The organism is Perspicuibacillus lycopersici (assembly GCF_025660475.1).
GTDB classification, from domain to species: Bacteria; Bacillota; Bacilli; order Bacillales; family Caldibacillaceae; genus Perspicuibacillus; species Perspicuibacillus lycopersici.
Genome location: NZ_JAOUSF010000001.1, coordinates 57,672 through 115,342, shown reverse-complemented (window position 1 = coordinate 115,342; position 57,671 = coordinate 57,672). Strand labels below are relative to the sequence as shown.

At 35.2% G+C, this 57,671-nt stretch carries 53 protein-coding genes, 1 pseudogene and 2 other annotated features (1 of these 56 only partly in view); of the genes and pseudogenes, 45 read left to right on the top strand and 9 right to left on the bottom strand.

The genetic code is table 11. From position 1 onward, the window contains the following. From OEV98_RS00545 to trpA, 21 genes are all read left to right on the top strand, one after another. On the top strand, nucleotides 1-635 hold the 3' portion of the coding sequence (locus OEV98_RS00545) for a BMP family lipoprotein (protein WP_263071179.1). The gene continues 457 nt to the left of window position 1, outside the view; 635 of the gene's 1,092 nt are visible here — the last part of the coding sequence; the start codon falls outside the window, past its left edge; the stop codon is at nucleotides 633-635. A 145-nt stretch (nucleotides 636-780) separates the two neighbouring features. Beyond that, nucleotides 781-2,331, top strand: a complete 1,551-nt coding sequence (locus OEV98_RS00540) for an ABC transporter ATP-binding protein (RefSeq protein WP_263071178.1) — start codon at nucleotides 781-783, stop codon at nucleotides 2,329-2,331. Between the two features lies 1 nt (nucleotide 2,332). Continuing rightward, nucleotides 2,333-3,376 carry an ABC transporter permease gene (locus OEV98_RS00535; RefSeq protein WP_263071177.1) on the top strand — a complete coding sequence of 348 codons (1,044 nt, stop codon included), beginning with the start codon at nucleotides 2,333-2,335 and terminating at the stop codon, nucleotides 3,374-3,376. 1 nt (nucleotide 3,377) lies between these two features. Beyond that, a complete protein-coding gene (locus OEV98_RS00530) occupies nucleotides 3,378-4,337 on the top strand; it encodes an ABC transporter permease (protein WP_263071176.1) in 960 nt (319 codons plus the stop codon). Between the two features lie 168 nt (nucleotides 4,338-4,505). After that, nucleotides 4,506-5,783 (top strand): EF-P 5-aminopentanol modification-associated protein YfmF, encoded by a 1,278-nt coding sequence (gene yfmF, locus OEV98_RS00525; protein ID WP_263071175.1) that lies wholly within the window; start codon nucleotides 4,506-4,508, stop codon nucleotides 5,781-5,783. Further along, nucleotides 5,784-7,088 (top strand): EF-P 5-aminopentanol modification-associated protein YfmH, encoded by a 1,305-nt coding sequence (yfmH, locus tag OEV98_RS00520; protein ID WP_263071174.1) that lies wholly within the window; start codon nucleotides 5,784-5,786, stop codon nucleotides 7,086-7,088. A 106-nt stretch (nucleotides 7,089-7,194) separates the two neighbouring features. Then, complete coding sequence (ymfI, locus tag OEV98_RS00515; protein WP_263071173.1) at nucleotides 7,195-7,923, top strand: elongation factor P 5-aminopentanone reductase; 729 nt, start codon at nucleotides 7,195-7,197, stop codon at nucleotides 7,921-7,923. Between the two features lie 116 nt (nucleotides 7,924-8,039). Then, a complete protein-coding gene (locus OEV98_RS00510) occupies nucleotides 8,040-8,297 on the top strand; it encodes a DUF3243 domain-containing protein (protein ID WP_263071172.1) in 258 nt (85 codons plus the stop codon). A gap of 255 nt (nucleotides 8,298-8,552) precedes the next feature. After that, a complete protein-coding gene (locus OEV98_RS00505; RefSeq protein ID WP_263071171.1) occupies nucleotides 8,553-9,347 on the top strand; it encodes a DUF3388 domain-containing protein in 795 nt (264 codons plus the stop codon). Between the two features lie 21 nt (nucleotides 9,348-9,368). Beyond that, nucleotides 9,369-10,289, top strand: a complete 921-nt coding sequence (locus tag OEV98_RS00500) for a helix-turn-helix domain-containing protein (protein WP_263071170.1) — start codon at nucleotides 9,369-9,371, stop codon at nucleotides 10,287-10,289. Nucleotides 10,290-10,357: 68 nt separating this feature from the next. Next, nucleotides 10,358-10,936, top strand: coding sequence for a CDP-diacylglycerol--glycerol-3-phosphate 3-phosphatidyltransferase (pgsA, locus tag OEV98_RS00495; RefSeq protein WP_263071169.1), 579 nt, complete (start codon nucleotides 10,358-10,360; stop codon nucleotides 10,934-10,936). A gap of 69 nt (nucleotides 10,937-11,005) precedes the next feature. Beyond that, nucleotides 11,006-12,247, top strand: a complete 1,242-nt coding sequence (locus OEV98_RS00490; protein ID WP_263071168.1) for a competence/damage-inducible protein A — start codon at nucleotides 11,006-11,008, stop codon at nucleotides 12,245-12,247. Nucleotides 12,248-12,392: 145 nt separating this feature from the next. After that, the gene (locus OEV98_RS00485; RefSeq protein WP_263071167.1) at nucleotides 12,393-14,963 is read left to right on the top strand and encodes a DEAD/DEAH box helicase; all 2,571 of its coding nucleotides are present in this window, start codon (nucleotides 12,393-12,395) and stop codon (nucleotides 14,961-14,963) included. A gap of 130 nt (nucleotides 14,964-15,093) precedes the next feature. Further along, nucleotides 15,094-15,720 carry a LysE family translocator gene (locus tag OEV98_RS00480; protein WP_263071166.1) on the top strand — a complete coding sequence of 209 codons (627 nt, stop codon included), beginning with the start codon at nucleotides 15,094-15,096 and terminating at the stop codon, nucleotides 15,718-15,720. Nucleotides 15,721-15,927: 207 nt separating this feature from the next. Beyond that, a complete protein-coding gene (locus OEV98_RS00475) occupies nucleotides 15,928-16,383 on the top strand; it encodes a YaiI/YqxD family protein (RefSeq protein ID WP_263071165.1) in 456 nt (151 codons plus the stop codon). 20 nt (nucleotides 16,384-16,403) lie between these two features. Next, the gene (locus tag OEV98_RS00470) at nucleotides 16,404-16,814 is read left to right on the top strand and encodes an NUDIX hydrolase (protein ID WP_263071164.1); all 411 of its coding nucleotides are present in this window, start codon (nucleotides 16,404-16,406) and stop codon (nucleotides 16,812-16,814) included. Nucleotides 16,815-16,877: 63 nt separating this feature from the next. Further along, nucleotides 16,878-17,124 (top strand) — a binding site (T-box leader). A gap of 39 nt (nucleotides 17,125-17,163) precedes the next feature. Next, nucleotides 17,164-17,469, top strand: a binding site (T-box leader). A gap of 66 nt (nucleotides 17,470-17,535) precedes the next feature. Next, nucleotides 17,536-18,561, top strand: coding sequence for an anthranilate phosphoribosyltransferase (trpD, locus tag OEV98_RS00465; protein ID WP_263071163.1), 1,026 nt, complete (start codon nucleotides 17,536-17,538; stop codon nucleotides 18,559-18,561). Next, the gene (gene trpC, locus OEV98_RS00460) at nucleotides 18,562-19,356 is read left to right on the top strand and encodes an indole-3-glycerol phosphate synthase TrpC (protein ID WP_263071162.1); all 795 of its coding nucleotides are present in this window, start codon (nucleotides 18,562-18,564) and stop codon (nucleotides 19,354-19,356) included. It begins immediately after the preceding gene. Next, complete coding sequence (locus OEV98_RS00455; RefSeq protein WP_263071161.1) at nucleotides 19,353-19,976, top strand: phosphoribosylanthranilate isomerase; 624 nt, start codon at nucleotides 19,353-19,355, stop codon at nucleotides 19,974-19,976. Before trpC ends, OEV98_RS00455 begins: the two co-directional genes overlap by 4 nt. Next, a complete protein-coding gene (gene trpB, locus OEV98_RS00450; protein ID WP_263071160.1) occupies nucleotides 19,973-21,187 on the top strand; it encodes a tryptophan synthase subunit beta in 1,215 nt (404 codons plus the stop codon). The genes OEV98_RS00455 and trpB overlap by 4 nt, the downstream gene beginning before the upstream one ends. After that, nucleotides 21,174-21,956, top strand: coding sequence for a tryptophan synthase subunit alpha (gene trpA / locus OEV98_RS00445; RefSeq protein WP_263071159.1), 783 nt, complete (start codon nucleotides 21,174-21,176; stop codon nucleotides 21,954-21,956). Before trpB ends, trpA begins: the two co-directional genes overlap by 14 nt. 39 nt (nucleotides 21,957-21,995) lie before the next feature. Here trpA and OEV98_RS00440 read toward each other — a convergent pair whose 3' ends face one another. Beyond that, entirely contained in the window at nucleotides 21,996-22,460 is a 465-nt protein-coding gene (locus OEV98_RS00440; RefSeq protein WP_263071158.1) for a GNAT family N-acetyltransferase, read from the bottom strand. Between the two features lie 143 nt (nucleotides 22,461-22,603). Between OEV98_RS00440 and OEV98_RS00435 the strand changes: the two genes are divergently transcribed. Further along, nucleotides 22,604-23,245, top strand: coding sequence for a pentapeptide repeat-containing protein (locus OEV98_RS00435; protein WP_263071157.1), 642 nt, complete (start codon nucleotides 22,604-22,606; stop codon nucleotides 23,243-23,245). Nucleotides 23,246-23,301: 56 nt separating this feature from the next. Here the strand turns inward: OEV98_RS00435 and OEV98_RS00430 are convergent, their stop codons facing one another. The 4 genes from OEV98_RS00430 to OEV98_RS00415 all read right to left on the bottom strand — a co-directional run bounded on the left by OEV98_RS00430 (nucleotide 23,302) and on the right by OEV98_RS00415 (nucleotide 28,006). Continuing rightward, entirely contained in the window at nucleotides 23,302-24,357 is a 1,056-nt protein-coding gene (locus OEV98_RS00430) for a CAP domain-containing protein (RefSeq protein ID WP_263071156.1), read from the bottom strand. A gap of 157 nt (nucleotides 24,358-24,514) precedes the next feature. Further along, nucleotides 24,515-25,576 carry a ribosome small subunit-dependent GTPase A gene (rsgA, locus tag OEV98_RS00425; RefSeq protein ID WP_263071155.1) on the bottom strand — a complete coding sequence of 354 codons (1,062 nt, stop codon included), beginning with the start codon at nucleotides 25,574-25,576 and terminating at the stop codon, nucleotides 24,515-24,517. Between the two features lie 312 nt (nucleotides 25,577-25,888). After that, nucleotides 25,889-26,776, bottom strand: a complete 888-nt coding sequence (locus tag OEV98_RS00420) for a hypothetical protein (protein WP_263071154.1) — start codon at nucleotides 26,774-26,776, stop codon at nucleotides 25,889-25,891. A 54-nt stretch (nucleotides 26,777-26,830) separates the two neighbouring features. After that, nucleotides 26,831-28,006 carry an alpha-amylase family glycosyl hydrolase gene (locus OEV98_RS00415; protein WP_263071153.1) on the bottom strand — a complete coding sequence of 392 codons (1,176 nt, stop codon included), beginning with the start codon at nucleotides 28,004-28,006 and terminating at the stop codon, nucleotides 26,831-26,833. Nucleotides 28,007-28,309: 303 nt separating this feature from the next. On the opposite strand from OEV98_RS00415, the gene glgB reads away from it, so the two are divergent. From glgB to OEV98_RS00380, 7 genes are all read left to right on the top strand, one after another. Beyond that, nucleotides 28,310-30,226 (top strand): 1,4-alpha-glucan branching protein GlgB, encoded by a 1,917-nt coding sequence (glgB, locus tag OEV98_RS00410; RefSeq protein ID WP_263071152.1) that lies wholly within the window; start codon nucleotides 28,310-28,312, stop codon nucleotides 30,224-30,226. Next, on the top strand, nucleotides 30,223-31,383 hold the full coding sequence (locus OEV98_RS00405) for a glucose-1-phosphate adenylyltransferase (RefSeq protein WP_263071151.1): 1,161 nt from the start codon (nucleotides 30,223-30,225) through the stop codon (nucleotides 31,381-31,383). The genes glgB and OEV98_RS00405 overlap by 4 nt, the downstream gene beginning before the upstream one ends. Then, entirely contained in the window at nucleotides 31,384-32,490 is a 1,107-nt protein-coding gene (gene glgD / locus OEV98_RS00400; RefSeq protein ID WP_263071150.1) for a glucose-1-phosphate adenylyltransferase subunit GlgD, read from the top strand. It begins immediately after the preceding gene. 123 nt (nucleotides 32,491-32,613) lie between these two features. Then, nucleotides 32,614-34,044, top strand: coding sequence for a glycogen synthase (locus OEV98_RS00395; protein WP_263071149.1), 1,431 nt, complete (start codon nucleotides 32,614-32,616; stop codon nucleotides 34,042-34,044). 38 nt (nucleotides 34,045-34,082) lie between these two features. After that, on the top strand, nucleotides 34,083-36,482 hold the full coding sequence (locus OEV98_RS00390; protein WP_263071930.1) for a glycogen/starch/alpha-glucan phosphorylase: 2,400 nt from the start codon (nucleotides 34,083-34,085) through the stop codon (nucleotides 36,480-36,482). Between the two features lie 237 nt (nucleotides 36,483-36,719). Then, nucleotides 36,720-36,998, top strand: a complete 279-nt coding sequence (locus OEV98_RS00385) for a YqhV family protein (RefSeq protein ID WP_263071148.1) — start codon at nucleotides 36,720-36,722, stop codon at nucleotides 36,996-36,998. A gap of 286 nt (nucleotides 36,999-37,284) precedes the next feature. Then, nucleotides 37,285-37,824, top strand: a complete 540-nt coding sequence (locus tag OEV98_RS00380) for a hypothetical protein (RefSeq protein ID WP_263071147.1) — start codon at nucleotides 37,285-37,287, stop codon at nucleotides 37,822-37,824. Between the two features lie 71 nt (nucleotides 37,825-37,895). On the opposite strand, the gene OEV98_RS00375 is transcribed toward OEV98_RS00380, so the two are convergent. Beyond that, nucleotides 37,896-38,645 carry an acyl-[acyl-carrier-protein] thioesterase gene (locus OEV98_RS00375; RefSeq protein ID WP_263071146.1) on the bottom strand — a complete coding sequence of 250 codons (750 nt, stop codon included), beginning with the start codon at nucleotides 38,643-38,645 and terminating at the stop codon, nucleotides 37,896-37,898. Nucleotides 38,646-38,905: 260 nt separating this feature from the next. On the opposite strand from OEV98_RS00375, the gene OEV98_RS00370 reads away from it, so the two are divergent. After that, nucleotides 38,906-39,232, top strand: coding sequence for an ArsR/SmtB family transcription factor (locus OEV98_RS00370; protein WP_263071145.1), 327 nt, complete (start codon nucleotides 38,906-38,908; stop codon nucleotides 39,230-39,232). 85 nt (nucleotides 39,233-39,317) lie between these two features. Then, nucleotides 39,318-40,265 carry a cation diffusion facilitator family transporter gene (locus tag OEV98_RS00365; protein ID WP_263071144.1) on the top strand — a complete coding sequence of 316 codons (948 nt, stop codon included), beginning with the start codon at nucleotides 39,318-39,320 and terminating at the stop codon, nucleotides 40,263-40,265. Nucleotides 40,266-40,507: 242 nt separating this feature from the next. On the opposite strand, the gene OEV98_RS00360 is transcribed toward OEV98_RS00365, so the two are convergent. Further along, nucleotides 40,508-41,287: a carbon-nitrogen family hydrolase gene (locus OEV98_RS00360; RefSeq protein WP_263071143.1), complete on the bottom strand. Its 780-nt coding sequence runs from the start codon at nucleotides 41,285-41,287 to the stop codon at nucleotides 40,508-40,510. 94 nt (nucleotides 41,288-41,381) lie between these two features. Here OEV98_RS00360 and OEV98_RS00355 point away from each other — a divergent pair, with 94 nt between their 5' ends. From OEV98_RS00355 to OEV98_RS00330, 6 genes are all read left to right on the top strand, one after another. Then, entirely contained in the window at nucleotides 41,382-42,545 is a 1,164-nt protein-coding gene (locus tag OEV98_RS00355; RefSeq protein WP_263071142.1) for a pyridoxal phosphate-dependent aminotransferase, read from the top strand. A gap of 248 nt (nucleotides 42,546-42,793) precedes the next feature. After that, nucleotides 42,794-43,282: a hypothetical protein gene (locus tag OEV98_RS00350; protein ID WP_263071141.1), complete on the top strand. Its 489-nt coding sequence runs from the start codon at nucleotides 42,794-42,796 to the stop codon at nucleotides 43,280-43,282. Nucleotides 43,283-43,863: 581 nt separating this feature from the next. Next, nucleotides 43,864-44,676, top strand: a complete 813-nt coding sequence (locus OEV98_RS00345; protein WP_263071140.1) for a YitT family protein — start codon at nucleotides 43,864-43,866, stop codon at nucleotides 44,674-44,676. Nucleotides 44,677-44,854: 178 nt separating this feature from the next. Continuing rightward, nucleotides 44,855-45,151 (top strand): HesB/YadR/YfhF family protein, encoded by a 297-nt coding sequence (locus tag OEV98_RS00340; protein ID WP_263071139.1) that lies wholly within the window; start codon nucleotides 44,855-44,857, stop codon nucleotides 45,149-45,151. A 194-nt stretch (nucleotides 45,152-45,345) separates the two neighbouring features. Continuing rightward, entirely contained in the window at nucleotides 45,346-47,016 is a 1,671-nt protein-coding gene (locus OEV98_RS00335; protein WP_263071138.1) for a ribonuclease J, read from the top strand. A gap of 63 nt (nucleotides 47,017-47,079) precedes the next feature. Beyond that, nucleotides 47,080-48,045 carry an NADP-dependent oxidoreductase gene (locus OEV98_RS00330; protein WP_263071137.1) on the top strand — a complete coding sequence of 322 codons (966 nt, stop codon included), beginning with the start codon at nucleotides 47,080-47,082 and terminating at the stop codon, nucleotides 48,043-48,045. 61 nt (nucleotides 48,046-48,106) lie between these two features. Here the strand turns inward: OEV98_RS00330 and OEV98_RS00325 are convergent, their stop codons facing one another. After that, a complete protein-coding gene (locus OEV98_RS00325; protein WP_263071136.1) occupies nucleotides 48,107-48,868 on the bottom strand; it encodes an SDR family oxidoreductase in 762 nt (253 codons plus the stop codon). A 234-nt stretch (nucleotides 48,869-49,102) separates the two neighbouring features. Here OEV98_RS00325 and OEV98_RS00320 point away from each other — a divergent pair, with 234 nt between their 5' ends. From OEV98_RS00320 to OEV98_RS00280, 8 genes and pseudogenes are all read left to right on the top strand, one after another. Next, nucleotides 49,103-49,897 (top strand): HAD family hydrolase, encoded by a 795-nt coding sequence (locus OEV98_RS00320; RefSeq protein WP_263071135.1) that lies wholly within the window; start codon nucleotides 49,103-49,105, stop codon nucleotides 49,895-49,897. A gap of 109 nt (nucleotides 49,898-50,006) precedes the next feature. After that, on the top strand, nucleotides 50,007-50,192 hold the full coding sequence (locus tag OEV98_RS00315; RefSeq protein WP_263071134.1) for a hypothetical protein: 186 nt from the start codon (nucleotides 50,007-50,009) through the stop codon (nucleotides 50,190-50,192). After that, complete coding sequence (locus OEV98_RS00310) at nucleotides 50,173-50,319, top strand: hypothetical protein (protein ID WP_263071133.1); 147 nt, start codon at nucleotides 50,173-50,175, stop codon at nucleotides 50,317-50,319. Before OEV98_RS00315 ends, OEV98_RS00310 begins: the two co-directional genes overlap by 20 nt. 347 nt (nucleotides 50,320-50,666) lie before the next feature. Next, the gene (gene wrbA, locus OEV98_RS00305; protein ID WP_263071132.1) at nucleotides 50,667-51,278 is read left to right on the top strand and encodes an NAD(P)H:quinone oxidoreductase; all 612 of its coding nucleotides are present in this window, start codon (nucleotides 50,667-50,669) and stop codon (nucleotides 51,276-51,278) included. A 172-nt stretch (nucleotides 51,279-51,450) separates the two neighbouring features. Further along, nucleotides 51,451-51,975, top strand: coding sequence for a CBO0543 family protein (locus tag OEV98_RS00300; RefSeq protein WP_263071131.1), 525 nt, complete (start codon nucleotides 51,451-51,453; stop codon nucleotides 51,973-51,975). A 136-nt stretch (nucleotides 51,976-52,111) separates the two neighbouring features. After that, complete coding sequence (locus tag OEV98_RS00295) at nucleotides 52,112-52,609, top strand: hypothetical protein (protein ID WP_263071929.1); 498 nt, start codon at nucleotides 52,112-52,114, stop codon at nucleotides 52,607-52,609. Nucleotides 52,610-52,927: 318 nt separating this feature from the next. Then, nucleotides 52,928-54,631: a methyl-accepting chemotaxis protein gene (locus OEV98_RS00290; RefSeq protein ID WP_263071130.1), complete on the top strand. Its 1,704-nt coding sequence runs from the start codon at nucleotides 52,928-52,930 to the stop codon at nucleotides 54,629-54,631. 171 nt (nucleotides 54,632-54,802) lie between these two features. Continuing rightward, nucleotides 54,803-56,878 (top strand): annotated as a pseudogene (locus tag OEV98_RS00280) (thioredoxin domain-containing protein). A gap of 90 nt (nucleotides 56,879-56,968) precedes the next feature. Here the strand turns inward: OEV98_RS00280 and OEV98_RS00275 are convergent. Then, entirely contained in the window at nucleotides 56,969-57,529 is a 561-nt protein-coding gene (locus tag OEV98_RS00275) for a GNAT family N-acetyltransferase (RefSeq protein ID WP_263071127.1), read from the bottom strand. Nucleotides 57,530-57,671 lie beyond the last annotated feature (142 nt).

Below are 57,671 nucleotides of genomic sequence, written 5' to 3'. Positions count from 1 at the left end.
AAGCTTCTTTCTTAGCAGGTGTAGCTGCAGCACTACAAACGAAAACTAAAAAACTTGGTTTCGTAGGTGGTATGGAAAGTGATGTAATCGAAAGATTCGAAACTGGATTCAGAGCAGGTGTTGCTTCCGTTGATCCAAGTATTGAAGTTATGATTAATTATACAGGTTCATTTGGTAGCCCAGAACTAGGAAAAGCAGCAGCAAACCAAATGTATACAGCAGGCGCTGATATTATTTTCCACGCATCTGGTGGTACAGGTAACGGGGTATTTACAGAAGCTGTTGAAAGAAAAACAGCAGATCCAAATGCAGATGTATGGGTTATTGGGGTAGATAGTGACCAATACCATTTAGGAAAAGTAAATGACGATACAAACATTACGTTAACTTCTGCATTAAAACGTATTGATGTAGCGATTAATGATGTAATTAAATTAACTAAAGAAGGTAATTTCCCTGGTGGCAATACAACAACTTTAGGATTAGCGGAAGATGGTGTTGGTCTTGCTGAAACTGGTGGAAATTTAACTGCAGAAACATTAGCAACTGTAAATGAATGGAAAGAAAAAATCGTGAACGGCGATTTAACTGTTCCAGGAACTTATGAAGAATTAAAAAGCTTTGAAGAACAATAATGATTATTTTACAGCGGGTACAATGCCCGCTGTATTATCAATGTATATTGTAATAAAAAGCAATACATAAAAAGCTTTAATTCGATTAAAGCTTTTTATGTATGCCTTTTTATGAGCTAATGAAATACCTTAGGGGGGTTATTAATTGGAACATGTTATCGAAATGTTGAATATCCGCAAAGTTTTCGGTAATTTCGTAGCAAATGATAATATCACGCTACAAGTGAAAAAAGGGGAAATTCATGCCCTTTTAGGGGAAAATGGCGCAGGTAAATCGACGTTAATGAATGTATTATTTGGTTTATATCAGCCAGATGGTGGAGAAATTCGTGTGAAAGGGAAATCTGTCAATATAACAGACCCTAATGTAGCGAATGATTTAGGAATCGGCATGGTGCACCAGCATTTTATGTTAGTTGATAATTTTACAGTTACTGAGAATATTATTTTAGGTAGTGAACCGACAAAAAGGGGTTCTATTGACATTAAAACAGCCTCTGAGGAAATTGCCCGTATTTCGAAAAATTATGGGTTAGATGTTGATCCGTATGCTGTAATTTCAGATATATCGGTAGGTATGCAACAAAGGGTAGAAATATTAAAAACATTGTACCGTGGTGCGGAAATATTAATTTTTGATGAACCAACTGCTACATTAACACCACAGGAAATAACTGAATTAATCCAGATTATGAAACGATTAATCGAAGAAGGTAAATCAATTATATTAATTACCCATAAATTAAAAGAAATTATGGAAGTTGCCGATAGAGTAACAGTTATTCGGCGAGGAAAAGGGATCGGAACGGTAAATGTTTCGGAAACTAATCCTACAGAGCTTGCTAGTTTAATGGTTGGCCGTGACGTAGAGTTTACGACAGAAAAGCGACAAAGCAATCCGAAGGAAGAGGTATTTCGAATTTCGGATTTATTAGTGAAAGATTATCGTGGAGTGGAAAAAATAAAAGGCTTAAATTTATCAATCCGACGTGGGGAAATTTTAGGCATTGCTGGTGTTGATGGAAATGGCCAAACTGAATTAATTGAAGCAATTACCGGTTTACGAAAAGTAGAAAGTGGATCGATTACATTAAACAATAAAGATATTACAAATCTACGTCCTCGAAAAATAACCGAATCTGGAATAGGACATATTCCACAAGATCGTCATAAGCACGGACTAGTTTTAAATTATTCTGTCGGAGAAAATGTTGCATTACAATCATACTACCATGCTCCATATTCAAAAGCAGGAGTACTAAATTATAAAGTAATTTATGAGAAGGCTAGGGAAATTATCTCACAATACGATGTTCGTACACAAAGTGAGTACGAGCTAGCGCGTGCGTTATCTGGAGGAAATCAACAAAAGGTTATTATTGGTCGAGAGGTCGAACGGAATCCAGATTTATTAATTGCTGCACAGCCTACGAGAGGTTTAGATGTAGGTGCAATTGAATTTATTCATAAACGGTTAATTGAACAACGGGATAATGGAAAAGCAGTACTTCTTATTTCCTTTGAACTAGATGAAATTCTTAATGTTAGTGATCGTATTGCCGTGATTTTTGAAGGAGAAATTATAGATATAGTAGATGCTAAGCATACATCAGAGCAAGAATTAGGTTTATTAATGGCAGGTCAAAAATTAACAAAAGATTCAACGGTTCAGTCTTTACAGAAAGAAGGTGAGTAATATGTCGAAAAGCTTAAGGAATGTACTAATTCCTATTTTAGCTGTTATTTTAGGTTTAATTGTTGGTGCTATTATTATGCTAATTAGTGGATACAGTCCAATTTTAGGTTATACAGCGCTATGGAATGGGATTTTTGGGGATCTTTACACGATAGGAGAAACGATTCGGCAAATTACCCCCTATTTATTAGCAGGTTTAGCAGTTGCATTTGCATTTAAAACAGGGCTATTTAACATTGGGGTTGAAGGGCAATTAATTGTCGGCTGGTTTGCGGCAGCTTATGTTGGCTTTAGTTTTGAATTACCTATGTATCTACATATCCCATTAGCAATTCTTGCAGCAGGTTTAGCAGGTGGATTATGGGCATTTGTTCCTGGTATCCTGAAAGCACGACTTGGAGTTAATGAAGTAGTTGTAACGATTATGATGAATTACATTGCTCTACATATTACCAATGCATTAATTAGGGCAATTGCAGGGAAAGATACTTCCGAGAGAATTCATGAAACCGCATCACTACGTAATACATTTTTCGAGGAAATAACAGATTATTCTAGATTACATAATGGGATATTCCTAGCATTAATTGCGGTAGTTGTTATATGGTTTATTTTAGAAAAAACAACATTAGGTTTTGAATTAAAAGCAGTTGGATTTAACCAGGACGCATCAAAATATGCAGGTATGAATGTGAAGAAGAATATTGTAATTTCCATGGTTATTTCTGGTTTTCTAGCTGGACTGGCAGGTGCAACCGAAGCTCTTGGTACGTTTGAGTACGTGTCAACGAAAGGCGGAATGACAGGAATTGGATTTGATGGAATTGCAGTTGCTATTTTAGGTGCAAATAATCCATTAGGTGTTATCTTTGGTGCAACATTATTCGGGGCATTAAAATATGGGTCTTTGAACATGCCGAACGAAGCAGGCATTCCAGAAGAAATGGTATCAATCATTATTGCTATTATTATATTCTTTGTCGCATGTGGATTTATTTTCCAATTATTTCTTGATAAGCTTTCGAAAAAAAAGGAGGTGAAGTAAGATGAGCTTACTAGATACAATAGCGTTTGTTTTTTATAATGCATTATTTTATGCAGCTCCTCTAATCTTCACTGGTCTTGGTGCAGTATTTACGGAAAGATCCGGTGTTACAAACATTGGCTTGGAAGGAATTATGCAAGTAGGTGCATTTACAGCGATTTTATTTAATCTGTTTTATGCAGATGTTTTTGGATCTATGACGATTTGGACTGCAATACTTGTATCTATGGTTGTTTCCGCAATCTTTTCCTTATTACTTGCGGTTGCCTCTATTACGTTTCGTGCAGATCAAATTATTTCAGGAACAGCATTAAATATGCTAGCAGCCGGTTTGACTATTTTCTTAGTGAAAATGATTTTCGGAAAAGGCCAAACAGATATGGCTACGGAAATTAATTCTCGTTTTAATGTTCCGGTTTTAAAGGACATTCCAGTAATTGGGCCAATTTTCTTCCAAAATGTATATATTACATCTTATTTAGCTATTCTTGCTGCAATAATTGGCTGGGTGATTATTTATAAAACACCATTTGGCTTACGCTTACGTGCTGTTGGGGAACATCCAATGGCTGCTGATACGATGGGAATAAATGTTAATCGGATGCGTTATATTGCAGTTATGATAAGTGGTGGATTAGGTGGAATCGGTGGGGCAATTTTTGCACAATCATTCTCCATGGATTATAGTCATTCCACTATAAGTGGACAAGGATTTATGGCTATTGCTGCGATGATATTTGGTAAATGGAATCCTTTAGGTATGATGGGTGCTGCCATCTTCTTTGGATTTGCACAAAGCTTAAGTACTATCGGTTCTAACTTACCAGTAATTAAAGATATTCCAAATGTATATTTATTTATTCTCCCTTATGTGTTAACGGTATTTGCAATTGCAGGATTTATTGGCAAGTCCGTTGCACCAAAAGCAATAAATACTCCTTATATAAAGGGTAGTCGTTAAGGAAGAATAAATCGTTGCTCTTACTAAATATTAGTAAGAGCTTTTTTATTGGAGCTAAAATTTATTCTTAATTACCAAAACTTGAAATGACAAATGTAACATATGTATAGTAGAAATAGGTGATAAATATATTAAAGTATTTTTTACATATATGAAGGAGGAAAATAAATGCCAGAAGAAATGGAAAAGGTCATTCAAAATGCTGGAATTAATTTTCATTTGGTAAAAACAGATAAATATAAAACCAATACTATTGTTTTAAAAGTAAAAGCACCATTAACAAAAGAGGATGCGACTGTTCGGGCATTATTACCAAATGTATTACAAAGTGGTACAAATACATATCAAACTGCTACCGAGCTTAGGTCGTATTTAGAAAATCTTTATGGAGCAACGTTAAACGGTGATTTACAGAAAAAAGGCGAGTATCATGTAATCTCTATTTCAATGGAGATTGCAAATGAAAAATTTTTAACAAACAGTGAGCCATTGTTAGATAGCGGGTTAACACTACTGGCGGAAGTTTTATTTCATCCGAAACTAGTGAATGGTGTTTTTGATGAAGAAATTGTGACAAAGGAAAAACGTACATTAAAAAGTCGTATTCAAGCCGTTTATGATGATAAAATGCGCTATGCCAATCTACGTTTAGTGGAAGAAATGTGTAAGAATGAGCCATATTCTGTTCCAGTTAATGGGAATCTAGACGATGTAGATGGAATCACATCACAACAATTATTTGAATATTATCAAAAAGTATTAGCAGAGGATGAGTTTGATTTATATATTGTTGGGGATATAGACGAGCAGCAAGTGGTTGAGATTTGTAAGGAAAAATTCCAGTTAAAAGCACGGACACCTAAGGAAGTTGCAAAAGGTACAGAAGATACAAATAAGCAAGAAAACGTTGTAATCGAGCGGCAAGATGTCGCACAAGGAAAATTAAATATAGGCTTACGAACAAATGTAAAATATGGTGAGGACGAATACTTTGCACTACAAGTATTTAATGGTTTATTTGGAGGCTTTCCACATTCAAAGCTCTTCATGAATGTTCGGGAGAAAGAAAGCTTAGCATATTATGCAGCTAGTCGTTTGGAAAGTCATAAAGGATTAATGATGGTAATGACCGGTATTGAAACAAAAAACTACGAAAAAGCCGTAACGATTATTAAAAATCAACTTTCAGCAATGAAAAATGGCGATTTTACTGATCAAGAACTAGATCAAACAAAGGCAGTAATCCAAAATCAAATGCTAGAAACATTAGACACTTCACGTGGGCTAGTCGAAATTCTTTATCACAATGTAATCAGCAGAAAACAAGTGACCGATAAATTATGGCAAGAAAAGATAAATCAAGTGTCGAAAGAAGAGATTGTCCAAGTGGGTAATAAAATTCAATGGGATACGGTTTACTTCTTATCTGGAATGGAGGGGAAATAAGTGGAAAAAATTCAGTTTAACCAATTAGAAGAAGAACTTTACTATGAAAAACTTTCTAATGGTTTAGATGTTTATATATTACCGAAGAAGGGATTTAATAAAACATTTGCTACATTTACCACGAAATATGGTTCCATTGACAATCATTTTGTTCCTTTAGGACAATCTGAATATAAAAAGGTTCCAGATGGAATTGCACATTTCCTTGAGCATAAATTATTTGAAAAAGAAGATGGAGATGTTTTTCAACAATTTGGCAAGCAAGGAGCATCTGCGAATGCATTTACGTCTTTTACAAGAACAGCTTATTTATTTTCCTCTACTGCAGATGTAGAGAAAAATTTGGAAACATTAATTGATTTTGTCCAAGATCCTTACTTCTCCGAGAAGACAGTTGAAAAAGAAAAGGGCATTATTGGTCAAGAAATTCAAATGTATGATGATAATCCTGACTGGCGCTTGTATTTTGGTGCAATCGAAAATATGTATCATGAGCATCCAGTGAAAATCGATATTGCAGGAACGGTGGAATCTATTTCCCACATAACGAAGGATTTATTATATGAATGCTATCACACCTTTTATCATCCGAGTAATATGCTTCTATTTGTAGTAGGACCTGTATCACCAATTGAGACGATGGAATTAATAAAAGCTAATCAAGCGAAGAAACCATTTACGGATCAAGCAGAAATTAAGCGACAATTTGCCAAAGAGCCAGATACAGTAGCGACAAAAGAAAAAGTGTTGCCAATGAATGTGCAAACACCGAAATGTATGATTGGATTAAAAGGTAACTTTGTCAATCAATCTGGCGAAATAATGTTAAAAACCGAATTATCCAATCAATTATTGTTAGAAATGCTATTCGGACCAAGCTCGGAAAATTATCGGAATTTATATGATGCGGGACTTATCGATGATTCCTTCTCTTACGATTATACACAAGAGCAAAGCTTTAGTTTCGGGCTTGTTGGTGGAGATACGCAAAATCCAGAAAAATTAATAAGTACGATTAAGGATATATTATTACAAGCGAAATCTGGAAATAATTTAGAGGAAGAAGCACTCGAACGTGTGAAAAAGAAAAAAATCGGAACTTTTTTACGTGCATTAAATTCACCAGAATTTATCGCAAATCAATTTACGCGCTATGCGTTTAATGAAATGGACCTATTCCAAGTTGTGCCAATGCTTGAGAAAATTACATTTGCGGATGTAAAACAAAGTGCATCGGAACTAATTGATGAAGAACGGATGACCGTTTTTCAAGTAGCACCAAAGGCAAGCGCAAATAAAAAATAAGAAGATGAAAAAATCGGGATAACCTCCCGATTTTTTTCTGCCAATTCATTATGATGGATTTGTGTTATGATTTATTTTAGTAGTTTGTTGAAGGAGATTGAAGTAGATGAAAAAATTTGTACTTATAACAGGTGCAAGCGGTGGCATAGGTGGGGGAATTGCACGTCATTTAGCATTAAATGGATATTCGCTTTATTTGCATTATTATTCAAATCGAGAGGCAATTGAAAAATTACTTGAGGAGCTAACTTCCGTAAGTAACGATAACGAATACATTCCAATCCAAGCAGACTTACGAACGGAGGAGGGCATCACAAAGCTCTGCCAGGAAATATATCAGGTTGATGGTATTATCCATAATAGCGGTACAACTGTAAATAATGTATTAACGAACATGCAAATGACAGATATTCATAATTTGATATCCCTTCATTTAACAGCTCCTATTGTGATAACGAAAACATTACTACCTAAATTGATCCAACGAAAAACTGGAAGTATTATCTTTATTTCCTCGATTTGGGGGCAAACAGGTGCTTCATGTGAAACCGTTTATTCCGGTGTAAAAGGTGGTCAAATTTCGTTTGCAAAAGCTTTGAGTAAAGAAGTTGCACTTAGCAATATTCGAGTTAACGTTGTTAGTCCAGGTGCGATTAAAACGAATATGATGCGTGAATATACAGAAGAAGAACTAGCAGACATTATAAACGAAATACCGTTAGGCAGGCTAGGGACGCCGAAGGATATTGCAGAGGCAGTATTGTACTTACTCTCTGAAAAATCATCTTATATTACAGGTCATGTATTAAGCGTAAATGGTGGCTGGTATATGTAATAAGACTAATATAGATAACGGGTGAAGAGATTTTTCATTTTTCCTTTATTTTATTTGTATATTTTCCCTCACGTTATCCAAAATAACTATGAACACGATTAAAGGGAGGTTCAAAAATGAGTGTTTTAGATAACTGGGACAAATGGAAAGATTTTTTAGGTGATCGACTCAATCAAGCAAAGCAACAAGGATTAGATCAAAATTTAGTAAATGATCTAGCATATCAAGTTGGCGATTATTTAGCACAACAAGTTGATCCGAAAAATGAACAGGAAAGAGTGTTAAGTGATCTTTGGTCGGTTGCTTCTGAAGAAGAGCAACAAGCAATTGCAAGTGTAATGGTAAAATTAGTTCAAAATAATGGTACAAAATAGAGAGGTAATACCTCTCTTTTTTTCCATTCAGAAATTATTAATATTTATTCCATTTCAGTATATTACGGGGCATTTTACTATAAATTCCATACGAAATTTAAAAAGATTCCTTATATACATACCTCCACATAAATGTTGTGCAAAATTATTCGTTTTTTCCTTTCATAAACAATTAAAATCATATATTATAGAATCAAGATAAAGAAAAATAATACACCGAGATTTATACAAAATTTCGTATGTAAGGTGAGAATAATGGGGGAAAAGCAAGAATGGTATTTAGAATATGAAATCGTCATTAATCGTCCAGGATTATTAGGTGATATTTCTTCACTACTAGGAATGTTATCGATTAATATAGTTACGATAAATGGCGTTGATCAAGGGCGAAGAGGTTTACTTCTACTTGCAAATAATCGTTACCAGATTGAACGATTGGAGCCCATTTTACAAACAATGGAAACCATTAAAGTGATTAAGCTAAGAGAGCCGACATTGAGAGATCGACTTGCTGTACGCCATGGTCGCTATATTCAAAGAGATGCCGATGATCGAAAGACTTTTCGATTTATTAGAGATGAGATCGGCTTGCTTGTAGATTTTATGAGCGAGATTTTTAAAGAAGAAGGTCATAAATTAATTGGTATTCGAGGGATGCCACGAGTAGGGAAGACCGAGTCGTTAGTTGCTGCCAGTGTATCTGCTAATAAACGTTGGGTTTTTATTTCTTCTACATTATTAAAACAAACGATTCGTAATCAATTGATTGAAGGCGAATATAACGAAAACAATGTTTATATAATGGATGGAGCGGTTTCCTCGAAAGCATCTAATGAAAGACATTGGTCATTAATTCGTGAACTAATGCGATTACCTGCAGTTAAAGTAGTGGAACACCCGGATATTTTTGTACAAAATACAGAATATACTATGGAAGACTTTGATTACATAATTGAGTTAAAAAATGAACTAGATGAAGAAATTACATATGAATCTGTTAATCGGCATCATTTTCTAACAGGATCAGATTTTGGTGGTTTTGATTTTTAAAAAATTGGTAGGTGTTAATCATTGACAGAATTAGGGAACAGATTGAAAGAAGCTCGTGAAGAAAAAGGAATATCATTAGATAAGCTTCAAGAAATCACAAAAATTCAAAAACGGTATTTAATTGGAATTGAGCAAGGTAATTATGATATGATTCCAGGTAAATTTTATGTCCGTGCATTTATAAAGCAATACGCAGAAGCAGTTGGGCTACAGCCTGAACTACTTTTTGATGAATTTCGTAGTGAAATACCTTCCGTATATGAGGATGATTTACCTGAACAAATATCAAGGACACAATCTAGAAAAGTTGTATCCCGCGCTCCTTCTAAAATTTTTGATTTATTACCGAAAATAATTTTTGCACTATTTATCATCGGTGCTGTTTGGTTAATTTGGTTCTTTATTCAAAAATATTTAGTCAGCGATGATGCTGTGACAGAAAAACCAATCGAAAATGAGCAAATTTCCTTTGAAAGTGAAGGTACTCCTCAAGAGGAAGATAATTCAGAGGAAACAACTGATGAATCTAATGCAGGTGAAAATAAGGAAGACGAAACGACAGATGCAGATGTAGATCAAGAAGAAGAGCCTGCTGAGGAAGTGAAAACACAGGAAATAGCAGTGGTGGAAACGAGCGGTTCAAACACTACCTATGAGCTAAGAAACGCAGATACGATTGAATTGCGCCTTGCATCGCCAGCAGATGGGAGAGCATGGATTCAAGTATTGAATGGTAAGGATGAACAAATATTTAGCGGCGAAATTTCAAATGGAAATGAACAAACATTTGATGTTTCTACTGAAGAGTCCGTATGGATTCGAACTGGACGTGCGTATGAAACGGAAATTTATCTAAATGGCGAAAAACTTGAATATGCTTTAGAGCCTAATGAAAATGAAGTACAAAATATTACAATTAAATTTGTAAAAGATGAACAATAGTCGTCGTGCAGATGACTATTTTCTTCTGATATATTATATTGATTTTCAACATAGTGGAGGTTTTATCATTGAATTTACCAAATAAAATAACGATATCTCGTATTTTTCTCATTCCAGTATTTGTAGTAATTATGCTGATTGATTTTCCGTGGGGAGTACTTACTTTTGGTGAGGTTACCCTACCAGTCTCCCAATTTATCGGGGCATTAATATTTGTTATTGCTTCAACAACCGATTGGATTGATGGATATTATGCTAGAAAATACAATTTAGTTACTAATTTAGGAAAGTTTCTTGATCCATTAGCAGATAAATTGCTCGTATCTGCTGCTCTCATTATTTTAACAGAAATGGGATTAGCACCATCATGGATTGTCATTATTATCATCAGTAGAGAGTTTGCAGTAACTGGTCTCCGTTTAGTTTTAGCTGGCGGTGGAGAAGTAGTAGCAGCAAATATGCTAGGCAAAATTAAAACATGGACACAAATAGTTGCTATTACTGCATTATTAATTAACAATGTGCCATTTTCTTACATAAATTTACCATTTGATGATATTGCATTATATATTGCTACATTCTTCACGATTTGGTCTGGCCTCGATTATTTTGTGAAAAATAGGCATGTCTTTAAAAATTCAAAATAAAAAATAACATGTTACGAACGATAAATCGGGAAATGTGTTGAAAAATAAGTAGGCGGGTAGGTGATTTTTGTGAACGGAGAGATTATTGCTGTAGGTTCCGAGCTACTGCTCGGACAAATCGTGAATACTAACGCTCGATTTATTTCTGAAGAATTGGCAAATATTGGTATTAATGTTTACTACCATACGGTTATTGGTGATAATAAACAGCGGTTAAAACAAGTGGTTGAAATTGCGCAGCAGCGTGCCGATTTAATTATTTTTACGGGTGGCCTTGGACCGACAAAAGATGACTTAACAAAAGAAACGATTGCTAGTCTCCTCGGGGTTGCTTTATCAATGGATAAAGCTGCATTACAATCGATTGAAGATTATTTCTCGCGGCGAAATCTGAATATGACAGAAAATAATAAAAAGCAAGCACTAGTTTTTGATGGATCAGAGGTTTTACCCAATGATAATGGTATGGCTCCTGGAATGGTACTGACAAAGGACGGAATTACCTATATGTTACTTCCTGGACCACCGAGTGAAATGGAACCAATGCTTACGACTTACGGAAAAAACGCATTAATAAAACGTATGGACCGTTCGGAAAAAATTCAATCTCGAGTCCTTAGATTTTATGGTATTGGCGAAGCAAGCTTAGAGGACCAGTTACTTGATTTATTTGAGGGACAAACGAATCCGACAATGGCACCACTTGCTGCAAATGGAGAGGTAACGATTCGATTAACTGCAAAGCATGCTTCAGATAATACACGTATACAATTATTGGATACATTAGAGCAAACGATAAAAGAACGAGTCGGTGAATATTTCTATGGCTATGATGACACTACCCTTGTGAAGGAAATGGGGAAACTGATTCAAGAGAATAAGCTCACCCTGTCCGTTGCAGAAAGTTTAACAGGTGGTTTGTTCCAGGAAGAGGTTACTTCTATCTCTGGTGTTAGTGAATGGTTCAAAGGTGGCGTAGTAACCTATTGGCCAGAGGTAAAAATTAATCTGTTAAATGTAAGCAAAGAAACGATTGATCAATATGGGGTCGTCAGTGAGCAATGTGCAAAAGAAATGGCTGAAAATGTGCGGCGATTATTGCAAACAGAAATTGGGTTGAGCTTTACTGGTGTGGCTGGGCCAGCAACACTTGAGGGAAAAGAACCTGGAACAGTATTTGTTGGACTATCAATGAAAGACGCACCAACTGTTGCATACCAATTAAAGTTATCTGGAAATCGTGAATCCGTAAGAACCCGTGCGGTTAAAAATGGCGCTTGGAGAGTTATCAAAGCACTTCAATCTTTATAATTTGCCGGATAAAGAAAAGAATGGCACAATTTTTTTCTGAGCTGGGAACTGTGATACCATCATAGTACCTAGCTCTTTTTTTCTTCATGAAAATAGTTTTATAGTAAACAATAAAAATGATTATATTCCAAAGGTGGTATTTCCAGTGGAAAAGCTAAATAATGTGTATAAGAAAGCAGTGCAGTCTGTAAAACAACGGATTATCGATGATTTAATGACTTATATGGAACAAATGGAGACAGCTCCTTCCTTACATAACTATATCAACGATCGCAAAGCCTTTTTACAGCAAGTATGGACAAATGTATGGTCAAATAAAGCAGCAAGTGCGTTTACATGGAAGGAAAAATTTCAGTACTTATTAGATAATGGGATTATGGTAGAAAATCCCGAAAAAAAATTAATTAAAAGGCTATTTCGTCAAAAGATAAAAGATTATGCTAATTTTGATTCGGAAAAATGGCTGGAGAAACAATATCAAAGTAATGGAGAAGACTGGCAAAATTTATATGAGAATGCTGTGAAGCGATTTGAAAAAAAAATCTCAATTCAAAAAGAAAAGCAAACGATGCTCCAAGTAGACGAGGCTATCCTCCGCTGGGCAGAGGAATTTTTTCAAGTGAATAACGAGCAACTATTTTTGCTTGTTCGGTATGCAACCGGAAAACAACTATTCTTGGATCTTCAAGCAAGTACAAAATATAAATTAATTGGTAGCCATTGGCAAAATGAAAAACTTGTGGCAAATGGTGCTTTTACGAGTGGAGATTATAAAATATTAGCGGATTTTCTACACGAATATACCGGAGAACTAGTAGCTGCCGAAGATTGGGGCAGAGTGTACTATGATTATGAATATTATGGTGATCGCTATGAAAATTTTGTTATTCAATCGGTGTTTGATTTTTTTTCGGAAGAATTTCTTGAGGAGAGAAACCAGCTTGCTAGTATTTATGAAGAAATAACTGGCGAAGCGCTACAAATGGGTAATGTATCCCAGTTATTGGAAGAAGAATTAATGGACATCGCCATGGATTTCTTTAATGAATTACAGGATGAATATGTAGAAGATCTATTGGCGTTTTCCAGTAGTCCTTTCTCACTAGAAAAACATCGTGCATTATACCATCAGCAGTTAACTATTATCGAGCAACGGAGACTAGAGGAAGAACGTGAGAGACAACAGCAAATCGTAAGAGAAAACCAGATTCTTGCCAATGTTTTTGAACGAGAGTTTCAACCGCCAACAGAAAGATCTGTACACTATATTTTACATATCGGAGATACGAATACTGGCAAAACCTATCAAGCATTACAAAAGTTAAAAGCGGCGACAAGTGGTTGTTATTTAGCCCCATTACGATTATTGGCATTAGAAATATTTGACACCTTAAATCAAGAAGGTGTCCCTTGCTCACTAAAAACGGGGGAAGAAGAAAAAATAATAGCAGGTGCAAACCATATAGCTGCGACTGTAGAAATGTTCTACGAAAAGGATACATTTGACTGTATCGTCATTGATGAAGCACAAATGATTGCAGATAAGGAACGGGGCTTTTCTTGGTTTAAAGCTATTACAAAAGCAAATGCACGTGAGGTTCATATTATTGCTAGTAAAAATAGTAAGGGTATGTTGCTTTCATTATTGGAGGAGTCGTCGGTAGAGGTTATTGAATATGAACGTGATACCCCGTTAGAGGTGGAATTACAGCCATTTAAAATGAATCAGGTGAAAAAGGGTGATGCACTCATTTGTTTTTCTAGAAAAAAAGTACTTGAAACGGCAGCCTATCTTCAACAAAAAGGAAAACGCGCAAGCATGATTTATGGAAGCATGCCACCAGAAACAAGGAAGGCGCAAATTCGAAAATTTATAAATGGGGAGACTACCGTTATTGTCTCTACAGATGCAATTGGAATGGGGTTAAATTTACCAATTAGGCGAATTATCTTTTTGGATAATGAAAAATTTGATGGTATAAAACGAAGAAGATTGACCTCCCAGGAAGTGAAGCAAATTGCTGGGAGAGCCGGTCGGAAAGGAATATACAATATTGGTAAAGTAGCTTTTATGCAGGATATAAGTAAAATGAAAGCACTGCTAACAATAGAGGATGAGCCGTTACAAACGTTCACGATAGCTCCAACCTCGGCAATGTTTGAACGATTCCAGCAATATAGTCATCATCTTGGAGATTTCTTTGTGTTATGGTTAAAATTTAAAAATCCAGCAGGTACTGTTAAAGCAAGCTTAACACAAGAAATGGACTTATATAAATTGGTGAAAGGTACTGATATTGAAGCGCGTTTATCGATGGATGATTTATATGGATTCCTGCATTTTCCATTTTCTGCATATGATGCAAGTTTAACAAATCTATGGCTGGAAACAATGAAAGCAATCGTTTCGGGAAATGAACTTCCAGAGCCAATAGTAAAGCGCGGAAATTTAGATGAAGTAGAATTATCATATAAAGCAATTGGACTTCACCTTTTATTCCTTTACCGTTTAGGTAGAAGAACCGAAGCGTACTATTGGGAAAGAATACGCACCGAAGTAAGTATTGATGCGAATGAGCATTTGAAAAAAGCAATGAAAAAAATGAAGAAAAAATGTAAAAGATGTGGAAGAAACCTACCAATTGATTTCCCTTTTCCCATTTGTGACCATTGTCATACATTGAATAGAAAACCTGTCCATGTTTATCAAAAATAATTTGCTAGCTAAGAAAATACTCATCATCCTATTGAGCGGAATATTATATAGGAATTAGGTAGTACGTATAATTAGTCCTTTCTGTTCATAGAATGTACAAGCTCTATAGGGAGATGGGGGTTGTATTTTCTTGGATATAAGTTTGCTGTTAAGTTATATTTTTCTTGGATTTACTTTAGCTGCACCGATTGGTCCTGTTAATTCGGCAAGATTGGACATGGGGATAAAAAATGGTTTTTGGCATGCGTGGATAGTCGGATTAGGATCAATGATTGCAGATGGTATTTTTATGTGCATCATTTATTTAGGCTTTGCTAATTTTATCAATATTGAAATTGTACAAATTTTTCTTTGGCTATTTGGGGCATTTGTCCTTATCTACTCTGGTGTAGAAGGTATGTATAAGGCAAGGTCTTTTATGTTCCACTATAGTCGAAAAAAGGATAGTCTATTAAAATGTTTCTTTACTGGATTTCTCCTTTCCATCAGTAGCCCTTTATCGATATTATTTTGGTTAGGAATATACGGTTCAATGCTTGCAAAAACAGTTTCCCAATTTGGTGGTGACCATTTGTTACTGTATAGTAGTATGATTTTTTGTGGGTTAGCAATTTGGGATATATTTGTTGCTGCACTAACTACCGTTTTTCGTATGTACTTGACGAGTCGAAGCTTACAATGGATTTCCATCATTTCTGGCCTCTCACTCGTTGCCTTTGGTATTTACTTTGGGTGGCAAGGAATTTCTTCTCTATAATTCCTGCCTCAATTCACCATTTTCTAATTCCAATTGATATACTAAGGATATATTCTAATGGATTGCGTCATTTTATGAGATAAGAAATTTTTTTAATGTAGCTATTTGTAAGTGGTCCACAGATGGGAATACACTCTGTGCTTTCCCACAGGAGTCTACGAGTGCTCAAGCTCTTCAGTAGTTCATTATACATAGGAGTGGAATAAATTGCCGGTAATATTAATTGATGCAGATGGCTGCCCAGTGATTGACATCACGATTAAAGTTGCAAAACAGTTTGAATTAGAAACTATTTTGATTTGTGATACATCCCATCGAATGGAAAGAGAAGGAATTGAAACAATTACTGTTTCTAAAGGTGCCGATGCGGTTGATTTTGTCCTTGTTAACCGAGTAAAGAAGGGGGATATTGTCGTTACACAGGACTATGGTTTAGCTGCAATGGTATTAGCAAAACAAGGATTTCCAATTAATCAAAATGGGCTCGTCTATACAGAAGAAAATATTGGTCAGCTTTTGGAATATCGCCATATTTCAAAGAAAATCCGCCGAGCAGGTGGTCATACAAAAGGACCGAAAAAAAGACAGAAGGAAAATGATATTATGTTTGAAGAACGACTAATTCATTTATGTGAAAAAGTGGTCAGTCAACCTTCAGAATAACGCTATAGGGAGAGTATCGAATGGAGCAAAAAATCATAGTCGTACTTAAGGGAGTTATCATTCATAATGGCAAAGTGTTAATTGTGCAACGAGCGGATCATGATGAGACTGGAGCTGGAACTTGGGAGACGGTAGGTGGGAAACTCGAATTTGGTGAAAATTTAGAAGCGGCTTTAATAAGGGAAATCCAAGAAGAAGCAAATATTAATGTGAGAGTTGAAAAATTACTTTATGCTACTACCTTTCTAACAAATTCGATGAGGCAAGTAGTTATTCTTACTTATTTATGTACGAGCAATCAATCAACTATCCAGCTTTCGTCTGAGCATCAAAACTATAAGTGGGCAAATAAGGAAGAGCTATTAAAAAAATTGCCTCCAGAAATGATTGCTGACTTTGAAAAACATCATGTAATCGATCAAATCGTATAAATTTATAAAAATTAATAGTTGACATTTATAAAAAAAGTATTATGATAGAAAACATAAAATAGTTGAAACGCAAGGATGAAGAGTAGTAGCTTAAAACAGATACTTTAGAGAGCTAGTGGTTGGTGGGAACTAGTGTGGATGTTTAAGTGAATGGACTTCTGAGCTCCAAACTGAACCTTTTATTAGTAGTAGGCTTTGGCGAAAACGTCTCATCGTTACAAGAGACAAATATTATCATTGATGATGATATTTAAAGTGAGCTTTTTTTTAAAGCTAATCAAGGTGGCACCACGGGTTTCTCGTCCTTATTTTAGGAGAGAGGCCCTTTTTTTATTGAAAAAAAAATAATGATAAATCGTAGAGTAAGAAGAGTACATAGTAATTAATTTGTTACAGAGAGCTGGGAGTGGTGAGATTCCAGTACAAATGATTTTATGGAATGGGCTTACGAGAGGTAGCTTGAAATAATAGTAGGGCTGCCCGGAATTCCACCGTTAAAAGGATAGGGTATACAAATCATTTTATGTTTGCACTGGTTAAAAACTGGAATTTATTTTTTGAGCTTTATAAAGTAATAATTGATTTCGTACCTGAAAGTGGAAGTAATATTTTACTTCAAGCCGAGGTGGCACCGCGGGAAAAACTCGTCCTCTATTTACACAATTTTTGTGTGAATAGGGGACTTTTTTTATAGAAAAATTTAGGGAATGAGGGAACATCAATGACTAATTATTTACAAAGGTTAACAGAAAAATCTAGTTTATCAGTACAAGAAATGCAAGATGTTGCGGAAGCTTTACTTTCGAAGGAAATAACAGATAGTGAAATTGCTGCTTATTTAATAGCATTGAAGGCAAAGGGGGAAACAGTGGAGGAAATTGTTGGGATTGTAAATGCATTAAGAAAATATGCCATGCCATTTTCCAATCCTATTCCATATGTAATGGATAACTGTGGCACTGGAGGTGATCAATCGAACAGCTTTAATATTAGCTCCACCTCAGCATTTGTTATTGCAGGTGCAGGGATTCCTGTTGCAAAGCATGGAAATAAAAGTGTATCAAGTAAAACTGGTAGTGCGGATGTGTTAGAAGCATTAGGTGTCCAATGGAATTTGCCGCAAGAAAAATTATTAGAACTTTTGGAAGAAATTGGCATCACATTTTTATTCGCACCATTTGTGCATCCGCGAATGAAACGAATTATGAAGATTCGTAAAGAGTTAAAAGTTCCAACCATATTTAATATTATCGGTCCTTTGCTAAATCCCATTACATTAGATACTCAATTAGTTGGAACATATCGGCGAGACACTATCAATAAATTAGCAAACGTTTTGAAAAATATGGGCAGAAGACGAGCTATTGTAATGACTGGTGCGGGTTCACTCGATGAAGCATCATTAGCAGGTGAAAATTATTTAGCAATATTAGATGAAGGGATGATTACAAATAAAATTCTTCATCCAGAAGAGGTTGGTTTACCAGTAATAGAAAATAGCGAGATAACAGGTGGAGATTGTAATGAAAATGCTCGCATTCTTCTTCAAGTGTTGAAGGGGGGAAAAGGAGCCTATCGGGATACGGTGCTTTTAAATGCAGGAATTGGAATATTTGTTACTGGGAAGGCAGCTTCCATTTCAGAAGGCGTCAAAATTGCAAGAGAAAGCATTGATTCAGGTGCAGCATTAAATAAATTGGAACAGTTAATTAAAAAAAGTCGTGTAATGAAGCAGGAGGTAATTTAAATGGGTACAATTCTAGATCAAATTATTCATGAGAAAAGAAAATTCATTAAACAATTAAAAGAAATTAATTTAATGAAAGAGCCGATGACGCTTAAACCAAATCGCTCGTTTATCAAAGATTTACAAGAAGCAAAGGAAATTTCGATTATCGCAGAATTTAAACGCGCATCTCCTTCCAAAGGTATCATTAATGCCAACCGAAAGCCTTTAGAACAAGCGAAAAAATATAGGCAATCGGGTGTCGACGCGGTTTCTGTATTGACAGATGAGCCATTTTTTCAAGGGAGCTATCAAGATTTAGCAGTAATTTCTCAAGCAATAGACGTTCCAGTTCTTTGTAAAGATTTCATTATCGATTCCATTCAAATTGATTTAGCGAAAAGTAATGGTGCTGATTTAATATTATTAATTGCTGCAGCACTCACCGATGACAAGCTTTATTCTTTATATGAATACGCAAAAAGTAAAGGCTTAGAGGTTTTAATGGAAGTTCATAACGAAGTAGAAGCGGAGCGGGTTTTAAAAACAGACAACTTACTTATTGGAATAAATAATCGTAATTTAAAAACATTTGCAGTGGATTTATCAATAACGGAAACAATCGCACCTTATATTCGGCGTGCTGGTAGATTGGTGATAAGTGAAAGTGGAATGAAGGATGAAGTAGATGTAGAGCGAGTGATGAAAGCTGGTGCTAATGGGGTTCTCGTCGGAGAAACGTTTATGAAGCACCCAAATGTAGCAGAAGTAATTTCCTCTATGAAGCTACCACTATTGGAGATGAGAAAGCGATGAAGGTAAAAATTTGTGGTATTACTGATTTACCCACTGCCATTTATGCAGCAAGCATAGGTGCGGATGCACTAGGGTTTGTTTTTGCAAATAGTAAAAGAAAAATTACACCAGAAGCGGCAAAGGCGATAATCGAGGAGCTTCCTAATAATGTAATGAAAATAGGTGTATTTGTGAATGAGTCGAAGCAGGCGATCGATCAAATCGCGGAATTTGCGGGATTATCGGCAATTCAATTACATGGGGATGAAACTCCTGCTTTTTGTAAACAATTTTCGCTTCCTGTAATTAAAGCAAAAAGCATCGAAACGATGGATGATTTATTCACGATTCGTGCCTATCCATGTGAATATATATTGTTCGATAGTCCAAAGGGGGCTTTTCGAGGTGGAAACGGGAAAACATTTGATTGGAATGTAGTGAATCATTTCTCCGCACCAGAGAAAAAGGTAATTTTAGCTGGTGGGCTTAATGCAGAAAATGTGCAGGATGCGATTGGAAAAATCAACCCTTATATGGTCGATGTTAGCAGCGGGGTAGAGTCGGATGGGAAAAAGGATCTACAAAAAATAAAACAATTTATATCGAAGGCAAAAACAATAAATTCGGAGGGAATAAGATGAACATGCATGTAATGCCAGATGAAAAAGGACATTTTGGTATGTACGGGGGACGTTTCATACCAGAAACATTAATGGAGGCAGTAAAAGAGCTGGAACAAGCGTATTTTCAAGCAAAGGAAGATGATCATTTTCAAGCAGGAATACAAGATTTATTAAGAAACTACGTTGGCAGGGAAACACCACTTTATTTTGCAAAAAATTTAACGAACCATGCAAAAGGTGCAAAAATTTATTTGAAACGGGAGGATTTGAATCATACTGGTGCCCATAAAATTAATAATACTATCGGACAAGCAATGTTAGCAGTTCGCATGGGAAAGAAAAAAGTAGTTGCAGAAACAGGTGCAGGACAGCATGGAGTTGCAACAGCAACTGTTTGTGCATTATTAAATTTAGATTGTATTATTTTTATGGGGGAGGAGGATATCAAAAGACAGGAGCTAAATGTTTATAGAATGGAGTTATTAGGTGCAAAAGTGGTAAGTGTAATTTCTGGGAGCAAAACATTAAAGGATGCTTGCAATGAAGCATTACGGTACTGGGTCGAAAATGTGCAAGATACCCATTACATTTTAGGATCCGTAATGGGTCCACACCCATTTCCTATGATGGTGCGTGATTTTCAAAGCATTATCGGGAAAGAAACAAAACAGCAATTTTTGGAGTTGGAAGGGAAATTACCGAATGCGTTAGTAGCTTGTATTGGTGGAGGAAGTAACGCTATGGGAATGTTCTATCCATTTCTTCCTAATGATGATGTGAAATTATATGGAGTGGAAGCTGCTGGATTAGGACTACATAGTGGACTTCATGCTGCATCATTAACCGCTGGGAAACCAGGTATTTTACATGGTGCGCTCATGTATTTATTACAAGATGAGGCAGGTCAAATTAAAGAAGCACATTCCATTTCAGCAGGCTTAGATTATCCAGGAGTGGGACCAGAGCATAGTTACTTGAAGGATATTGGTAGAGTTTCTTATGATTCAATAACGGACAGTGAAGCATTAGCTGCATTTCATTTATTAAGTAGGATGGAAGGGATTATCCCCGCTCTAGAAAGTGCGCATGCTATTGCATACGGAATCAAATTAGCTGGAGAGATGCAAGCGAATGAAGCGATTGTCATTTGTTTATCTGGTCGTGGGGACAAGGATGTAGCAACTATTAAAGAAAAGGGAAAGGAATGTGAGCATAATGAATCGTTTTGAAAAAGCATTTATTCAATTGAAGGAGAACGAGGAAAAAGCATTTGTTCCCTATATCATGGCAGGAGATGGTGGGATTTCTGTACTGAAGGAACGTCTATTATTTTTAGAAGAAAATGGAGCTACAGCTATCGAAGTTGGCATTCCATTTTCTGATCCTGTTGCTGATGGTCCTACCATTCAAGAAGCAAGCCAGCGTGCTCTACAAAACGGAACCACCTTAAAATTAGTACTAGAAGAACTACAGTCGATTAGACCGTTCATTCAAATCCCCATCATTATTATGACGTATATGAATCCCATTTATGCTTACGGTTTACCCGAATTCATTACGGATGCACAAAAGGCAGGGATTGATGGATGTATTATTCCAGACCTACCAATGGAGGAAGAAAATGTAATTCTACCATTCCTTTCAAATGCAGGAATTGAAATAATTCGATTAGTAACACTAACAAGTCCGACAGAAAGAATTGCTGAAATTGCAAAAAAAGGAAAGGGATTTTTATATGCAGTTACAATAACTGGCATTACAGGTTCACGCAGCAGCTTTCAAACAGAAGTGGGAGCATATTTAAATAAAATAAAAAAAGTAAGTCCAATTCCAGTACTTGCGGGCTTTGGAATATCCTCGCCTGAACACGTGAAGGCTTTAAGTCATTATTGTGATGGTGTAGTTGTGGGAAGTAAAATTGTCGATTTATTTCATAATAGAAAAGCAGAAGAAATTATTCCGTTAATGAATGCAACGAAAAAAATAAATGCAAAGTAAGCAAAGCAAAAAGCAATCGAGAATCCTCGGTTGCTCTTTTTAATTTATACGATGGCCATCCTTTCTCGCTTGAATATAACCATAATAAACACATGTCCCATTTTTCGTTAAATTATTTATCGTAAATCCGCATTTTTCATAGAAAGGAAAATTATTTGCAGAAGTATGTGCAAACCAGTCACCGTGTGGAAGCTTTTGTAAACAAAGGCTTACTAATTTTTTTCCAATGCCCATTTCTCGATAGTTTTCCTCGACAATTAAATCCATTATCGTAGCCATCATCACTTTGTCTGATACGACGCGAACCATCCCAATCATTTGCTCCTTATCCCATACAGTAAATGCCCATGTAGAGTTTTCCAATATATAGCGGAATTTTTCAATTTGCCAGGAAGGTAAATCTTGTCGAGACCAACCAACATCTTCGAATAATTTCTTTACTTTTTCTGGTGGAATATCTTCTGTTCCTTCTCGAATAACAAGTCCATGAAAATATTGATACATGTTTACCCCTCCAGTCTTTGATGTAGATACTAATTCTTCATTAATCAGTATTTGTCCTGCAAAAAATACTATTTTAGTTGTAAAAATGACGAACGTATGATTACATAGGAAAAAGAGAATACCGGAGAAAGCAGGGGAAATTTATGTCCAAAATAAAAATACAAAAACCTAAAATACCTAAGGGATTAGAAACGAGAAATTTTGAAGGTTCCGGGGACACATTTTTCCATCAATGTGTCTTTGAAGGAGAAACCATTTATGGGGAAGATATACAAAAAATGGTTTTTGAACAAGTCATCTTTAAAAATGTAATTTTCCAAGAAGCTACGTTTCGAAACATCGAATTGATTGATGTAATATTTGATAAATGTGATGTATCTAACACAGATTTTAGCAATGGAGCAATTCATCGAGTAGAATTTCATGATTCAAAATTATTAGGGACAAATTTTTCCGAATCGACGATCCGAAATGTCCAATTTTCTAATTGCCAAACAAACTTTAGTTCGTTTGGATTTGCTGATTTGAAACAAGTAGTATTCCAGGACTGCTTGCTTCGAAATGCAGAATTTTATGAAGCAAGCTTTAAAAATGTTGGATTTACTCAATGTGATTTGAATGAGGTGAATTTTTCTAATACTTCCTTAAATGGAGTGGATATTAGTACTTGTACATTTGAACGGTTAATCGTAACATTGGAGGAATTGGCAGGGTGTGAAGTGAATACAAGCCAGGCGATTGCATTTGCGAAGATTTTAGGATTATCCATAAAGGATTCCCTCTAGAGGGAATTAGAGAAACACTTGAAGCTTACCCTCAAGTGTTTCTATTTGCACTGTATTTATCTGCCTACAAACATTTGTGTCCAATGGTTTCCACTTGCTTCAAACCCAACCCCGATATGAGTAAACTTTGCATTTAAAATATTTGCTCGATGCCCTGGGCTGTTCATCCAAGCATCCACTACTTCTTGTGGTGTCCGTTGTCCTTGTGCAATGTTTTCTCCAGCTGATTGATAATCTACCCCGAAGTCACGCATCATATCAAATGGAGAACCATATGTTGGGCTAGTGTGAGAAAAATAATTGTTTTGCTGCATGTCCTGTGATTTCTTTAACGCAACGGCATTTAATTCTGAATCAGCCTTTAAAGCTGCAAGACCTGCATTTTTTCTTTCTTGGTTTGTTAAATCAATTACTTGCTGTACGTATTGACTTGTGGAGCCTTGTGCATTTTCTGTTGTTTCGTTTTGTTTTTTAGCTTGCTCTGTTTGTTGCTGTGCAGCCTGTTGCTGCTGTTGTGTTTGATTAGCTTGTTGTTGATTATTTTGTGCTGTTTGTTGCTTTTGTGTTGTTTCTGTTTGCTGTTGTTCTGTATTTTGAGTGTTTTGATTTGCTTGTTGTTGATTTCCGCCTTGTTTGAACTGATTAAATCTTTCTGTTATTTTTTGCTTTATCGTATTTCCCCAGTCATTGTTTTGATTGGTGTTTGCATTTTCGTTAATATTGACATATTTGTACTTTGCATCCTGAATTAATACTGCTCTTGTATGCGGATATTTATTACTCGAAGTGTCCGTATTTGTTGCAGAAATATCTTCCAGCTTATTTCTATCGTTTTGATTAATTTGATTATCGTCTTCGTTACCTGTATTTCTACCAGTAGTATTGTCGGTATTGTTTATCACCCTTGATGGGTAATAGCTACCATCTTGAGTTCTAAAGTTGTTTAAATAGGATCTTGTATTCATTCTGTTGGATACGGTGTCTAGCCCGTTGTTCTGGTTATTATTGTTATAGCTAGTTGGAAGGGCGCTATCATTGTCGTTTCCATTACAAGCCGTTAATCCAAGCAAAAGCATTGTTGTGGCGAAGGACGTTACTAATTTTTTTCCCATCGGATTGCCTCCTTTAACATTGATGTGAAACAGTATTATTTTCTTTAAATAACGTTAAAATATAGATGGGAAAAGTCGTGATAAATGGAAAATGAAATGGAAACGAGGAGAAAAAAAAGAGCTACAGCAAATAAATGCTAAAGCTCCTACAATTGTTTTATCGCTTTTTTGTTTTAGGTACACTAGCTTGGATTTTTTTCCATTTTTCTTTTTCTGCTAATTGTGCCCGTTTATCATTTTTTCTTTCAAGATAGGCAAGTTCTTTTTGTAATTTATTATAGCTTTGCAGTCGTTCTTTTTCTAATAATCCTATTTGGATGGCATGCTGAACAGCACAATTTGGTTCCTTTTGATGGGTGCAATCCCGAAACTTACATTGTTGGGCCAATGCTTCAATATCTTGAAAGCTATACGATAATCCGGATTCAGCTTCCCATAATTGAAGCTCGCGCATTCCTGGTGTGTCGATGACTAATCCGCCAGTCGGCAGTTGAATGAGCTCTCGGTGAGTGGTAGTGTGTCGACCTTTATCATCTTCTTCACGAATATTTTGAACGAGCTGTTTCGCTTCACCAAGTAAATAATTCGTTAACGTAGATTTTCCTGCACCCGATGATCCTAAAAGCGCTACCGTTTTTCCTGGTGCAAAATAGGTAGATAATTCAGCTAAACCGAGTCCAGAAACAACACTAATGACATGAACAGGTACACCAAAGGCGACAGATTCAACTTCTCCTGTAAAAGCAGCAATATTTTCACATAAATCTGCTTTCGTTAAAACAACAACTGGGTTTGCACCACTTTCCCAAGCCATTAACAAATAGCGCTCCAATCTTCTTGGATTTAAATCCTGGTTTAGTGATTGGACTAAAAATACGGTATCAACATTTACCGCGACAATTTGTTCCTCAGTCGTTAAACCAGCAATTTTTCGTGAAAATTTACTAAATCTTGGAAGTGTTGCATGAATGGTGGCTTTTCCTTCCTGTAAACGTTCTGAGAGTACAACCCAATCACCTACTGCAGGGTAATCCTCCCTTGATAGTGCATGATAGCGATATTTACCAGATACCTCGGATAAAAATTCTCCATTTTCTGTTATTACTTGATACACATTTTTATGTTCTAATACTACACGTCCAAATGTATAATCAGTTTGTTTGTATTCTTCAAAATAATTTTGTAATGATTCATTCCAACCTAATTCTGTTAATTTCAATGATATTTCCTCCTAATGGAAAAAGTAATTTTTTCATGAAAAAAAGACCGCTCATACGGTCTTTAAATAAAATTAAAATCCCATGAGCCTGCACAGCCCACGGGATCTACCAATTCATTAAGAGTAGGTAAAAACTAATTCGTCCGAAACGAGGGCTGTGCTAAAGTATTTAGTTGCATAAAGGTTTGATTTACACTTTTTTTCATAATACATCCCTCGCTTTCCGTTATTTATTAATGCTATATTATTCTATTTTTTCCAAAATGTAAATAGAAATGTACAAAATTTTATTTTATCTAAGTATTCATTTTTTCATTTTCCGTAAAAGGATTTTTTTAAAACAAGCAATTCATAACCGTTTATCGTAGTATATTCCCCATTGATTTCGTGTTTATCGCGATGATTTTGCAAGTTAGAAATCATTATTTTCCACTTTCCGGAAGAAGGCAAATGCAATGGATACATGTCATTGGATGGATTAACATAGACGGTAAAATCCTCATTTTCACCTAATAATGTATAACCGAATACAGGAGCGGGAGCTTTTACTATATGAATACGTTTTCTAATTTCCTCCTTGGACCGTAACCGAAAGACAGGATACTGCCTCCGGAGCAGAATTAGTGATTTAACAAATTCGATATACTGCTGTTCCTGTTCACGTTTATTCCAATCTAATTGATTGATTTGATCACTAGAAATATAGCTATTACCATCCCCATACTTCGTTCGAAACCATTCCTGACCAGCATGTAGAAAAGGTACACCTTGACTTAATAACGTTATTCCAGTCGCTAATTGATGGATTTTTTTTCTTATTATTTCCGTTTCATGCGGATTTGTTAATAATAACCGGTCCCAAAGGGTATGATTATCATGACATTCAACGTAATTGATGGTCTGGCTAACATCAGGAACAAAAGGGGAACCGAATTCTTCTAAACAAGATCCAGTAACTAGGCTGGGCATTCGTTCGATAAATCTTCCTGATCCATTAACAAATCCTTGATCATCGGAAAAGAGACTTCCTTTAATAGTATCCCGAAAGTAATCATTGAAAAATCGAATATTTAACAATTGCCGTGCATTTCCTATTGTTGCTTTTTTTTCAGCTGGAAGTGCTGTCGGAAGCTCCCAGCCCTCACCTAATAACATAGTCGGAGCCTGTTCTTCTAGACATCTTGCAACAATTTTCTTCATTGTGTCGATATCTAGTGAGCCCATTAAATCAAAACGAAATCCATCGACAGTATACTACCGTAGCCAATAATCAATAGTATCTAATATGAACTTTTGCACCATTATTCTCTCACTGGCAATATCATTACCAACACCAGTACCATTACTTAATTGACCATCAGAATGATAGCGAAAATAATAGCCAGGGACTATCTTTTCGAAATCTGTTTCATCTATTGATTTTTGGATATAAACATGATTAAACACTACATCAATAATGACAGAAATATGTTCTTGATGTAATGAATCAATCATTTGTTTACATTCATTAATTCGAACAATAGGGGCATTAGGGAATGTAGAATAGCTTCCCTCTGGAACTTGAAAATATAGTGGATCATATCCCCAGTTGTATTGGCAGTCTGGCTGTAGCTCATCAACTCTCGCAAAATCATTAATTGGTAGTAATTCCACATGGGTAACTCCTAGTTCTTTTATATAAGAAAGTGCTGTTGTATATCCATTAGTTGTTAATGTGTCTTTTTCAGTTAACCCAAGAAAGGTACCTTTATTCGTTACGCCACTATTTTCATGCTTAGTTGCATCTCGAATATGCAGTTCATAAATGATGGAGTCTTGTAAATGTTTGATGACTGGTTTATTTACACGCATTTGATATGTTTTCGATAAATTAACGACCACTCCAAATAAACTGTTAGCAGTCATTGCCTTTGCGTACGGATCATTGACACGGACGACTTGACCATTAATCATTAATTCATATTGATAGGAAGCACCATGCCAGTTACCGTTAACGAAGAGCGTCCATATTCCTTTTGTTTTTTTCTTCATGGAATATTGAGCGTTATTCAAAATGATGTTAACAGTTGTTGCAAGTGGTGCCCAAATCGTAAATGTTGTAGCATCAATACTACATAATGCGCCCAATTCTTCATCAGGTGCTGTGTAATGTTCTTCAAACCATTTTGTTCTTACGATATTTCTTGGATAAACCGGTATCGTTAAGTCATCCCATTGTAAAAATAGCTGTTCTCCAAGCGGTAATTCCTCTTCATAAATTACTTGTACCGTTCTATCATTCAAAAATTTATCAATCCGGGCGAGAAACCGTTTATTCGCCGATTTCCAATAAATATAGGGTAAAGCATCATTATGCCGTATGCTAACATCATCAGCAAAACAAACGGTTAATGCATATATATTATCGATCCAAGCAACATTTTTCGTCACAAATGAACACCTCATTAAAAGGATTCCTATCTTCAGTATATTTTTCTAGCTTCTTTCTGCTTACATAGTATTAAGATTAAGTTAACCATTTTTCTGTTACATTAAACCAGTTTGCTAGATAAATAGGTGTTTCGACAAAATATATCAATATTTTTAAATAATTTAGAAAATGTCGAAAAGTATATTGGAAAATATATTGAAATAACACGTTAAAGTACTATAATTATAAATATTCAAACAAGTAAAATATAGCAGAAATTATAAAAATCTCACACTGTTTCAGCTTAGGGGGGAGAGAACTTCATGCACTACAACGTATCTGAACAGGATATTTATTTATTTCATCAAGGAACCAATTACAACAGTTATAAGCTTTTAGGTTCTCATTTCCTCCAATGGAAAGGTCAAGAAGGCTTTCGATTTGCAGTTTGGGCACCAAATGCTAAAGAAGTTTCTGTTGTTGGAGATTTTAACAACTGGAGGGGGAATAGTCATCCTTTAGAAAAAATCACCAATGAAGGTCTTTGGGTTGGATTTTTTTCAGATATCGAAGCATTTGTGCCATATAAATACGAAATAAAAACGTATCGAGATGAAACGTTATTAAAAGCTGATCCATATGCTTTTCAAGCAGAACTCAGGCCACGGACGGCTTCTATTACAATAAAAGACTCAACCTATCAGTGGAGGGATGAAGAGTGGCAAGTGAAAAAAAAGAAATTTCAGCCCTATTCCTCCCCGATTTCAATTTATGAAGTACATTTAGGTTCCTGGCGAAAAACCGAGGATGGTGATTTTTATTCCTACAAGGAGCTAGCTGAACAATTAATTCCGTATGTTGAGAGACTAGGATATACCCATATAGAAATATTGCCAATAACAGAGCATCCGTTCGATTTATCTTGGGGCTACCAGACGACAGGATATTATGCCCCAACTTCAAGATATGGTAGTGTAAATGAACTTAAATATTTTATAGATGAATGTCATAGACATAATATTGGAGTCATTATGGACTGGGTGCCAGGACATTTTTGTAAAGATGATTTTGGCTTACGAGAATTTGACGGCTTACCAGTTTATGAATATGCAGATCCGAAAAAGGCAGAAAAAAAACTTTGGGGGACATTAACATTTGATTTTGGAAGACCAGAGGTACAAAGCTTCTTGATTTCCAATGCTGTTTTCTGGATTCAAGAATTTCATTTAGATGGGATTCGCGTAGATGCGGTTGCCAGTATGATTTATTTAAATTTTGACCGAGGAAATGAAGAAGAAAAAATTTATAATGCATTTGGAACAGAAGAAAATCTCGAGGCAGTAGCGTTGATCAAGAAATTAAATGAAGTAGTATTTTCCTATGAACCAAATGTATTGATGATGGCTGAAGATAGCTCAGATTATCCATTAGTAACTGCACCAACCCATTCTGGTGGTCTTGGGTTCAATTTTAAATGGAATATGGGTTGGATGAATGACACATTGGAATATATGAAAAAAGACCCAGTTTATCGAAAATGGCATCATAATTTATTAACCTTTTCTTTTATGTATACTTTTTCAGAAAATTATGTTCTTCCACTTTCTCATGATGAAGTAGTTCATGGAAAAAAATCGTTACTTGATAAAATGCCTGGTGATCAGTGGCAACAGTTTGCCAGTTTACGATTATTATATGGCTACTTAATATGTCATCCAGGAAAAAAGCTGCTATTTATGGGTGGCGAATTAGGTCACTATGCAGAATGGAAATATAAAGAACAATTGGACTGGCATTTGCTTGATTATCCACTGCATGCCTCCTTACATGAATATGTAAAAGAATTAAACCATTTTTATTTAGAAAATCCCGCGCTTTACCAATTAGATCATGATACAAGAGGATTTGAATGGATAGATCCTCATAATATAGACCAAAGCATTATCGCGTTTTTAAGAAATAGTGAAAATCCTCAAGAGCAATTAATCATTGTCTGTAATTTTACACCTTCTGTTTATTATGATTACAAAATCGGTGTACCTATTCCTGGCATGTATAAAGAAATTTTCAATTCGGATAGATTGGAGTATGGTGGTTCCGGTCAATGCAATGATAAAAAACATTTTAGTTTTCCGCAAAAATGGCATGGTTTTATGCAGCATATTAAAATTATGATTCCACCATTAGCCATTGTTGTTTTTACATGTATTGATAGAAAGGAAGAGGAGGAGATCTATTGAAGGAATGTATTGGAATGTTATTAGCTGGTGGAGAAGGTAAACGATTAGGCGCTCTAACTAATGATATTGCAAAACCTGCAGTGCCTTTTGGTGGTAAATATAGAATTATCGATTTTACTTTAAGTAATTGTGCTAATTCAAGTGTTCATACCGTTGGGGTACTTACACAATATTCTCCATTGGAGCTTCATAAGCATATCGGCAACGGAAAACCGTGGGATATGGATCGGCATAATGGAGGAGTTACCGTTTTATCTCCATATACAGCGAAAAGTGGTGGAGACTGGTACTCAGGGACAGCAGATGCTATTTATCAAAACATTCATTTTATTAGTCAATACAATCCTAAATATATTCTTGTCATTTCAGGCGACCATATTTATCAAATGGATTACCAAAAGCTATTGGATCAACATAAAGAAACGAAAGCAGATGCTACCATTTCGGTAATTGAAGTACCGTGGGCAGAAGCCTCTCGGTTTGGCATATTAAACACAACGGATAGTTTGCGCATATTTGAATTCGAGGAAAAGCCACAATTACCGCAAAGTAATTTAGCTTCCATGGGAATTTATATTTTTACATGGGAGGTGTTAAAAGCATATTTACTCAAAGATGCAAAAAAGAAAGCATCCAGTCATGACTTTGGGAAAGATATCATTCCAGCAATGCTTTGTGACAATCGGAAATTATATGCTTATCGATTTGACGGATATTGGAAAGATGTCGGTACAGTACAAAGCTATTGGGAAGCAAATATGGACCTTCTAAAGGAGGAATGTCAGCTTCAATTAGACAATAAACAATGGAGAGTTTATACCAATAATTTTAACTATCCATCCCAATTTATAAGTGGCACTGTCAAAATCAATAATTCTCTTATTAATGACGGATGTTTTATTTACGGTGGAAGTACGATTGAGGAATCAGTAATTTCAACAAATGTAGAAATTGAAAAGAATTGTTATATTCAACAATCTATTATTCACACTGGTGTAAAAATAGGGAAAAATTGTATATTAGAACGAGTGATTATTATGGAGAATACAGTCATTCCGGAAGGTACCATCATTCGAACAGATAAAATGGAAGAACCGATTGTCATCAACCAGAAAGTTTTAGAGGCAAAGCTGGTTGTAAGAGGAGGGGAAAATTAAATGGATCGTTTGATGGGATTAATTAATCTTGAGCATGAGCATCACATTTTTAATGAATTAACCTATTTCCGTAATAATGCTTCGATACCTTTCGCAGGTAGATATCGATTAATTGATTTTCCCTTATCTAATATGGTGCATACTGGTATTGAGGAAATAGCCGTTTTTGTTCGGAATAAATATCGTTCGCTTTTGGATCATCTTGGTACAGGTGATAATTGGGACTTAGATAGAAGAAACGGAGGTTTGTTTATTTTACCACCTGATTGGAATGACCCTTCCGATCAATCGAAAGGCGATTTGCGCTTTTTCCATAATAACCGAGATTATTTTAATCGTAGTAACTGCAAGTATGTCCTCGTTAGTGGCAGTCAATTTATAACGAATACGGACTATACAGATGCTTTTAAATTCCATTTAGATCGAAATGCTGATATTACGTTAATTTCTACTAATATTGAAAACTTACAGCATGAGCATAAACCATATTTTAGAATAGAAGCGGACGATATTGGCTGGGTTCAAAACATTACAAATGATAAACGAAATCATTTATTGTTTACGGGTGTTTATATCATTAATAAAGATATTTTAATGGAATTAGTAGACCAATGTATTGCTTTCCATAAAAATCATTTTTTCATGAACGGAATTAAAGATAACTTACACCAATTAAAGATTCAAACGTATCGACATACCGGATATAGTGCATTTATTAACACAATTGAAAGTTTTTATCGACATAATATGAATCTATTATGTGAGGATAATTATCGGGAATTATTTTATAAGCCATCGTTTATCCAAACTAAATTTTCCAATAATCCACCAGTACAATATTTAAAATCAGCGAATGTGAAGAACTCTATTTTAGCTAATGGTTGCGTTATTGATGGTGAAGTGGATAATAGTATTTTATTTCGGGGAGTTCATGTTGAGGAAGGTGCCACGATTAAGAATTCGATTATCATGCAGCGTTGTTCGATCGGGACGGGAGTTTATTTGGAAAATGTCATTTTAGATAAAGATGTTCGGGTAAAAAACGGTCAAAAAATAATTGGTACGACTGAAAAACCGTTTGTTGTAGCAAAAAGACAAGTTATTTAATTATCCTATATAACTATCCAAAAGTATGAATATTTACCCTGCTAAAGATTCTTTTAAACATAATACTTAATTGTCGTAATGTCTCATGTAATTTCGAGTGATAAGTGGAAAGGGGAGAACACTGTGGAAAATATATTATTTGTAGCCTCTGAATGCACACCTTTTATTAAAACAGGTGGATTAGCAGATGTCATAGGTTCACTGCCACAAAGTTTGCAGGAAATTGGGGATGTTGAAGTTCGTGTCATGCTACCAATGTATGATGAAATCGATGGATTATGGAGAGAGCAAATGGAGTATGTTACTTCATTTGATGTAAAGCTAGGCTGGAGAAATCAGTCTGCAGCTATTTATACATTAAAACATAATCAAATCGTTTATTATTTTATTGCAAATGACTATTATTTTACGAGAAAAGGGGTATATGGATACTATGACGATGGGGAAAGATTTGTTTTCTTTTCACATGCTATCATGGAAGCATTATCCCATCTGGATTACACACCAGAGATTCTTCATGCCCACGATTGGCAAACGGGAATAGCAGTTGCGTTAGCGAAAATTGTCAATCCTGTTCCTAATTTGAAAACAGTGTATACAATTCATAATATAAAATACCAAGGCGTTATGCCCCTTAATACGTTTGATGACTTTTTTTCTATTTCTAGGGAACATATTGGTGGGATGGAATGGCAAGGAATGCTTAATTGTATGAAAGCAGCGATTTTCCATGCGGATAGAATTTTAACGGTCAGCCCAACCTATGCAAAAGAAATTTTGGATCCTTATTATAGTGAAGGATTACATGATCTTTTACAAAATCGAGTAACTGACCTCATGGGAATTATTAATGGGATTGATACAAAAGAATATAATCCATTAACAGATCCATATATTCCGGTAAATTATCGTTCTGCTAGAATAAAGAAAATGGAAAATAAAATTGCGCTCCAAGAAAAATTAGGTTTACCAAAAGATGGATTGATTCCAATGTACATCATTATCTCTCGATTAGTGGAACAAAAGGGGATTCATTTAATTGAACGGATATTAGCAGATTTTCTCCAAGAGGATGCTCAGTTTATCGTGCTAGGAACTGGTGAAGAAGCATTTGAGAATTATTTTCGCGATATTGCAGAGAGTCTTCCGAATAAGGCACGTGCCTTAATTACTTTTGATGAAGGTCTCGCCCGACAATTATATGCAGCGGCAGATTTTTTGATTATGCCATCAAAGTTTGAGCCTTGTGGATTAAGCCAATTAATTGCTTTACAATATAAAACCGTCCCAATTGTAAGAGAGACGGGAGGACTAAAGGATACTGTGATTCCGTATAATGAAATAACTGGCGAGGGAAATGGGTTTAGTTTCTCTAATTATAACGCGCACGACTTGTTATATGTATTACGATATTCGCTTGCCATTTATAACAGTCCAACAGATTGGCAACAATTAATTCGTAACGTAAATAAAAGTCAATTTAGCTGGAAGGATTCCAGTTTAGAGCATATGGAATTGTACCAACAGCTATTGCCAACCCCAATTTATGGTTAGGAGGCTTGCGCTTGGGTGAGTATACAGCGGAATTGTTTATGGAAAAACTACAGGCGAACGTAATGAAAGACACCGGGAAAGAAGTTTCAGAAGCAAGTAATAAGGAGATTTTTTATGCATTAACCTCCATTGTCAATGAGGAAATCGTTCCAGCGTGGGTTGCGACACAAAAGAAATATAAAGAAAAAAATAGTAAACAAATGTATTATTTGTCAATGGAATTTTTAATTGGAAGTTTATTAAAAAGCAATTTATTAAATTGCGGATTATTGCCGTTAGCAGATCTTGCATTGCAAAAATTAGGAAGAAACCCAGAAATGATTTATGCACAGGAGCATGATGCGGGACTCGGCAACGGTGGGCTTGGCAGATTGGCAGCATGCTTCCTAGACTCCCTAGCTTCGCTTCAATATGCTGGACATGGATATGGCATTCGATATCGGTATGGATTATTCGAGCAGCGCATTATCCACGGGAATCAAGTAGAATTACCAGATTATTGGTTAAAAGATCCATATCCGTGGGAGCATCGAAAAGAAAATGAGGCAGTGCATGTGCAATTTCATGGGAAAGTGCATATGCTTCAACGGACAGATGGTTCATTAGAATTTAAATATGAAAATACTGACAAAGTAATGGCTGTACCATACGATATTCCTATTATTGGTTATGAGAATAATGTGGTAAATACGCTTCGATTATGGAGTGCGGAGGCGTATTTTGAAGAAAATGATGGGATCGAAGGCAATCATAAATATTTCCACGAATTAGACCATCAGCATTCAATCGAGCAAATTTCTGGGTTTTTATATCCAGATGATTCCAGTTATGAAGGAAAAGAATTACGGCTAAAGCAGCAATACTTCCTCGTATCGTCAACAATCCAGCATGTAATCAAAAACTTTAAGAAAGACTTTCAATTGCCATTAAGTAGATTAGCAGAAAAAGTAGTCATACAAATAAATGATACACATCCAAGCTTGGCTATTCCCGAAATGATGAGAATATTAATGGATGAAGAGCGTTTTTCTTGGGAGGATGCATGGAAGGTCACTACGAAGGTATTTGCCTATACGAATCATACGACAATGAGTGAAGCTTTGGAAAAATGGCCGAAATCGATGATTAATTACTTACTTCCAAGAATATATATGATTATTGATGAGATTAATGAACGCTTTTGCCAAGGGATATGGTTTGATTATCCGGAATTAAGAGACAAAATACCGGAAATGGCTATTATTGCATACGAACAAGTACATATGGCTAGACTGGCCATTGTTGGAAGCTTTAGTGTAAATGGTGTTGCACGAATCCATACGGAAATATTAAAGAAACAAGAGATGAAAAATTTTTATACGATTTTTCCGGACCGCTTTAATAATAAAACAAATGGCATCACCCATAGAAGATGGCTTTTGCAAGCAAATCCAAAACTAGCAACACTGATCAGTGAGGTTATTGGCACACAATGGATAAAACGACCAAAACAACTAATCAGTCTATTAAAATACACGAAAGATCGTGGCTTATTAGAAAAATTTGATCAAGTGAAGCTTGAAAATAAAAAGGCATTGGCAAATTTTATTTTTGATCGAACAGGGATAACAGTAGATGAACAATCGATTTTTGATGTCCAAATAAAAAGGCTCCATGAATACAAACGACAATTGCTCAATATTTTTCATATCATTTATTTATATAATGAATTAAAAGAAAACCCATCGATCGACATGACACCAAGGATCTTTATTTTTGGTGCAAAAGCAGCGCCGAGCTATCATTTAGCAAAGGAAGTAATCAAGTTGATTAATACCGTTGCATCTATCGTGAATTATGACCCTGCTATTCAAGGCAAACTTAAAGTTATATTTTTAGAAAATTATAATGTTAGTTTAGCTGAAAAAATTATTCCAGCTGCAGACGTAAGTGAACAAATATCTACTGCGAGTAAGGAAGCATCTGGTACAGGTAATATGAAACTAATGATGAATGGGGCATTAACTATTGGTACGTTAGATGGAGCAAATATTGAAATTCATGATTTAGTTGGGGACTCCAATATTTTTATCTTTGGATTAACTGCCGATGAGGTGCTGAATTATTATCAAAATGGTGGCTATTTAGCGAGAGATATTTATCATACCGATGATCGGGTGCGAAAAATATTAGATCAATTAAATAAAGGTGCATTTGGTTTACATGACATGGAATTTAAAGATATTTATTATAATATTCTTTATCATAATGATCCCTATTTTGTGCTAAAGGATTTTGAACCATATATTGAAACCCATGAGTTAGTGGAGCAGGCGTATCGTGATCGTTTTACTTGGTTAAATATGAGCTTAAACAATATAGCTTACTCAGGTAAATTTTCGAGCGATCAAACCGTACAAGAATATGCAAATGATATATGGAAAATTAAACGATTATAGGCAATATTATTTAGCAAAGACCTGTCGAAATACAGGTCTTTTATATTTACTACAATACAAAAATAGTTTGAATGATGGATGAATATTACATGTTAAATAGTAGCAGACGGAATACAACATATTATTTCATAAATAACAACCGAACCTACGAATATAGGCTTTACTAAGGAAGAAACTTGTCCTTTTTTTCATATGCTGCATATATTTACAATAGCAAAAGCTTAGGAGGACAAAATAATGTTTCAATTAGTAGAGAAGGCAGTTTTATGGATGGCCGTATTACGTATCTTTTCTGGTAGTCTGGAAATCATTGTTGCTATGATCATTTTAAAGGTGAATAATATCGAAAAAGCACTAGCCATTAATAGTACTTTAGCTTTAGTAGGACCATTAATTCTCATTACAACGACAGCTATTGGTTTACTTGGATTAGTGGATCGAATCTCATTCACTAAAATTATTTGGGTATTTATCGGGGTCGCATGTATTATTTATGGGGTTAGAAGTGGAAATTAATACAATCCACGCCAATGTTTATTGTAATTATATTATGTAAACTATAGTATTTTAGCAAAATATTAATCAAATGATTATGTATAAGCTGCTTTCCAAATGGAAGGTAGTTTTTTTATTGAGGTCCAAAATGCTTCTTTCGTTTTCCATTTTTCAAATGAAACAAAAATGTTCATATGGTACAATTAAAATAATTTGAAAAATTATTATGTTAATTTCAATTTCGTTTTTTCGAATAAAGTAATTTAGTATATACATAATTTTAATATTGGGGAGTGGAAATGGTTTTATGATAAAAATCATTTTTTGGACATGTTTCGTAATTTTATTAATTGGCGGTGGGGGGGCTGCCACATATTTCTTTTTAACATCCCCATTAGAAAATAAACAAGCATCAGATGCAAACGAAAAGGTGGCATCGACCGAGAAAGAGGAGCAAGAGGAAGGAGAAAGTCAAGAAGTAGTGAATAAACCTGCCGATATATCCATTGTTACACTGGCAGACGGAATGAATGGACATGATTTTATTTCTAACTATCATGATTTTTATAATGAAACGCTTGGCTGGGGTAGAATCGACACTGCGAGCTATTCTGAGCAAAAGGAAAAAGCAGAAGAAATTTTACAATCGATTAAAGGTATATCCATTCTTGATGATGCTATAAAAGAGGATATCGGACAAATTGAACATTATGCTAACATTGTTTTAGAAAGTGATGATCGGTGGGCAATGAGAATGCTTCATCGTTTATTCCATGATTTAGACATTTATTTCAACGGATATGATTATAATCAATCATTTGGTGTTACACAATATCGAGGGAATTGATAACAAAGAAAAGAGCAAGGATGCTCCTCTCATAGGAAATCACCCTTGCTCCATCGATAATTCCAATTTTATTAATTGATTAAAACCTTTGCTTTAAAAACAGTGGTTAAATGATCATTTTTTTGGCCTTCAATATAGATTTCATGTTTAGCAACTGCCGTGAGGTCTCGATGTAATGTAATGATATCACCTGGTAATGCTTCGTTAATAAAGTTAACTTCTATACTTTTTACACGATGATTTTTATGATCTTCGACAGGGAAACAATCCATAATAAAATCAACGTATTTAGAATTATTAATATGTCCATTGAAGTCAATATCACTATAACCAATCACTTTCTGATACACTTCTTCAAGCTTCCCATTATCCATAAGTTTTCCTAGTTTACAATCAATGGCACGGTCTTTAATAATCTCTGGATAGGAAATGCCAATAACATCACTTCTTTTTAGCTTTCGCTCGGTAATATCCATTACCACCCAGGAGGATACAGCGCGAATAAGGATATTGCCATCCATATCACGGACAATATAATCTCGTTCAAAATTTAAACGATTTGGTTCTAATGGCCATGTTTCAATCACTATTTCTTCATTCCACATCGGATTTTTTATAATATCTACCCGTATGCGCATTAATATCCAAGTAACATTGTGTTTTTCCTTCAGCGTATTTATTCCATAGCCTAAATTTTCTGAGGCGAGACTAGCAATGTCTTGAAAATAGCTAAATAAAACACTAAGTTTTAAATGTTTATTAAAATCTACATCCCGTAGATCAATATGGTATTTTTGTTTAAATAAACTAACTGGTTGCATTTTGCAGCTCCTTTCAGAAGAAATCTTGTACATGCTCATTTTAACATATTTGTTATTTTATTCGATAATTGCGGATTTAGCTAGAAAAAGTAGGCGGAAATTTAAGTGGCTTTCCTTCATTTAATATGTTTCCTTTTCGAATGAATCAATAGAGAAAAAGAATGAAATTCATTTAAGTTAAAGGAAATATTCTATAGTTTATTATATGAGCATATGTTAATATATACATAGAAGAATATAGATAAAGTGAGTAGATGATGATGAAGGATGAAAAGATAGTGGAAGTAGATAATGCGCTTAGTTTAGATGAAGAGACTTTGTTTGAAGTATCGCAAACGTTTAAAGCATTAAGTGATCCGACGAGGGTACGTATACTCCATTTGCTTTTGCAAAAAGAATTTTCCGTAAATGAAATTGCTGAGAACCTACAGCTAAGACAATCTACCGTATCCCATCAATTAAGGTTTTTAAAGAACTTACGACTTGTAAAATATCGTAGGGAAGGGACAACGTTATATTATTCTCAAGATGATGAACATGTATTTAACTTATTAAAGCAATCCATTGAACATGCGAAGCATCAATAAAACAATGAAATGTGTTTTGGAAATAAAGTAACAAGATTTTCTCTAAATGTGTAAAGATAAGTAAACCTAATGAGGGGGCATTACGGTGGGGCATAACCATAATCATAGCCATGGAGCGAATAAAAAGGTATTATTAATCAGTTTTATCATAATAACAAGTTATATGATAGTGGAAGCTGTGGGGGGCTTTTTAACAAATAGTTTAGCACTTTTATCAGATGCAGGGCATATGCTTAGTGATTCTATATCACTAGGTATTGGTTTATTGGCCTTTACTTTAGGTGATCGAGTAGCAAGCTATAGTAAAACTTATGGATATAAACGATTTGAAATATTGGCAGCAGTTTTTAATGGTGGAGCGTTAATAATCATCGCACTATTTATTTCTTATGAAGCTTTTCGTCGCTTTAATAATCCAGCTGAGGTTGCAGCTAATGGGATGTTAACAATTGGCTTTATCGGATTATTAATAAATATAATCGTTGCCTGGTATATGTTAAAAAACGGAGATACGGAAGATAATTTGAATTTGCGCGCAGCTTTCCTTCATGTGATTAGCGATATGCTTGGATCTGTTGGGGCAATTGTAGCTGCCTTATGCATTATGTTCTTTCAATGGAGCTGGGCGGATCCATTAGCAAGTTTAATAGTAGCAATACTTGTTTTAAATAGTGGATGGAGAGTAACTTCGGAAGCACTACACGTATTGATGGAAGGAACTCCGAAAAATATCAATATCGAGGAAATAGTGAAAACTATTGAAAAAATACCAGGAATTATTAGTATTCATGACTTGCATGTTTGGAGTATTACGAGTGGACAAAATGCGTTTAGTTGTCATGCAGTAGTGAATGGGGATTTATCGATTAGTGAAAGTCAAAAAATCTTACGAAAAATTGAACATGACCTTGGGCATAAGGGAATTAATCATATTACTATTCAAATAGAAAGTAGTGAACATCCTCATGATGACTCTGTAATGTGTAAAAACACAGAAGCTGCGATAGATCATCACCATCACCATCATCATTAACCAATAAAGGTATGATAAATTGCAAGCGGTAAAAGTATGGATTGTAGTGGAAGTATGCTGTTTAATTAAACGAACCCCAAGAGCAATTACGCTCTTGGGGTGTTTTACTTTAAAGTACTGACTATTATCATAAAGCTACAAGTTAAATTATGAATGGTAATCATTTGCTACAGTTCTGCAATATGTCAATCTAGTAATGTATAATATAATTCAAAAATGAATTTTCAATTGGCAAATAAATTTTATTGATACAGTTCCTCCCGACGATCAGAAAATACAGGAATAGTATTTCGAACACGATCTACTTCTGAAAGATCTAGGGTAGTATAAAAGATTCCGGAATCGGTTTGATTACGTAATAGTATTTCTCCCCAAGGTGCAACAACCATTGAATGTCCATTAAATTTATTATTAGGATCCTCGCCAACTCTGTTTACGGCAACAATATAACATTGATTTTCGATGGCTCGTGCCTGCAGAAGGATTTGCCAATGGTCAATTCGTTTGTCTGGCCATTGGGCAGGAACAAATATAATATTGGCACCTGATAAAACATGTTTTCGTATCCATTCCGGAAACCGTAAATCATAACATATTACACCGCCACAAATGGTATTATCTAGCTGGAAAATATTCGTTTTCTTCCCTGGTTGTAAAAACAGATGTTCCTCCATTAATTTGAATAAATGTGCTTTATCATATTTCGCTACGATATGCCCGAGGCGATTGGCAACATACATCGTATTATAAAACTGATCTTGTCTTTTAGTTGAAACAGAACCAGCAACGATATTAATAGTATATATTTGTGCAAGGCTAGCGATTAATTTTTTTGTAGCTTCGCCTTCTAAATCAGCAAGACTTTCTAGTTTATCAAGTGCGTATCCGGTGTTCCACATTTCTGGGAATACGACGATATCTGCATCATTTCTCGCGGCTTCCTCAACATACCGAGTGATTGCTGTAAAATTATTTTCTGGATTAGCAAATTGAATATCCATTTGCACACAAGCAATCTTCAAAAATATCACCCTCTAGACATTTTTAACTAAAGATTATAAAATTTAGGATAAAATTGCAAATCAAAAAAATCTAACAACATATAAGGGGAGTATAATGGACTATTCTGAAAGACTAAAAAAACTTCCGAAACAGTTTTTTGCGAGCTTAGTAGAAAAAGTAAATAAAGCAATAGAAGAGGGAAGAGATATTATTAATTTAGGGCAAGGAAATCCGGACCAACCGACACCGCCACATATTGTAACAGCATTACAAGCAGCAGCAAATGATCCCAAAACTCATAAATATTCTCCTTTTCGTGGAACTCTTGAGTTGAAACAGGCAGTCAGTGCATTTTATAACCGGGAGTATGGTGTAAAAATTGATCCAGAGCGTGAAGTAGCAATCCTATTCGGTGCTAAATCGGGATTAGTAGAATTACCAATGTGCCTGTTAAATGAAGGAGATTTAATGTTATTACCAGATCCAGGGTATCCTGACTACTTATCCGGAACTGTTCTTGCAAATGTGGAATATGCTACATTTCCATTACTTGCAGAAAATCATTATTTACCAGACTATGAGGCTATTCCTTTCCATCAAAAGGAAGCAGCAAAATTATTGTATTTAAACTATCCGAATAACCCGACAGGTGCTACGGCAAATCGAAAATTCTTTATCGAAACAGTGCAATTCGCGAAGAGTCATAATATTACAATCATGCATGATTTTGCCTATGGTGCTATCGGCTTTGACGGACAACGACCGGTTAGTTTTCTTGAGGTCGAAGGTGCGAAAGAGATTGGGGTCGAGATGTATACCTTATCGAAAACCTATAATATGGCTGGCTGGAGGGTAGGCTTTGCTGTTGGTAATGCAACGATAATCGAATCATTAAATTTACTTCAGGATCATTTATATGTAAGTTTATTTCCGGCAATCCAAAAAGCTGCTGTAGCTGCTTTAACAGGTGCTCAACAAAGTGTGGCAGATCTCGTAAATTGCTACGAAAGTCGTAGAAATGCCTTTATTGAGGCATGTCATAATATAGGCTGGCGTGTAGATGCACCGAAAGGGTCATTTTTTGCTTGGTTACCGGTTCCTGCTGGATATACAAGTCAGACATTTACCGATTTGTTATTAGAGAAAGCAGATGTGGCAGTTGCTTCTGGAAATGGTTTTGGAGCATATGGTGAAGGTTATATACGGGTCGGCTTGTTAATGGATGAGGTTCGATTAGTAGAAGCGGTCAAGCGTATTGGAAAGCTAGGTGTATTTTAAAAAGGCAGTATCTGATGGAAAAATGAAACGTTATGAGAAGGAACATCATAAACTCCCAATTTTTAAGTATTTACGTCTCCTGACTTCAAACAACCCTTTAGAATACACTTTAAAGAAAAATAAATAATTAATATCAGCTTTATTGGCTAGCCATGTACTTGCATGTGCTAGTTTTTTTTCTGTTTAAATGAAATTTATTAACACTGGACTACTTATAACGCCATATATTGTTTCAAGGAGGGGAGATAATGATAAAAAAACTGCTAGTCCTTTTTTTATTTCTTGTGGCTGGGATTTTGTTTGGGTGCGTAAATAAAGAGGTTACCGTACATGATGATTTGCTTAACTATGTAAATAAGGAAATGCAAAAAGCATATGACTTGGAAAATGTTTCTATTACTGCATACGAAAATGTTTCTGGAGTAAATTACACGGATGATTTTACGATGCATCAAGCATTAACAAAAGAGGTAGTTCCGAATTATCGAGATTTTATCGATGAGCTTGAGCATGCAGACATTGCAACAGAAGAGCTACAAGTAATCCATGATGGATATGTAAAAGGGGCGAAAAAGCAGCTAGAAGCATTTGAATTATTTGTTACAGCACTAGAGGATCAAGATATTAATTTAGTAGAAGAGGGAAATGAACTGCTTGCGGAAGGTAGAGAATTAATAAACACATATGTAGTGGAAATTGAAGAGCTAGCAAGTGAACATAATGTAGAGTGGGAATAGAAAAATATAGATCTACTATCATAGACAACTGCTGCCGTTGTATGGTGGCTTTTTTTATTTCACGAAACCGATACGAAGATAGGTCTTTATTATGTGAAATATAAGCAGTGTAAATAGTAATTTCTTTCTTTTGAAAACCCATTATTTTTCGACTAATATTATATTAATAAAACATATTGACAGGCATTTTTTCGTTTGCTAAATTAAACGGTAATATACATTACGTAATGGAAAAAATTGTTACTATTTATCCAAATGAAATTTTTTGAGTAAATAATGCGGGAAAGCTGTAGGATAGCAGTTATTGTTTCTCTACATACATATTTGTGTGATTTAGATACGAATGAATAGTCCCTGCATGGGGCATTTTTTTATGGTTAGTGAGTAATAGGGAACAATCACCATAAAAAATGATAGATTAGTAAAAATAGCTTAAAAGGCAATTGTTTTTCTAATATAAAGAATGCTATGAATAATAAACCTATTGTTTTTATGAAACATATAAAGATTGCTTGCTAATACTAATTTATTGACTAGTTATTTTGAAAAAGTTGAATAGGTTCGTGGAATGGAGGTTGGATATGAAAAATGTTATTGTGGTTGGCGGGTCGTTAATTGTGGCATTTGCATTTAATTTTTTTCTTATCCCATTTGGGATACTCAGTAGTGGGATAAGTGGAATTGCCATCTTATTTGGCCTCATTACGCCAGTTAGTATTGGTTTATTAAATTTTTTATTTAATTTACCATTAGTTATTTTAGGGTATTATAAATTAGGAAAAGAGATAACGATTAATACATTAATTAGCATCGTTTCGCTATCGATTTTTATGTATATTTTACCGGTAATGCCGATTACAGATAATATTTTACTTTCCACAATATTTGGTGGGGTTATTAGCGGAGTGGGAATTGGAATTATTTTGAAATATTCTGGTACATCGGGTGGCTTGGATATTATTGCAGTTATTGTTTCGCGAAATAGCAATATTAGTGTTGGATTATTATTAACTGCGATGAATGGTATAATTGTCATTATTTCTGGTGCAGTTTTTAATTGGGATATTGCACTTTATACTTTATTATCTATCTATATTACCGGAAAAATGCTCAATACTATCTATACCGATCATATAAAATTGACGATGCAAATTGTGACATCTAAAGGAGAGCCGATTCGTAAGGAAATTCTTGCTTCTGTATATCGAGGTATGACCATTATGGAAGGTGCCGGCGGTTATTCACAAGAAAAAAAACAAATTCTTATGATGGTTGTTACTCGCTATGAAACGATTCAAATTAAAAATATTGTTCGTAAGCATGATAAGGATGCATTTATTAATATTTTTGAAACAGTAGAAATTGATGGTAAGTTCGCGAAAAATAGCGTGTAATCAAATTGTTGCTAATTTATGACATTACACTGAGTTGGTAAATAAACTATATGTGATATAGTTTATCTATCCGAATGAATACGGTAAAATGAAATTAAATTACACAAAGAATCAAGGAATCAGAAGAATACATAAGAATTTTGCGTACATGATGATAGTTCTGATAAGGAGTGAAAACATGAATATTACAATTAGTCCAGCTGCAGTAGCTTGGTTTCAGGAAGAAATCGGGATACAAAAAGGTGATAAAGTAAAGTTTTTTACACAAATATACGGATCAAGTCCGATTCAAAAAGGGTATTCTCTAGGCTTTACTAAAGATAACGATCCGATTGATATGGCAGTAAGTACGATATCCGAAGGAATTGAATTTTACGTAGAGGCATCGGATTTATGGTTTTTCAATGACTACAATTTAGTTGTAGAATATAACGAAGCATTCGATGAAATTGAATTTAACTATTCAAAAGAATAAGTATGAAAACGAGTATACACTCTATACTCGTTTTTTTTTATGAAATTTAAATAAAAACATAAGAAATTCCTCGTATTTTGCACTTCATGCTAATTTCGTGCTTTTTCCTTTTGGATGATGGCTATCATAATCACATAAAGGAAAGATTGTTCGTGCATAATAATGACAGTTTTAAGGACTGGGAGGATTTAAAAATGAGTACGAATGAACAATTATCGGTATTTGCTCTAGGTGGATTAAATGAAATCGGGAAAAATATGTATGCCATTCAATATGGAGAGGAAATTGTTGTCATTGACTGTGGGAATAAGTTTCCCGATGAAAGTCTATTAGGCATTGACCTGATCATTCCAGATGTTAGCTACTTAGTAGAAAATAAAGAAAAAGTACGCGCACTTATTGTGACACACGGACATGAGGATCATATAGGTGGAATCCCTTTCTTTTTAAAGAAGCTGAATGTCCCAGTTTATGCAACACAATTTACATTAGGATTAATTGAGTTAAAGCTAAAGGAGCATAAAATATTAAGGGAATCGGAGCTAATTGCAATTGATTCAAATAGTAGTTTAACGTTTAATAATTTACGGGTGAATTTTTTCCGTGTCAACCATAGTATACCTGATTGCTTAGGAACGGTATTTTATACACCGGAAGGAGCGGTTGTCCATACAGGTGATTTTAAATTTGATTTAACACCTGTAAACAAGCAATATGCAGATATTCATAAAATGGCAAAAATTGGAGAAGGCGGAGTATTGCTACTTATTTCAGAAAGTACCAATGCAGAACGTCCCGGCTTAACACCTTCCGAAAAACAAGTAGGAGAACATGTTTACGAAGCGTTTCAAAAAGCTAAACGAAAGGTTATCATATCGACATTTGCTTCCAATATTAATCGTGTACAGCAAGTGGTGGAGGCTTCTCGATTAACAAATCGTAAACTCGTATTATTAGGCAGAAGCATGGTAAATGTTGTACAAGTAGCGATGAATAGAGGATATTTAGATGTTCCAGAAGGTATGATTATTGAGTCTGACCAAATCGAACAGTTTCCTCCAGAACAAATCGCTATATTATGTACAGGTAGTCAAGGCGAGCCAAATGCAGCACTTTCTCGTCTCTCAAGTGGGAATTTCCGAGGGGTGGAAATATTGCCAGAGGATACGGTTATTTTAGCTGCTGGCCCGATTCCTGGAAATGAGCGAAATGTTACGCGAATAGTAGACAATCTATATTCCATTGGTGCAAACGTCATTTATGGATCTGGAAGTACGACAGGTATGCATGTATCTGGGCACGGAAGTCAAGAGGATTTGAAGTTAATGTTAACTCTTATGAAGCCGAAATATTTTATTCCTGTTCATGGGGAGTATCGCATGCTCCATCATCATCAAATGCTTGCGGAATCCGTAGGTGTTGAACCTGGGAATACATTTATTATGAATAATGGGGATGTAGTTGATATCCAAAACGGTATTGCTCGGCAAACTAGAAGTATTCCTGCTGGAAATACTTATGTAGATGGAATTGGTGTCGGAGATGTTGGGGATATCGTATTACGTGACCGTAAGCAATTATCAGAGGATGGATTGTTAATTATTATTTTGACGATGGGGAAACGAGATGGAAGCCTTCTCTCTCCACCAGATACAATAACAAGAGGATTTGTATATGCGAAAGATAATGAGGAATTGTTAAAAGAAGTAAATCAGCTAGTAACGAAAACTGTGAATGAGCAGCGCGAGGGTAATCGCAATGATTGGGGAAGGATTAAGCGTCAAGTGAAGAAATCAGTAGGACAATATTTATTTGCCCAGACGAAAAGAAAGCCGATGATACTTCCAATTATTATTGAGTTTTAGAAGTATTTCTCTTGAAAAAATTCGTCGTAGTTTATGAATATAGTGGATAGTGAAGGTGATGAAATGAAGGCAATCGCAATTGAGGAATATGGCGGTTCAGATAAATTAAAAGAAATGAAAATCAATCAGCCAGTTCCAAAAGAAAATGAAGTAATTGTGGAGCTACATGCTACATCTATAAATCCAATTGATTGGAAGCTAAGGGAAGGTTATTTAAAATCTATGTTACCATTCGACTTTCCAATCATTCTAGGCTGGGATGCAGCGGGTGTAGTCCATGAAGTGGGTGCAAAAGTAAAAGACTATCAGGTCGGGGATCGTGTTTTCGCCCGTCCAGCAACAACGAATCGAGGAACCTATGCAGAATATACAGCAGTAGATGCTTCTCTTTTGGCCAAAATACCAGACAATATAAGCTTTGCAGAGGCTGCTAGTGTTCCCCTTGCAGGATTAACCGCCTGGCAGTGTTTATTCCATTTCGGTAATGTGAAAGAAGGGGATAACGTACTCATTCATGCCGGTAGTGGTGGTGTAGGGAGCTTTGCTATCCAGTTTGCCAAACATGTGGGAGCATTTGTAGCAACAACTGCTGGAACTGCCAATGTAGAATTTTTAAAATCACTAGGTGCAGATCTCGTTATCGATTATAAAAAGCAGGATTTTGAAAATAGTGGGATTGTATTTGATTTTGTTTTAGATTCTTTAGGAGGAGAAATTCAGGAAAAAAGTTTTAAGGTTTTAAAACAAGGTGGAACACTTGCATCCATTGTATCCGAACCAAATAAACAACAGGCGGAACAGAGAAATATTAAAGCTGGTCTTGTATGGTTAATTCCCAATGGGAAGCAATTAGCTGAAATTGCAGCATTATTAAAAAATGGCGATGTAAAAGCAATCATCGGACATACTTTCCCTTTTTCTGAAAAAGGGGTAAAGGATGCACACGCTTTGAGTGAAACACATCATGCAAAAGGAAAAATTGTAATTGAAATAAAGGGAAATGCGAAAGGGTGTTTCGATCACCAATAGATAAAAGAAAAGACGTTGCACTTAGATTGCTAACGTCTTTCCTATTTTTGTGTTCGTTTAACTAAAAATTAGGATTTTTGCCTAAAAAGCTTTCCCATGCCACTTTTGTCCCATGATCAATCTCATCCTTTGAGGCATGTAGTCGCTTTTCTGAATCTCCATAACCAATTTCGATATCTCCTGTTTTTATCCGATGGAACACACTATCAGCAAAATCTGCTAACGGTGCTCCTGATGTATGTATTCCGACCCCACCTAAATCAGTATTTACTGCTGGTGGAAAAACTTCGATTACCCCAATCGTTGTATTCGCTAATTGATGTCTTAAAGACACTGTAAATGAATGGATTGCCGCTTTTGTCGCACTGTATATAGGAACCCATACTCCAGGTCTAATCGCTAATCCGGAAGATATATTGATAATAGTTGCATTACTTTTGGTTATTAAGTGAGGGATAAACAGCATAGAAAGATGAATTGGACCTTCAATATTAATTGATATTTCTTTTTGGTAATAATTCCAGTCATAAGGTGCCTTTAAAAGATTAACTTGCTGTTGAATACCTGCATTATTAATAAGTACATTTGTATTTGGAAAATCACTTTTTATCCATTCGTAAAGTGCTGTTCGTTCCGTAGTACTAGCAATATCACATTTTCTTGTATGGATTTGTGGATACTTTTCTTTTACTTCGGCTAACTTTTCCTGGCGCCGACCAACTATAATTACTTCATTTTCGTTTTGAAGAAATCTTTCTGCTAAAGCTAAACCAATCCCCGATGCCCCACCAGTGATAAGAACTGTATTCCCTGATATTTTCATTGTGGATTCCTCCTAAGTGGATATACTTCAATTCATACTTTCCTAATGGTACTCTTTCTACCGTTATTTTTCCACTGAACTATTTTTTGCATGAAAGAAAATAGAATACATGATTTTTATAACAAAATTGCAGTATAGAAGAGGCTAGCCTTTGGAAAATTATTTGAAAAATAAAGAATCATACCGTATTGTTTTATACGAGAGGTAGAGAAACGGGAAAGAGGGGGGAGAAATATGATAAAGGTAATATTTTTTGACTTGGATGATACGCTTTTATGGGACGAAAAAAGTGTTGCAACCGCATTTGCCCGTACATGTAAACTTGGGGAAGATTTATATGGTGTAGATGGCACGCAACTAGAAGCATCTGTTCGACAAACAGCAAGAAATCTGTATGAATCTTACGAAACCTTTCCCTATACGAAAAAGATTGGCATTAATCCGTTTGAAGCACTATGGGGTGAATTTTCAGATGATGCGGATGAACTGAAATTATTAAAGGAAATTGTGCCAAGCTATCGAAAGCATGCATGGACTTTAGGATTAAAGGCATTAGGAATTGATGATCCGAAGCTTGGGTACAAATTAGGGGAGAGATTCTACAACGAACGACGAAATGTCCCGTTTGTTTTTACAGATACCTATTCTGTTTTGGATAAATTAAGTGGAAAATATCGCTTGCTCTTACTGACAAATGGCTCACCACATTTACAAAATACAAAATTATCTTTAACACCAGCACTTGCTCCGTACTTTGAACAGATTGTCATTTCAGGTGATTATGGAAGCGGAAAACCGGACCCGGGAATATATCATTATGCGTTATCATGCATGTCTGTACAAAAGGATGAGGTAATAATGGTTGGGGACAATTTAAGTACAGATATTTTAGGGGCGAATTCGGTGGGGATAAAATCTGTATGGATCAATCGGAAACAAAAGCAACCAGATTATGTATTTCCGACCTATGAGATTTCACATTTAACGGGATTACTACCAATATTAGAGCGTATATCCTTGGAATTGTAAAGTAAGTAATTTTCCTTTTGACATGCTCATGATCGGTATGTATTTTTTTTACACTCCTGCAGAAAATAGAACAGACATTTACTTCATTTAAGGAGGAGCATACCATTTTATGGCGAAAAGAAAAGCACAAGTAAATGCTATTGAAAAATATAGTAAAACACCACATAAAAACAACCAACAAGCAGATTTTTCTGCCGAATTTGCTGGGGAAGAAAATCCGATGAAGGGCGCAAATCGGAATTCACAACAAGGCAGAGCAGGGAAAGGAAAGCGTAATGAAAGACCAATTGAATAAAAAGGAAAAGAATTTAAACACAAATGTGGAATTTGGCATCGAATTTGGAGATGTAAATGGTGCGAAATTAATGGAACATGCTTATGCAAATAAGAAAAAAGAGAAAAATTCAAAAGCACAAAAATAACGTTTTTTAGCTGAATCGTATACTACCATTGTTGGCCAGTTAAAGTGGTCAACTTTTTTTGTCTCCAAGGTAATTTTTTTGGCTGTTTTCGTATAGTTGTTGCTAATAGCCTCCTCGTCGCATTCGCTCCTGTGGAGTCTTCCCTGTCTTGCTTTTCTCACTTGTCTAGCTCCAGCGCATAGAGACTAGTGAACTTGCGCACTCCTCTACTACGATAAGTCAACAGCCTTTTTTTAAAAAATTTTACACGATTGTTGAATGCAAATTCAAACAGAAAGTAATACTAGAAGTTGTATGAAAAAAGGTTTTTTCAGCAGCATGTAAAATTCCAATAAGGAGATTGAAAAATGGCAAATGTAAACTTAACAGTTGTGTTTTATAGTATGGGTGGAACAAACTATCAGTTAGCTCAATGGGCAGAAGAAGCCGGGAAGGAAGCAGGTGCTGAAGTTCGTTTAGTTAAAGTTCAAGAGTTAGCACCACAATCAGTTATTGAAGGAAATGAAGTGTGGAAAAATACCGTAGAGGCTACAAAGGATGTACCAGTTGCCTCCTCAGATGATATCGAATGGGCAGATGCGATTATATTTAGTCTTCCAACTAGATTTGGGAACATGCCTTCTCAAGTGAAACAATTTATTGATACACAAGGTGGATTATGGGCAACAGGTAAAACCGTTAATAAAGTAGTAAGTGCGATGTCTTCAGCACAAAATCCACACGGTGGACAGGAAGCAACGATATTGTCGTTATATACTTCCATGATGCACTGGGGTGCAATTATAGTACCACCAGGTTATAGCGATCCAGTATTATTTGGAGCTGGTGGAAATCCATATGGAACAAGTGTAACAGTAGGACAAGATGGTAAGATGATCGAGGATGTACAAGGAGCGGTAAAACATCAAGTAAATCGCACACTAACGGTAGCTAGCTGGGTAAAAAATGCCAACGGATAATTAAATTTAATTAAAACTTATCCGTAAGACACAAAGAAATTTGTGTCTTTTTCTATTGACCATGAATAGTACTGCCTATTACTTTTGCCTACATGTAAAGTTATTCCATGTTTAGTTTAAATTAAATAGCACATAATAATGAAAAATTAAGAAGAACATAAAGGAAATCAATATGCATCTTATTTTAGCATTTCTATCCATTATTGCTGTATGGATTAGAAGAGATTATCGGGAATGGGAAAAGTATTATTCTACAATGCAATATATTGCCATCGGTAATCTCACCTATAATTTTATCTGTGCTTCCCATTGGTTATGGCAATTGTCACCAGATATAAAATGGTTTAATCATTCATTGTTAGAGTTGGCCTATACATTTATAACCTTCCCATTAACGGCATTAATGTTTCTCGCACACTTCCCTGAAGATCAAGGCTGGATGAGGGTTTTTAGGCATTATTTACTTTGGATAGGTTTATACATAGGTGTAGAAATTCTCCTTTTGCTTAAAGGAAATATTATTTATAAATATGGCTGGAGCATTTATTGGTCTTCATTATTTGATTGTGTCATGTTTCCGTTTTTACGTCTTCATTATAAAAAGCCATTATTTACCTTACTTATAAGCATTCCTATGATTGCGTTTTGGATATGGTTTTTTCAAGTACCAATTAGCGTTCCGATTGAAAAGCGATGATAAAAAATACGGTGAATTAGATTTCTAAGGAAGGGAAAGTATTTCCCTTTCATTTCAAATAATAGAATAGCGATTTAGAAATGGGATATTTTAAAGATAGTAAGGAATTTATGAAAGTAAGGTGAACGCAGTGATGATGACAATGACCAAAAAACACTTAATGTTTAATATCGGGCTAGTACTGATGCCTTGGTTAACTTTATTATTTTTTGGAAAACAAAATATGAAGCGATATTCGATATCCGGTATTTTTATTGTCATATTCGAGATAATAAACCATTTGTACGGAAACAAAAGGAAATGGTGGAAATTTTATGATAAACGGAATTGGTTCATAAAAGACGAGCTTCCTTTTAGCATCGGTCCATACATGCCGCTTTCGATGTGGATTTTAAAATTTTCCTATGGGAATTTTAAAAAGTTCGTATTACTGAATGCAATTGCAGATAGTTTATTTGCCTTTATTTTCATGGAATTTCTTAAGAAAATAAAAATTGTTCGCTTAAACAGGCTCAATAATTTTCAATTTTTTCTCTATTTACATTACAAAGCATACTTGTTATATGGAGTACAATATTTAGCGGAAAATAAAGATCGCTTCTTAAATCGGATTAAAAAAGGAATCCTTAAATAAAATAATAGAAAGCAATTTTGTACATGCCAAAATGAGCATGTACTTTTTATTTTATGCGCTTTTTCTAAAAAATTGTTGTGATTTCATGATTTGGTTTATTAATGGAAACGCTTCAGTCTGCGGTCTTTTTACAAAAAGTAACAATCTATACGAAAACCTCCTTATTTTATTAGTAAGTGTTGTATTCATTCGGGATTCTTATAATATCTTAATAAAATCTTAATGAAAACATTAAGAAAAATTAATATTTTCTCTTCATAATTATCGTATTAAACAGCTTGAATACATATAATCGTATGTTGGCTCAAGGAGGACATAATGAAAATACAAGTAAAATTGAGTTTAAGAAGAAAGCTGCTAATTGGATTTTTTTGTGTCATTTTTTTATTCATCATTCTAGCTGGAATTACGTACTATCAATTAAGAACATTAAATGAAACCTATTCCTCGATAATTAAAGAGAGATTTGAAAGTACACAATATACGACTTCTGCAATCATTGAAACAAATAAGCTGGAGCTATCATTACGTAATTATTTAATTACTGGGAATGAGGAAGAATTAACCAAAATAAATACTGCAGGAAAAACCTTTCTGCAAAATATGGGAGAAGTTACAGAAGTTACAAATACAACGGAAGGGAAAAGTTATATTGACAAAATGTTAGCAGCAGAAAGGATATATAATGATTTATCAGAAAAAGTAATCTCATTAAAAAAGGATAACAATTCACGGGAATATATTGAAGTCATGAGATTTGAAGTTGCTCCTGCCGCGGAAAACATCGAGGCTGTAGGTAGAGCACTTTTATCCTATCAGCAAAATGAAGTAGTTAAGGCAAGCAATGAAATCTCGAGAAAAACTGTTAAAACAACATACATAATATTAGGGATTAGTATTTTTGCTATTTTTGTTGGGATATTTATTGCAATTTTTATTAGTAGAAAAATAGCAATAAATGTAAAGAAAGTATCTGTAAATGCTGAAAAAATTGCCAGCGGGAACCTTTCAATTGAAGATATACAAATGAAAAGCAATGATGAAATTGGTCAGTTAGCTCGGTCTTTTAATAAAATGAAGGAAAATTTAAGAAATGTTATTCAACTCATAAGGCAAACATCTGAACAAGTTGCCATCTCAGCAGAAAAATTGTCAATTAATGCCGAACAAACAACACTTGCGGCAAACCAGGTAGCTGCTCGAGTGATGGAAGTTGCCAGCACTGCAGAAATACAAGATAAAAGAACCGAGGACAGCTCTGAGGTTATCCGATCAACACTTACCGAAATCGTTCGAATTACTGACAATATATCTGCTGTAGCGGATTCTACTGTAGAAACGACAAAACAAGCAAATATAGGCTATCGTTATATGCAAAACGTAAAAAATCAAATGGATACAATTTATCAATCAAACGTAGAGTCAAACTCGGTCATTCAGGAATTAAAAAAACGATCAATTGCAATCGGTAATATAATCCAAGTAATTACAGAAATTGCAAATCAAACCAACTTATTAGCATTAAATGCAGCGATAGAAGCTGCCCGAGCAGGAGTTCACGGTAAAGGCTTTGCGGTTGTAGCTAGTGAAGTACGTAAATTAGCGGAACAATCAAAGGGATCCGCTGAGCAAATTTCTGAAATATTACTAGCTATTCAGAACGACACTGCAAAAACTGTGAATATGATTATGAGCGGAAGTAAAGAAATAGTCAATGGCTTGAATTTAGTAACAGAAACAGGAAATACTTTTGATGTTATTCAAAAGTCTATTGAAAATGCAAATGCGAGCGTGCATAATCTATTGAATACCTCAGAGGAAATAGCAGCCGGAGTTCAGAACGTAAAAGATTTCATAAACCAAGTATCTCAACAAGCGAAAACAACATCTATGAGTGCATCAGATATTACAGCTGTATCTGAAGAGCAGCTAGCTAGTATGGAAGAGATTACAAAATCTTCCGCATCATTAGCCAATACAGCAGATAAACTTAGAAAATTAGTAAGTAATTTTACTATATAATATCTTGTAAAAGGATGGACCGTTCCAAAAGAAATGGAAAAAATCATTTTTTTACTTTAAAGGAGCGCAATGTACTTACTATTTAGACACATACTTCGTTTGTGTCTTTTTCTTGTATTTTAGGGTAACATAATTACAGAAACAAATAGAATCTTTTTAGGAGGTGATCCAATGACAAATCAAAATAGCAAACCCAATAGATTAATCGCTGAAAAATCCCCATATTTACTTCAACATGCCTATAACCCTGTTGAGTGGTTTCCATGGGGCGAAGAAGCATTTGAAAAAGCGAAAAAAGAAAACAAACCTGTTTTCGTATCTATTGGGTATAGCTAATGGTTGTATATAAGTACTTGCCATTGGTGTCATGTCATGGAGCGAGAGTCTTTTGAGGATGAACAAGTTGCCAAGCTACTGAATGAACGTTTTGTCTCGATTAAAGTAGATCGGGAAGAACGACCAGATATCGATTCCATCTACATGTTAGTATGTCAAATGATGACGGGTCATGGAGGTTGGCCGTTAAATGTTTTTTTAACCCCTGAACAAGTACCATTCTATGCAGGAACCTATTTTCCGAAAGAACGTAGATATGGAATGCCAAGCTTTAAAGAAATTATTGTTTATTTACATGACCAATATTATCACGATCCAGATAAGGTGAATGGTGTCGTCGAACAAGTACGCAATGCTCTTCATACCGCCTCCAATGGAAATGGAAAAGGCGAGCTTTCGGATAAAGCAGTGGAGAATGCCTATCAATACTATGTACAGTCGTTTGATAGTACATATGGTGGATTTGGAGAAGCACCAAAATTTCCGATTCCACACGCCTTAATGTTTTTATTACGTATAGCAAAATTTCATAAGAATCAGCATGCACTTGAAATGGTAACAAAAACATTAGATGGTTTAGCAAGAGGCGGCATCTATGACCATATTGGTTTTGGATTTTCCCGTTATTCTGTAGATGAGAAATATTTAGTCCCTCATTTTGAAAAAATGCTTTATGATAATGCACTATTAACAATAGCTTATACAGAAGCCTATCAAGTAACAAAGCAGGAAAAGTATAAAAATATAGCAGAGCAGATCATTACATATGAACTTCGCGATATGCTCCATCCGGATGGTGGCTTTTATTCTGCTGAGGATGCGGATTCAGAAGGTGAGGAAGGAAAATTTTATGTATGGACACCAAGTGAGGTAAAAGAAGTACTTGGAGAAAATCTAGGTTCCCTTTTTTGTGAAGTGTACGATATAAGCGAAAGGGGGAATTTCGAAGGAAGAAGCATTCCTAATTTGATTAAGGAAGATCTGGAAAGCTTATATATTAAAAAGGGACACACAGTTGACAGAGACTTGGAATCCGCAAGAAAAGCATTGTTCCTATATCGCGAAAAACGAGTGCGACCGTTTCGAGACGATAAAATATTAACTGCTTGGAATGGGTTGATGATTGCTGCCTTGGCGAAAGCTGGTCGTGTCTTTAAAAACAAAAAATATGTCACGCAAGCCATTGAAACCCTGTCCTTTATGGAAAGGAAATTGATTCAGGATGGCCGATTAATGGTTCGTTACCGGGACGGAGAAGTGAAACATAAAGGCTATATAGATGACTATGCTTTTTTACTATGGGGTATTTTGGAATTATATGAAACAACGTTAAATTTAACCTACTTAGCAAAAGCGAAAAAATTAGCAGATCAAATGATGGAGCTATTTTGGGATGAAGCGACAGGTGGTTTTTTCTTCAGTGGAGAGGACCAAGAGAAGCTACTTGTCCGCCAAAAAGAAACATCTGACGGTGCAATACCGTCAGGCAATAGTGTAGCGGTAAATCAGCTGATAAAACTAGCAAAGCTTACAGGTGATTTTACGCTCGAGGAAAAGATAGAACAGCTTTTCCAATCTTTTAGTCAGGATCTTAATGAATACCCGAATAGCCATTCGATGATGTTGCAAGCTGTTTTACTAACTCGGTATCCAATGAAAGAAGTTGTTATTCTAGCGGATAATAAGACAGAAGAAGTATCAGAATTGGTGAATGTAATTCAACAAAATTTTCATCCGGAAATTACCCTACTGGTTGCTAATGACCCAGATGAACTAGTGAATATAGCTCCATTTGCACGGGATTATCATGCAATAAATGGTAAACCGACAATCTATGTATGTGAAAACTTTCAATGTAATCAACCAACAAATGATGTGAAGCAAGCTTTACAATACTTGGAACTTCTATAATTTTATCTAAATTAGATGAAATAAGTATAAAGGGAAAATGTAAACAATGCGACCGAATGTAAAAGGTCGCATTGTTTATGAAAGTCAATATTATCGGGTAGCTTTCGTATCGGTTTTCCATTCATTTGCTAAAATACCGTAAATCGCATGATCCACATAATGATCATATAACCACTCTGCACTACGTCTGACTCCTTCTAGTTTGAATCCTAGCCGTTCTGGTATGGCTCTACTTTTTGTATTTTCTACAGCTGCACAAATTTCGACTCGATTTAGCTTAAGCTCATCAAAGGCATAGGTAATCAATGCTTCCACTGTTTTCGTCATTATTCCTTTTCCTTGATACGTATCCGCTAACCAGTAGCCAATTGTTACATATTTGCTAAACCAGTTAATCGTATTAAAGCCAGCTGTACCGACAATCTTTCCATTATAAAGGATTACCGTAGTTAAACTGCGATTAGCAGCATAGCCTTCTTTATTTTGTTGAATAAATGCGCGCGTATCTTCAACAGATGTTGTTCCGTCAAGCCAAGGCAGCCATTTTTTTAAATGGTCTCGATTTGCATCGGTTAGTTCAAATAATTCGTTTGCATTATGTAAGTCTACTAGTTTCAATGAAAGTTCTTCTGTAATTTTGTGAACAAACATGCTTCTAATTCTCCTTTAACTTTTAATCGTGTAAAATTTACTAGTGCTATAGTTTTGTATTTTTATAATAGTAACATATTTTCCTTCATTTCCCATTATATTTTTTACACAGCCAAAAATTGCTTTTCTAATAACGGATATC

Bases quoted from the DNA above. Each gene is read 5' to 3' on its own strand.
- OEV98_RS00535 (WP_263071177.1), top strand. From the start codon at position 2,333: ATGTCGAAAAGCTTAAGGAATGTACTAATTCCTATTTTAGCTGTTATT.
- OEV98_RS00530 (WP_263071176.1), top strand. From the start codon at position 3,378: ATGAGCTTACTAGATACAATAGCGTTTGTTTTTTATAATGCATTATTT.
- yfmF (WP_263071175.1), top strand. From the start codon at position 4,506: ATGCCAGAAGAAATGGAAAAGGTCATTCAAAATGCTGGAATTAATTTT.
- ymfI (WP_263071173.1), top strand. From the start codon at position 7,195: ATGAAAAAATTTGTACTTATAACAGGTGCAAGCGGTGGCATAGGTGGG.
- OEV98_RS00510 (WP_263071172.1), top strand. From the start codon at position 8,040: ATGAGTGTTTTAGATAACTGGGACAAATGGAAAGATTTTTTAGGTGAT.
- OEV98_RS00505 (WP_263071171.1), top strand. From the start codon at position 8,553: ATGGGGGAAAAGCAAGAATGGTATTTAGAATATGAAATCGTCATTAAT.
- OEV98_RS00470 (WP_263071164.1), top strand. From the start codon at position 16,404: ATGGAGCAAAAAATCATAGTCGTACTTAAGGGAGTTATCATTCATAAT.
- trpD (WP_263071163.1), top strand. From the start codon at position 17,536: ATGACTAATTATTTACAAAGGTTAACAGAAAAATCTAGTTTATCAGTA.
- trpC (WP_263071162.1), top strand. From the start codon at position 18,562: ATGGGTACAATTCTAGATCAAATTATTCATGAGAAAAGAAAATTCATT.
- OEV98_RS00455 (WP_263071161.1), top strand. From the start codon at position 19,353: ATGAAGGTAAAAATTTGTGGTATTACTGATTTACCCACTGCCATTTAT.
- trpB (WP_263071160.1), top strand. From the start codon at position 19,973: ATGAACATGCATGTAATGCCAGATGAAAAAGGACATTTTGGTATGTAC.
- trpA (WP_263071159.1), top strand. From the start codon at position 21,174: ATGAATCGTTTTGAAAAAGCATTTATTCAATTGAAGGAGAACGAGGAA.
- OEV98_RS00440 (WP_263071158.1), bottom strand. From the start codon at position 22,460: ATGTATCAATATTTTCATGGACTTGTTATTCGAGAAGGAACAGAAGAT.
- OEV98_RS00435 (WP_263071157.1), top strand. From the start codon at position 22,604: ATGTCCAAAATAAAAATACAAAAACCTAAAATACCTAAGGGATTAGAA.
- OEV98_RS00430 (WP_263071156.1), bottom strand. From the start codon at position 24,357: ATGGGAAAAAAATTAGTAACGTCCTTCGCCACAACAATGCTTTTGCTT.
- OEV98_RS00420 (WP_263071154.1), bottom strand. From the start codon at position 26,776: ATGAAGAAAATTGTTGCAAGATGTCTAGAAGAACAGGCTCCGACTATG.
- glgB (WP_263071152.1), top strand. From the start codon at position 28,310: ATGCACTACAACGTATCTGAACAGGATATTTATTTATTTCATCAAGGA.
- glgD (WP_263071150.1), top strand. From the start codon at position 31,384: ATGGATCGTTTGATGGGATTAATTAATCTTGAGCATGAGCATCACATT.
- OEV98_RS00390 (WP_263071930.1), top strand. From the start codon at position 34,083: ATGGAAAAACTACAGGCGAACGTAATGAAAGACACCGGGAAAGAAGTT.
- OEV98_RS00385 (WP_263071148.1), top strand. From the start codon at position 36,720: ATGTTTCAATTAGTAGAGAAGGCAGTTTTATGGATGGCCGTATTACGT.
- OEV98_RS00380 (WP_263071147.1), top strand. From the start codon at position 37,285: ATGATAAAAATCATTTTTTGGACATGTTTCGTAATTTTATTAATTGGC.
- OEV98_RS00375 (WP_263071146.1), bottom strand. From the start codon at position 38,645: ATGCAACCAGTTAGTTTATTTAAACAAAAATACCATATTGATCTACGG.
- OEV98_RS00370 (WP_263071145.1), top strand. From the start codon at position 38,906: ATGAAGGATGAAAAGATAGTGGAAGTAGATAATGCGCTTAGTTTAGAT.
- OEV98_RS00355 (WP_263071142.1), top strand. From the start codon at position 41,382: ATGGACTATTCTGAAAGACTAAAAAAACTTCCGAAACAGTTTTTTGCG.
- OEV98_RS00350 (WP_263071141.1), top strand. From the start codon at position 42,794: ATGATAAAAAAACTGCTAGTCCTTTTTTTATTTCTTGTGGCTGGGATT.
- OEV98_RS00345 (WP_263071140.1), top strand. From the start codon at position 43,864: ATGAAAAATGTTATTGTGGTTGGCGGGTCGTTAATTGTGGCATTTGCA.
- OEV98_RS00340 (WP_263071139.1), top strand. From the start codon at position 44,855: ATGAATATTACAATTAGTCCAGCTGCAGTAGCTTGGTTTCAGGAAGAA.
- OEV98_RS00335 (WP_263071138.1), top strand. From the start codon at position 45,346: ATGAGTACGAATGAACAATTATCGGTATTTGCTCTAGGTGGATTAAAT.
- OEV98_RS00330 (WP_263071137.1), top strand. From the start codon at position 47,080: ATGAAGGCAATCGCAATTGAGGAATATGGCGGTTCAGATAAATTAAAA.
- OEV98_RS00325 (WP_263071136.1), bottom strand. From the start codon at position 48,868: ATGAAAATATCAGGGAATACAGTTCTTATCACTGGTGGGGCATCGGGG.
- OEV98_RS00320 (WP_263071135.1), top strand. From the start codon at position 49,103: ATGATAAAGGTAATATTTTTTGACTTGGATGATACGCTTTTATGGGAC.
- OEV98_RS00315 (WP_263071134.1), top strand. From the start codon at position 50,007: ATGGCGAAAAGAAAAGCACAAGTAAATGCTATTGAAAAATATAGTAAA.
- OEV98_RS00310 (WP_263071133.1), top strand. From the start codon at position 50,173: ATGAAAGACCAATTGAATAAAAAGGAAAAGAATTTAAACACAAATGTG.
- wrbA (WP_263071132.1), top strand. From the start codon at position 50,667: ATGGCAAATGTAAACTTAACAGTTGTGTTTTATAGTATGGGTGGAACA.
- OEV98_RS00300 (WP_263071131.1), top strand. From the start codon at position 51,451: ATGCATCTTATTTTAGCATTTCTATCCATTATTGCTGTATGGATTAGA.
- OEV98_RS00295 (WP_263071929.1), top strand. From the start codon at position 52,112: ATGACAATGACCAAAAAACACTTAATGTTTAATATCGGGCTAGTACTG.
- OEV98_RS00290 (WP_263071130.1), top strand. From the start codon at position 52,928: ATGAAAATACAAGTAAAATTGAGTTTAAGAAGAAAGCTGCTAATTGGA.
- OEV98_RS00275 (WP_263071127.1), bottom strand. From the start codon at position 57,529: ATGTTTGTTCACAAAATTACAGAAGAACTTTCATTGAAACTAGTAGAC.